Origin of the sequence: Pseudomonas sp. LLC-1, assembly GCF_002992185.1 — a bacterium.
Classification (GTDB): Bacteria; Pseudomonadota; Gammaproteobacteria; order Pseudomonadales; family Pseudomonadaceae; genus Aquipseudomonas; species Aquipseudomonas monteilii.
In genome coordinates this window covers 113,592-169,861 of record NZ_LUVY01000002.1, presented here as the reverse complement: position 1 = coordinate 169,861, position 56,270 = coordinate 113,592, and the positions used below count along the sequence as shown (strand labels likewise).

Below are 56,270 nucleotides of genomic sequence, written 5' to 3'. Positions count from 1 at the left end.
GGCTTTTCCGGGTACCAGGCGTCCAGCAGCGGGCTGACTTCGATTTTGGTCAGTTCGCTGCGGCCCTTGAGCCAGGCTTCTACGGCGGCGCGTTGTTCTTCGCTGACCGAACCGCGCTTGACCGAGCACACCAGGCCGAAATCGTCACCGCCTACATAGTCCAGGCCGTTGGCGTCCATGGCTTCTTCCAGGAACGCATCGAGGAAAGCATCGATTGCCTGGTCATCCAGATCTTCCTTGAATTCCAGGTTCAGCTCGAAGCCCAATTCCTGAAACTCGTCGACACACAGCTTCTTGCGCAGACGACGGGAGCGGTTTGTGGCCATGAAACAATCCTCTTAGGTAATAACGCCGCGCAGTCTACCAGTTGTAGCTCACCTCGGCCACGACAGTACGCCCCTCACCCATGTTGCAGGCCAGGGCGAAGAAGCAGGATGCCACGTAGTACTTGTCGGTGATGTTCTTCAGGTTCACGCTGGCCTTGACGCCTTGCAGGCTGGCGTCCAGGTGCCCCAGGTCATAGCGCACGGCGGCGTCGTAGAGGGTGTAGGAGGGGACCTTGAAGGTATTCATGCTGTCGCCGTAGCTGAACCCGGTGTAGCGCGCGCCTACGCCAATGCTCAAGCCCTGCAGTGGGTCGAACGGCACGCTGTAGTCAGCCCACACCGAGGCCAGCCGGGCTGGCACTTTGAACGGGTGCTTGCCCTCGTCGCCGCCATTGCTCTTGGTAACCTCGACGTCGCTGTACGACAGAGAGCCGATCAGCTTGAGCTGCTGGGAGACGCTGGTGATGGCTTCCAGCTCAACACCACGCGAACGGGTTTCCCCTGTCTGAATGCTGTAGCTGGTGTTCTGCGGGTCGGTCGTGGTTGCGTTCTGTTTGCGCAGGTCATAGACGGACAGGGTAACCTGCGTGTCGCTGCCGGGCGGCTGGTAGCGCACGCCCACCTCATACTGCTTGGCGGTTTCCGGATCGAACGGCTTGCTGCCTCGGGCCGGGGAGGTGCTGCCGCTGACGGGGTTGAATGACTCGGCGTAGCTGATGTAGGGCGCCAGGCCATTGTCGAACAGGTAGACCAGGCCTGCCCGGCCCGTGAAGGCATCCCAGTCCTGGTCGGCGGTTTCCTGGCCTGTCCAGCGGTCGGTGGTACGGGTTCTGGCGCGGTCCTGGCGGCCGCCCAGGGTCAGCACCCATTGCTCGTACTTCAGCTGGTCCTGGAAGTAGTAACCCAGCTGGGTGGTGCGTTGCCGGGTATTGACCCAGGCGGTGTAGGCCGAGGTGTCCACCGGTGCGCCGTAGGCCGGGTCGAAGACATTGATCGGCGTGGCGTTGCCCCATTTTTCGTTGCGTGTCGATTTGCTCCAGCTGTAGTCGACGCCAAACAATGCAGTGTGTTCGACCGGCCCTGTAGCGAAGCGGGCCTGCAACTGGTTGTCCAGCGCCAGGTGGTCACCGTAGGCGTGGCGGAGCTGGTAATTGCGGTTGATCGAGGCGTTCGGTACGCCGTCGCTGCCAGTGACCAGGCCGCTGACCCTGGCCAGGTAGTTTTCCTGGTTGTCGTAGGTGCTGTACCGGACGTTTTGGCGCACGGTCCAGACTTCGTTGAAGTCATGCCGGAATTCGTACCCCAGCGAGCTGCTTTCGACCTCTTCGAAATCGAACGACGGTTCACCGATGAAGCGGTCCATCGGTACCCGGCCATAGAGGCTGCTGCCGTTCACTGCCGCCCACGGGATGTTGCTGGGGGCCAGGGCCTTGTTTTTCTGGTAGGCCGCCAGCAAGGTCAGGCTGGTGGCATCGTTGGGTTTCCACGTGAGGCTGGGTGCGACATAAGTGCGGTCGTCAGCGGTGTGGTCGTACACGCCATCCGCTTCACGGCCAAGGGCAACCAGGCGGTAGCTGAGTGTTTCGCTCAACGGGCCGCTGCTGTCGAAGGTCAGCTGCCGGCGGTGGTCGCTACCGAATGACACGCCAACCTCGCCGCGGGCGTAATCGGTGGGGCGCTTGGAAACTGTATTGATCAACCCGCCAGGCTCGCTTTGGCCATACAGGATCGAGGACGGGCCTTTGAGTACTTCCACGCGTTCCAGGCCGTAGGGTTCTTCGGCGAACATGCCGAAAAAGCCCAGCGGGCGCAGGCGCAGGCCATCCTTGTAGGTGAAGGACACCGCATAGCCACGCAGGAAAATGTTGTCTGCGGCGTTGTTGGCGCCGCCAGAGTCGGAACGCACGCCTGAGGTGTAACGCAAGGCTTCATCCAGGCGTTGCACGCCCATGTCGTCCAGGCGCTCGCGGGTTACCACCGAGACGGCCTGGGGCGTTTCCAGAAAGGCACTGTCGGTTTTGGTGGCCGTGGTGCTGCGGCGAGCGATGTAGCCGTCACCGGGGCCAAAGGGGTCATCCCGATAGCTGTCAGCCTGAACGCTGGTGGCGTCGAGTTCCAGTGCGCCGGCATCATTCGCCCGTACAACGAGCCGATAACGCCCGGCACCGGTCATCACCGCTTGTAACCCGGTGCCCTCAAGCAACAGGGCCAAGGCCTGGGCCACCGGGTAGTGCCCTTTCAGGCCTGCGGTGCGCAGCCCCTGTGACAGTTGCGAGTCGACCGCAACCATCACGCCGGCCTGTTGGCCAAATTGCCCCAGCGCGTTGTCCAGTGCGCCGGCCGGAATATCGAAAGCGCTGGCAGCACTGAGCTCGGCTTTGGCTTCTGCTGCCAGTAGCGGCGGTGTGATCGCAGCCAGGGTGAGGCCGAGCAGTAAGGGGCGCATGGCGGCGGCGAGCGGGGTAGGGGGGCTGTACATCGAGACAATCCTTGGCGGGTGGGGGGCTTCACGCTGTGGAGTCAGCGCCTTTCCCTTGTCTTGATGCATGAGTGGGCAAAACCTGCCTGCAATTTTGAAAAAATCATGCAGGCAGTACGTTTGCCCAGTAGCCGAAGACCTTGTTTACGCGCACAGGCAGCACCTTGGTCAGCAAGTCCAGGCTTGCCTCTGGTTGATCGATGGAAAACGCGCCGCTGACCAACAAAGGCGCAATGGCCGGGTCGCAGCGCAAGAAACCAGGGCGGTAGCGGTCAAGCTCGGCCAACAGCTCGCCAAGCGGCATGCGCTCGGCAAGCAACTGCCCGTGAACCCAGGCACTGGCAGCGGCGGTAAGGGGCGTGGCTGGGCCTGCCTGGTCAATGCCGAATGCCTGCTGCCAGCCGCCACTCAATTCGAAGCGTTGCCCTTGTGCCTGCTCGACCAGCGCCTCGCCTTGCAGCAACTGCACGCGGGTATCGATCACGCCGGGCAGGCCATGACTGATCATCAGCTGCGACCCACCTGCAGGCTGGATCGATACTTCGGGTGTGACCACGCGCACGGATGCTGACGCATTCAGCGTCAGCAGTATCCGGCCACTGTTGAGGGTCAGTAGCCTGCCATTGGCAAGCAATTCGCTGTCCAGGGCGGTGCGCGTGTCCAGCTTCAGCTCCAGCCCCCCGGGCAGGGCCCAGCTGCGGCGTTCACCTGTGGCGGTGGCATAGTCGCTGAACAGGCTCGGCAACAGGCTACGTTGGTGTATGGCCTGGCCTGTGGCGAGCACGACGGCAACCCCGGTCATGCCTTTGAGTACACTGCGTCGCGACAGGTGGGTGCGTGCGTTCAGCAACTGCCGTGCATTGGGTGCGGCAAGCGCATGGGTGCTTGCACGCAAGCCTTGGCCAATACCGTTCAGGCGTTGCCAGGCCCGCTCGTGCTCGGCGTTTTGCTGGCGCCACTGCTGGCAGGCCATCTGTTCGTCCTGGCTGCTCAACCCGGATTGCATGCGCACCATCCACAACATGGCTTGCTCCAGCACCTCGGGGTCGAGCGCCTGGGCATCGCTGCAAGGCTGCGTATTCATGGGCCGTACACGGCAGCGTAGCAATGCCGGTAGGCCTTGAGCATGGCCTTCTGCACGACGTTGGTGGTCAGCCCGAGGTGCTCGGCGATTTGCGGGTAGGTCCAGCCGTCGAGTTGCGAAAGCAGGAAAATTTCGCGCACCTTGCTGCCAAGCCCGTCCAGCACCTGGCCCACTGCATCCAGCGCCTCCAGTACCAAGAGGCGCGTTTCTTCGTTGGGCTGATGCTGTGGTTCCAGCAGTGCCAGGCTGTTCAGGTAAGCCCGTTCCAGTGCTTGCCTTCGAAAATGCTGAAGGCATAACCGGTTGGCCACTGTGCCCAGGTAGGCCCGGGGCTCGCGCAGCAACGAGGGCATCTCGCTGCGTAACAGCCTGACAAAGGTGTCCTGGGCCATGTCCAGTGCCTGGTCGCGGTTGCCCAGTTTGCGCCGGAGCATACTCACCACCCAGCTATGGTGCTGGATGTAGAGCTCGCCGATGTCGTGCGGGCTTGGCATTTGCTGAGACTCTCAGGGAAAGGGTTGAAAATGCCAGCATGCTAATGCTTCTCATTAGAAAATCAAACTGCTTGTCGTCTCTCCTGCGAGGTCCCTGGAAAGCGCCAGCTCCACCCGCCGCATATGCCGCGCCAGTGCCTGACGCCGCAGGCGCAACTGGGCAGTAGGCAAGCCACCAGGCTCCAGTGCTTCGCAGGCGGCCATCAGGTCGGGCGCTTCGAGCATGCGCGCGGCGCTGAGCACTTTGTGGGCCTGTTCGGCAATGGCATCGGCGTCGTGCTCTGGGTGCAGCGCCATCAAGGTGGAAAAATCGGCCTGCAGGCTCTGCTGCAGAGTCTGCAGAAAACGTCGGCGGTCGGCGGGGTCATGCCCGACCACTGCAGCCAGGCCATCCAGGTGATACAGGAGGCGTCGGCGCTTGCGCTGCCGGCGCGGGTTGATGCCGGCCAGGCGCTGGCTGAGGGTGCTCAGGCTGATGGGCTTGAGCAGGCAGTCGTCCATGCCGGCGCTCAGGCACTTGCGGCGTACTTCTGGCTGAGCGTTGGCGGTATAGCCAAGAATGGTGCAGCGTGGCCGGTTGCCATGGCGCTCTTCGGTGCGCACGGCTGTCGCCAACTGGTAGCCGTTCATGTGCGGCATGTTGCAGTCAAGTACCAGCACATCGAAGTTGCCCGCCCGCCAGGCAGCCAGGCCTTCACGACCATCGCGGGCGCTGGCGTGTTCCAGGCCCAGGTAGGCAAGCTGCTGCGCCATCAGTTGCAGGTTGGCCGGATGGTCGTCGATCACCAGCACGTTCAGCCGCGGGTCGGGCACATCAAGTTTTTCGATCAGGGGGGCCGACTGCACTTGCGCATCAACCTGTTGCAGCGGCATTTTCAGGCAGACTTGGGTGCCGACCCCTTCGAGGCTTTTGAGGGTCAGGTCGCCACCCATCATTTCGCACAGGTTGCGGCAGATGGTCAGGCCCAACCCGGTACCCGCGCGCGCGCCCTGGCTATGCGGGTTGGCCTGGACGAACGGGGTGAACAGGCGTTGCAGGTCGTCGGCGTGGATGCCGATGCCACTGTCACGCACTTCCAGTTGCAGTACGGCGGGCGTGCTGGTGCCGGTGTCGGTGTCCCGCAGGTCGGCGCTGATACGCACCTGGCCATGCTCGGTGAACTTGATGGCGTTGCTGAGCAGGTTGGACAGCACCTGTTTGAAGCGCAGGGGGTCGAGCAAGGCATGGCAGCGCGCGGCCGGCGTGATCATCACCTCAAGTGCCAGACCTTTCTGGCGCGCCTGGCCCTCGAAGATACGCCCCACCGACTCCACCAATGCGGCCAGGTCTACGGCCTCCGGCGCCAGGGTCAGGTGCCCGGACTCGATGCGCACGATATCGAGGATATCGCCGATCAGGCCCAGCAGGTCTTTGGCCGAATGGTGGGCAAGCTCCAGTGCGCTACGGTCCAGCCGACCTTGGTCGGCGCGTTTCACCGCCAGTTCGAGCATGCCGATCACGGCATTCATCGGCGTGCGTATTTCGTGGCTGATGGTGGCCAGGAAGGTGCTTTTGGCGCGGTTGGCATCGTCGGCCTGTTGTTTGGCCTGGCGCAGCTCCAGCACCAGCTGGCGGCGATCGCTGATGTCGATCCAGCCGCCGATGATGCCCTGGATTTCTCCCAGTGAGTCGCGGTACGGCAGAATCCAGTGATAAATGGTCAGCTCGCGTCCCTTGATCCGCAGGGGGCGGTCCATGATCAACGGCGACCCGGCGGCCATGACTTTCAGGTAGTCGGCCTGGATTTGACGGGTTTGCTCGGGATTGGCGAACAGGCTGTTTTCGAGCTGCTTTCCAATAACCTCATCGGCCCGGGCCTGCACGGCTTCCAGGTAGCTGTAGTTGCAGCTTTTCAGGCAGCCCTCGCGGTCACGCACATACATGGGGTGGGGGGTGCCGTTGAGCAGTGCGCGCATGAATGCCAGTTGGTCGTTCAGGGCGCGTTCGGCGCGGTGGCGCTGGCGAATCTGCAGGCGCAGGCGAGCGTTCCAGAGCAAGGCCAGCAGCAGAAGCACGGCAGTGCCCAGCACCACCTGCAGGGCGAGGCGGCTGTAACCCTTGGCGTTGCTGTCTTCGTGCCGGCCAAACCCGCGCCAGCGGTTGTTGATAACCCCCAGCTCCTCCGGTGAGATGCTGAGCAGTGCCTTGTCGAGGATCGACAGCAGGGCCGGTGAAGGGGCCATGGTGGCCATGGCGAAGTTGGCGGGTTCGCTGCCCACCGACGAGCGGATCACCAGGTCCGGGTTGCTGGCCAAGGCGTGGTTGGCATCGATCAGGGTGGTAATCACTGCATCGACGGCACCACTGTTGAGCAACGCCATGGAGTAGAATGCGCTTTCGGTCTCGACCCAGCCGATCTGCGGATAGTACCGGGACAGCATGGCATCCATGGCGCTGTAGCGGGTAATGGCGATGCGATGCCCTTGCAGTTGTTCCAGCGAGCCCAGTGCCTTGTTGTCCTTGTGGCTGACCAGTACGTAGGCGCTTTCCAGGTAGGGGCGGCTGATTAGCATGTCGTCCCCCGCCGCCCCGGCGCTGGCCAATGCGGCGATGACATCGGCCCGGCCATCCTTGAGGCGGGCAATCATGTCGGCAATGCCACTGGCACGTTGTACTTCGAAGCGCAACCCCGTGCGCAGGCGGATGAGCTCCAGCAGGTCGGCAGTGATGCCGCGAAAATGCCCCGAATCATCGAAATAGGAAAGTGGTGCAGCCGTGTCATCAATCGCCACGCGCATCACCGGGTGCTGCTGCAGCCACTGTTGCTCGGCCTCGCTCAATTGCAGTTGGCGGTCGCTCAGCAGTTGGTCGCTGCCAGCGCTCCAGCGCTTGAAGATGCTGGTGCGCATGGCCGGGGTCTGGCTGTCGAGGACAACGTTCACCAGCTCCAGCAGCAGTGTGTCTTGCTGGCGCAAGGCAAAGCCGAAGCCGATGGCCTCGTGCTTGCCGAAGTTGGCCATGCGCAGGCGTGGCAGGTGGCCGCGATTGAGCTGGTAGTGCGTGGAGATGGTGTCGCCGATGAACACGTCGGCCTGGCCGAATGCCACGGCATTCAGTGCCTGGCTGGAAGAGCCGAAGGCCAGCAACTCGGCCTTGGGGTAGGCGCTGTGGACTTCCTGTTTGGGCAGGTAGTGGTAGAGCATGCCCAGGCGCATGCCGGTCAGGTCCGTGTCCATCGCCCGGTTTTCATCTTCGCGCGTTACCAGTACCGGTTGGTCGATGGCATAGGGCTGTGACAGCGCCAGGCCGTCGTTGGCTGCTTCGTAGCCATTGGCGCTGCCGAGCAAATCGATATCACCCTGCCTGAGCGCCTCCACCGCCGCCTGCCGGCTGGAAAAGCGCAGTACCCGGACGGGTAACTGCAGGGCCTTGCCGACCAGGCTTGCATACTCGGCAGTCAGGCCTTGGTAGTCGCGGCCGCCACTGGTGATGTCGAACGGCGGGTAGTCGGGTGCCGACGTCCCCAGTACCAGCTCCTGACGGCCTTCAAGCCATAACCGTTGTTCGGGCGTGAACAGGAGCTGGGCTGGCCCGGCCGATGACCGTGCCAGCAACGTGTAGGACGATGCTTCGCGATTGGTAGCGTGTGTCGCGCCGCTTGACAGCAGCAGGGCGAGCAGCAGGCGGGCGATAGTGCGGGCCATGGCCACCTTCAGACAAGCGCGTTGCGCTTGGCCATCTCGATCAGGTCCACCAGCGTGTTGACCTGAAGCTTGTGCATGAGCCGCTTTTTGTAGGTGCTGACGGTTTTGCTGCTGAGGAACATGCCTTTGGCAATTTCCTTGTTGCTGCGGCCTTGGGCGAAGAGTTGCAGTACCATCAGTTCGCGGTCATTCACCTGGCGGAAAAGTTGCAAGTCGGTACCGGTAGTCGGGTTGTTATTGATGGCCTGGCTGGGGAAATAGTTATATCCAGCCAGAACCGCCTTGATCGCACTGAGCAGTTCACCCAGGTCTTCTTGCTTGCACACGTAACCCGCAGCACCTGAATGCATGCAGCGCACGGCAAACAATGCCGGAGACTGTGCAGTCAATACCAGAACCTTCAAGGGCAGGGCCATCGACTGAAAACGGGCAAGTACCTCCAGGCCGTCTAACTTGGGGATGCTGATGTCGAGGATGACCAGGTCGGGGTTGCTCTCCCGGATCATCTGCATGGCGTCCACGCCGTTGTCCGACTCGCCGGCAATCTTGTAGTTCTGGTTTTCCAGCAGCATACGGACGGCCAGGCGAATGACCGGATGGTCGTCAACAATAAATATGGAGTGCATGTTCAACTTCCCTGCGGTCGTTTGGGGTGACAGGTGGCACCTTATCGCAGTTGGAAGTCGCCGGGCATGCGAGGATGGGCTGTTAGCCCTATATGGGAAATGGCTTACAAGATAAAACAAAACCGGCTACGAAATGGGTATGTTTAACTCGATGTCAAAGCACATTTGGTAACTTTTCATTGATTTTTATTCGTGTTGTTTAATTTGCCGTCAGTATATGTAGGAAGTTTCCTGCAATGAGCGGTGCAGCCGAGGCAGGCTGCACCGAAAGCTCAACTCACGTAGGGCTGGAGCGCCCGGTCATTTCGCTGGCCATTTCGCTGGCGTAGCTGTCGGTCATGCCAGCGATGAAGTCGATCATGCGCAGGAAGGCACTGTGCAACGAGGCATGGGGGTCTGGAGCATTGTTGCCGATCAGGTCCAGCACCCGGCGGCTCTTGAACGATGGCGTGCGCCCACCGTGCTGTTCAAGGGCTGCACCGCAGAAGGTGTTCAGCAGAATCTCCAGGGTGGTGTAGGCACCGATTTCATGCAGGGTCTTGCGCTTGTCCTGGAAGATCTTGTTGCGCGCCATGTCCTTGGCCTGCAGCACGCAGCGCTTGGCCGGGCCGTGCATGTGCTCGACCAGGTCGCCCGCCAGTTGCCCGGCCAGCAAGGCGTGTTGCTGCTCGACGAAGGCGTGGGCGGCAGCGTTGGTCAGGTGCTCGATGGCCTTGCCACGCAGAATGGCCAGCTTACGCCGGCGCGAGTCGCGTGGGCCTAGCTGGCGGTAGGTTTCCGGCAGGTCATCACCGACCAGGTCGAGCAGCAACGCTTCGACTTCGGCGTATTGCAGCAGCTCCATTTCCAGGCCGTCTTCGAGGTCGATCAGTGCATAGCAGATGTCGTCGGCAGCCTCCATCAGGTACACCAGCGGGTGGCGTGCCCAACGTTGGTCTTCCAGTTGTGGCAGCCCCAGTTTGCGGGCGATCTGTTCGAGCAGGGGCAGTTCGCTCTGGTAGCTGCCGAACTTGTGCTTCTTGTAACCCATGGCATCGGCGTGGCGGGCGCTCCAGGGGTACTTGAGGTAGGTGCCGAGGGTGGCATACGTCAGCCGGGTGCCGCCGTCGAACTGGTGGTACTCCAGCTGGGTAAGCACGCGAAAACCCTGTGCGTTGCCTTCGAAGTTGAGGAAGTCGGCCCGCTCGTCGTCGTTCATGTCGTCCAGCCAGCCACGCCCGGCGGCTTGCTGGAACCAGTGGCGAATGGCGTCTTCGCCGGAGTGGCCGAATGGCGGGTTGCCTATGTCGTGGGCCAGACAGGCCGACTGTACGATCATTCCGAGATCACTGGGGGCGCACCAGTCCGGCAGGCTGTCGCGCAGGGTTTCGCCGACGCGCATGCCCAGCGAGCGACCGACACAGCTGACTTCCAACGAATGGGTCAGACGCGTGTGGATATGGTCGTTGCTGGAAACCGGGTGTACCTGGGTCTTGCGCCCAAGGCGACGGAAAGCGCCGGAGAAGATGATGCGGTCGTGGTCTTTGTGGAAGGGGCTGCGCCCGAGTTCATCGGCGCTATAGAGGGCTTTGCCCAGGCGTTCGCGGGTGAGCAGGGTGTGCCAGTCCAAGGCGCGGTCTCCTGTGGATCGAAGGCTTTAGCTTCCCGTGTCGTGTTCATCTGCGCAAGGGGCAGGGTGGTACCGCCCCTGGGTGGGGGCGGGTCATTCAAAACTCAGGGGCGGCGGCTGCCTTGCAGGTACAGGCGCACCAGCGGCAGCAAGCTGCTCCCCAGCCGCACCAGGCGCGCCAGATTGCCGCTGCGCACGCCTTTGCCGGTGAGGAAACCCAGCGCTACCACGGCGCCAATCCCCCACAAGGGCGCGTGTTTGATCCCCAGGCCATCGTGCAGCGAACTGCCCATGCCGCGCACACGGCGCAGCGGTTCCATCAGTTGTCCCGACTCGTGACGGATTTCCTGGCGGTGCATTTCCATGCGCAGGCGCAGCAGCGCCTTGCGCAGTTCGCGCGGGTTACGCGTGTTTGGCAGTTCTGGCAGGCTCATGGCAACAGGCGCTCCCGGTCCTTGGCAAGTTCTTCGAGGGTGGCGCCGAACGGCGATGATTCGTCGAACACCGCCGCCTTCAGGCGTAGCCCGCAGTACAGCGCGGCCATGCCATAGAACACGCACAGGCCGATGATACCGGCCAGGCGATAGCTGTCCCACAGCAGCACCAGCAACAGCCCGGACAGCGCCGTCAGCAGCAGCAGCGCAAATACCAGCGCCAGGCCGGCGAACAGCAGCAGGCTCAAGGTGCGTCCCTTTTGCTCCTGCAATTCGATGCCGAACAGTTCGATGTGGCTGTGCAGCAGGCCCAGCGCTGCGGCGCCCAGGCGCCTGCCCGAGGCGCTGGCGCCGTTGGCGTCATTCTCCATGGGAACCCCTTAGCGCCGGTTGGCCAGCAGGCCGATCAACAGGCCGACGCCGGCGGCGATGCCGATCGCCTGCCACGGGTTTTCCTGCACATACTGCTCGGCGTTGCCCAGCGCGGCCTGGCCGCGCTCGCGCACCGAGTCCTGGGTCAGTTGCAGGGTTTCGCGGGCCTGGGCCAGGCGGTCGTGAATCTGTTCACGCAACTCGTCGGCCTGGTCGCCGGCCAGGTTGGCAGTGTCGGCCAGTAGTTTCTCGGTGTCGCGCACCAAGGCCTGGAAGTCAGCCATCAATATCTCTTGTGCAGTCTTTGCCGATTTGCTGGCCATGGGTCTCTCCCTGTCGATTGAGTGTTGGTAATTCGAGTGATAGCACGCGCGGAAGGTTCAAGTGCCCGTGCTGGTATGGGCCTTGCTAAGTGTTTGCCACGTTGCGGGGCACCGCTGTCGCGCCTTGCGCCGATTCAGGGCGCCCATGCAGCGAATACCGATAAACCTTAACCCAATCCACGACAAACCCAAGAAAAAACCACGCAGGCTCCGCCCCGTTCGCCAAAACAGGGCAGGGGGCTGGCACCGATTCGGTGCAGGGATGCAGGTTCTTGAACTGTCCTGGTGCCTTTTTCAGCAGGTCTGCCTATTTCATGGAAAACATGCACAGCGCGATGGACTCCCTGGTCCACGGTTCCAATACCCTGTTCATTCTGATGGGCGCCATTCTGGTGCTGGCCATGCATGCCGGCTTCGCGTTCCTCGAAGTGGGCACGGTGCGCCACAAGAACCAGGTCAACGCCTTGTCGAAGATCCTCAGCGATTTTGCCATCTCGGCGCTGGTGTACTTCTTTATAGGCTACTGGATCGCCTATGGCGTCAACTTCTTCCAGCCAGCGGCGACGCTGGCTGCCGATCATGGCTATGCGCTGGTCAAGTGCTTCTTCCTGCTGACGTTCGCGGCGGCGATACCGGCGATCATCTCCGGCGGCATTGCCGAGCGGGCGCGCTTTGTGCCACAGCTGTGCGCCACGGCGTTGATCGTGGCGTTCATCTACCCGTTTTTCGAAGGTGTGGTGTGGAACGGCAACCTTGGTGTGCAGGCTTGGCTGCAGGCACGCTTCGGCGCGCCGTTCCATGACTTTGCGGGGTCCGTGGTGGTGCATGCCATGGGCGGCTGGCTGGCGCTGGCGGCGGTGCTATTGCTGGGTGCGCGCCGCGGGCGCTACCGCGATGGCCGGCTGGTGGCGTTTGCGCCGTCGAGCATTCCCTTCCTGGCGCTGGGTTCGTGGATCCTGATCATCGGCTGGTTCGGCTTCAACGTCATGAGCGCCCAGACCTTGCAGGGCGTCAGCGGCCTTGTGGCGATCAATTCATTGATGGCCATGGTCGGTGGCACCCTGTCGGCCCTGCTGGCCGGGCGCAACGACCCGGGCTTCTTGCACAACGGGCCGTTGGCCGGCCTGGTGGCCATCTGCGCCGGCTCCGACCTGATGCACCCGATCGGTGCGCTGGCCACAGGCCTGGTGGCGGGCGCGCTGTTTGTCTGGACTTTCACCGCAGCGCAAAACCGCTGGAAGATCGACGACGTGCTGGGTGTGTGGCCGTTGCACGGGCTGTGCGGCGTCTGGGGGGGAATCGCCTGCGGCGTATTCGGTCAGACAGCCCTGGGTGGGATGGGCGGTGTCAGCCTGGCCAGCCAGTTGTTGGGCAGCCTGATGGGTGTGGTTGTGGCCTTGGCCGGTGGCTTTGCCGTGTACGGGGCAATCCGCGCGTTGCATGGCCTGCGCTTGAGCCATGAGCAGGAGTTCCAGGGCGCGGACCTGTCACTGCACCGCATTGGCGCCACCAGCCAGGATTGAGCCAGGTCAGGTGCACGGATGGCGGGACGGACCTAGAATAGGTTTTTCCCAGCCATACCGGAACGTACCCCATGCTGCCTGAATGCCAACTGTTCGGCACCCTCGGCTGCCACCTGTGCGAAGTGGCCGAGGCCGTGCTGATGCCCTTTGTCGATCATGGCCTGCTGGTTGAACTGGTCGACATCGCCGAGAACGAGGCCCTGTTCGAGCGTTATGGCCTGATCATTCCGGTGCTGCGGCGCTGCGACAACGGCGGCGAGTTGCACTGGCCGTTCGATGCCGAGCAGGTGGTGGCGTTTCTCGCGCAGTGATGGCTCCAGGGGAGCTGCGTCCCTGCTCCAAGGTGATGACTGTGAGCTGATGATCCGGTGCCTACATTCAGTCATCGGGAGCCTCGCCATGTTGATCACCCCGCATTTCACGCTTGATGAGATGACCGTTTCACAGCTTGCCGCCAGGGACGGATTCAGTAACATCCCTCCACCCGAGGCCAGGGCCAACCTGCAACTGCTGTGCTGCGCGCTGGAACAAGTGCGCGCAATGTTCGGCATGCCAATCATCGTCAGCAGCGGTTTTCGGAGCGAGAGAGTCAATCGGCTGATCGGCGGCGCCGCGAACAGCCAGCATGTGCAGGGGCTGGCGGCAGACTTCACGGTAGTCGAAGTTACCCCTCGGGAAACCGTGCGCCGAATCATGGAAAGTACCGTGCCCTTCGATCAGCTCATCCTGGAGTTCGATGACTGGGTGCATTTCTCCGTGTCACGCGGTAAGCCGCGTCGGGAGGTGTTGACCATTCATAAAGGTGGTCGCTATCTGCCGGGGCTGCAATGAACCGCATTGACGGCAGCAAGGGGATGTTCGTATGCTGTATATAAATACAGTATCTAGGTGAACCCATGCTCAATGTCGAGCAACTCAAGTACAGCGTCAACCGCATGCCCGTGGAGCGGGTGGCCGATGCCGTGCTGGAACTGCGCCTCGAAGGCCTGGTCACCGATGACCGTACCCCGTTCGGCAAGGTCCACTTCAATACTTGTTTCGCCGAGATCGAGGCCCTGTTCCAGCGTGCCGGTTACCACCGGGGGCTGGATGTAGTGGGTTACCAAGGGTTGCTGTACGCCCTCTACGACCCAGGCCGCTGGGAGCCGGTGCAGGTGCTGCGCTGGCTGAAGGAGCGCAGCGAGGCCATAGGCCAGGCTGGTTGAGGGCGCGGGCTTGGGGGATAATGCGCGGCCGTGAACGTTTCGAGCCCTGCCATGACCACGCCTTTCGACCCCGCCCGCCAGCAAGCCAGCACGGTGTGCCTGCCCCCCGGTAACTGGGCGACGGTGCTCGATTGCCTGTGTGACCATTTCAAGGCTATCGATCGCGCCCAGTGGCTCGACCGTTTTGCCCGTGGCCGGGTGCTGGATGCCGAGGGGCGGGCGGTTTCTGCCGGGTTGCCTTACAAGCGCGGTATGCGTTTGCACTATTTCCGTGAAGTGCCGAACGAGCGACCAATCCCGGTGCAGGAAACGGTCCTGCATGTGGATGAGCACCTGGTGGTGGCCGACAAGCCGCATTTCCTGCCGGTGACGCCAACCGGTGAATACGTCGAGCAGACCTTGCTGCGCCGCCTGATCCGTCGTCTGGATAACCCGCACCTGGTGCCGCTGCACCGTATCGACCGTCACACCGCCGGGCTTGTGCTGTTTTCTGCCAACCCGCACAGCCGCAGTGCCTACCAGCGCCTGTTCCCCGAGCGGCGTATCGACAAGCGCTACCAGGCCATTGCCGCAGCCATGCCGCAGCATGAGTATCCGCTGGTACACAAAAGCCGGCTGGTGCATGGCGAGCCGTTTTTCCGCATGCATGAGGTAGAAGGGGAGGCCAACAGCGAGACCTTGGCCGAAGTGTTGGAGAAGAACGGTGAGCTGTGGCGCTATGGGTTGTCGCCGGTAACCGGCAAGACCCACCAATTACGCGTGCACATGGCGGCGTTGGGGGCGGGGATCAGCAACGACCCGTTCTATCCGCAGTTGCTGAACGAAGAAGATGACTATCAGCGGCCTCTGAAACTGCTGGCGCAGAGCCTGCGCTTCGAAGACCCGTTGAGCGGGGAAGAGCGGTATTTCGAGAGCCGGTTGCGGCTGGATTGGTAGCGCAGATAATCAGGCTTGCGCCGTTCCTGTGGGGGGCGGGCAAGCCCGCTCCCACAGGGAAAGCCTGTATCAGGCCTTAACGGTTGAAACGCTCCACCAGCGAATACTGGCTCCCCGCCGTGCTGGTCAACTCTTCGCTGAGCAGTGCCGAGTGCAAGGCCTGTTCGGCGGTCTGGTCGGCCAGTTCGGCAATGGTGCTGATGTTGCGGCTGATCTCGTCGGCCACTGCGGTCTGCTCTTCGGTCGCTGCAGCAATCTGGGTGGCCATGTCGGTGATGTTGGCGACTGCTTCACTGATCCCTACCAGTGCCTCGTCAGCCTGCATCACCCGGTCGACGCCTTCCTGCGCCTGGCGGTGGCCGGTTTCCATGGTCAGTACGGCGTTGCTGGCAGTTTGTTGCAGTTTGGCAATCAGACCATGGATCTGACCGGTGGACTCTGCAGTGCGCTGAGCCAGTTGGCGCACTTCATCAGCCACCACGGCAAAACCACGGCCCATTTCCCCGGCGCGCGCCGCTTCGATCGCTGCGTTAAGCGCCAGCAGGTTGGTCTGGTCGGCGATGCCCTTGATCACGTCGACCACACCGCCAATTTCGTCGCTGTCCTTGGCCAGCTGGGTCACCGTCTGGCCGGTTTCACCCACCGCTGCCGACAGGCGCTCGATGGCATCGCGGGTTTCCCCGGCAATCTGCCGCCCCTGGCTGGTCAGGCGGTTGGCTTCCTGGGTGGCGTCGGCGGTGCGCTGCACATGGTTGGCCACTTCCTGCGTGGTGGCGGCCATCTGGTTGACTGCAGCGGCGACCTGCTCGGTTTCTACCCGCTGACGCTCAAGCCCCGAGGAGCTCTTGTGCGCCAGGGCGTCGGACTGGCGCGCCTGGTCGCTGAGGTGTTCGGCACTGTCCTGCAGGCGGGTCAGGCAGGTTTTCAGGCGGGCATCCTGGCTGAGCATGGCCATTTCCAGGCGCGCCTGCACACCACGGCTGTCGGTAAACATCTGTGCGATCAGCGGGTCGGAGGTGGTCTGTTCGGCCAGGCGCAGCAAGCGCTTCAGGCCGCGCTGCTGCCAGCCAAGGCCAAGCAGGCCCAACGGTACGGAAAGCCCGGCGGCCAAGGCGAAGCCCCAGGAGTGGCCAAGCCAGTTGCCGATCAGGAAGCCTACCTGGCTGATCAGGATGAACGGCAGCCAGTCCTGCAACACCGGCAGCCACTTGTCGCGGCGCGGTACTGGCGGCTTGCCCTGATTGATGCGCTGGTACAGCGCCTCGGCGCGACGGATCTGCTCGGCGGTGGGCTTGACCCGCACGGACTCGAAGCCCACGACCTGGTTGTTGTCGTAGATCGGCGTGACATAGGCATTGACCCAGTAGTGGTCGCCAGACTTGCAGCGGTTTTTGACAATGCCCATCCAGGGCTGGCCCTGCTTGAGCGTTTGCCACATATGGGCGAACACGGCGGGCGGCACGTCGGGGTGACGCACCAGGTTGTGCGGCGCACCGGTCAGCTCTTCGCGGGTGAACCCACTGATTTCGATGAAGGCATCGTTGCAGTAGGTGATCACACCTTTGGCATTGGTGGTGGAGATCAACCGCTGCTGGGCAGGGAAAGTCCGTTCTCTCTGGGTAATCGGCTGGTTGTTACGCATGGGTTGATAGTCCGCAAGGCTTTCGACAGGTATCGGCAAGGGACTGGTTTTATTGAATGATTATTTAATGTGAACGATTGCAGGCATGCCAGCCCTGCCTGGGGCCGCTGTGCGGTGGCCCCAGGCTTTGCTGACTTAGCCGGCAATCAGCTGTCGCAACACATAATGCAAAATCCCCCCTGCCTTGAAGTACTCCACTTCATTCAGGGTATCGATCCGGCACAGCACCTCGATCTGCGCCTGCTGCCCATCCTCGCGGGTGATGCGCAAGGGCAGGCTCATGCCCGGGCGGATCTGCGCGCCATTCAAACCCAGCACATCGATTTGCTCCTTGCCGGTCAGCTCCAGTTGCTTGCGGTCGTTACCGGCCTTGAACTGCAGCGGCAGCACGCCCATGCCCACCAGGTTGGAGCGGTGAATACGCTCGAAGCTTTCCGCCAGCACGGCCTTGACCCCCAGCAGGTTGGTGCCCTTGGCTGCCCAGTCGCGGCTTGAGCCGGTGCCGTATTCCTGGCCGGCAATCACCACCAGCGGGGTGCCTTCCTGCTGGTAGCGCATGGCCGCGTCGTAGATCGACAGCTTCTCGCCGCTGGGCACATGCAAGGTGTTGCCGCCTTCTTCACCCGCCAGCATTTCGTTGCGAATACGGATGTTGGCAAAGGTGCCGCGCATCATCACTTCATGGTTGCCACGCCGCGAACCGTAGGAGTTGAAGTCGCGTGGCTCCACCCCCTGCTCACGCAGGTAGCGCCCGGCGGGGCTGTCGGCCTTGATGTTGCCGGCCGGTGAGATGTGGTCGGTGGTCACCGAGTCGCCCAGCAGCGCCAGCACACGCGCACCCTGGATGTCGACGATCTGTGGCGGCGGGCCGCTGATGCCGTCGAAGAACGGCGGGTGCTGGATATAGGTAGAGTCGGGCTGCCACACGTAGGTGGCGGCCTGCGGCACCTCGATGGCCTGCCATTGCGCATCGCCGGCGAACACTTCGGCATATTCCTTGTGGAACATCGCCGTGTCGACCTTGGCTACGGCTTCGGCAATTTCCTGCTGGCTGGGCCAGATGTCGCGCAGGTAAACCGGCTGACCGTCCTTGCCGGTACCCAGCGGGTCACGCGTCAGGTCCAGCCGTACGCTGCCGGCCAGGGCGTAGGCCACCACCAGCGGCGGCGAGGCCAGCCAGTTGGTCTTGACCAGTGGGTGCACACGGCCTTCGAAGTTGCGGTTGCCCGACAGCACCGACGCCACGGTGAGGTCGGCGCTGCCGATGGCTTTCTCGATCGCTTCATCCAGCGGGCCGGAGTTGCCGATGCAGGTGGTGCAGCCATAGCCGACCAGGTCGAAGCCCAACTGGTCGAGGTAGGGGGTGAGCCCGGCGGCCTTGAAGTAGTCGGTGACCACCTTGGAGCCCGGTGCCAGCGAACTCTTGACCCAGGGTTTGCGTTGCAGGCCCTTTTCCAGCGCCTTTTTCGCCACCAACCCGGCGGCCATCATCACACTGGGGTTGGAGGTGTTGGTGCACGAGGTGATCGCGGCAATCACCACTGCACCATCGCGCAGGGTGTGGGTCTGGCCTGCATGGTTGTAGTCGATCTCGCCCGCCTGGTCGGCGTTGCCCACCGCTACGCCGCCACCACCCTCGCTTTCCAGGCGGCCGACGTCCTTGGCCAGCGGTTTGGGTTGCAGCTCGATGAAGTGGTCAAACGCCTGGCTGACCTGGCCCAGCGCTACCCGGTCCTGTGGCCGTTTAGGCCCGGCCAGGCTGGCTTCGACCTCGTGCATGTCCAGCGCCAGGCTGTCGCTGAACAGCGGCTCCTGGCCAGGCAGGCGCCACAGGCCTTGGGCTTTGCAGTAGTGCTCGACCAGTTGCACGGTCGCTTCGGGGCGGCCCGACAGGCGCAGGTAGTCCAGGGTCACCTGGTCGACCGGGAAGAAACCGCAGGTGGCGCCGTATTCCGGCGCCATGTTGGCAATGGTCGCCCGGTCGGCCAATGGCAGCTCGGCCAGGCCATCGCCGTAAAACTCGACGAACTTCCCGACCACGCCTTTCTTGCGCAGCATTTGCGTAACCGTCAGCACCAGGTCGGTGGCGGTGATGCCTTCGCGCAGCTTGCCGGTCAGCTTGAAACCGATCACTTCGGGGATCAGCATCGACACGGGTTGGCCGAGCATGGCCGCCTCTGCCTCGATGCCTCCGACACCCCAGCCGAGCACGCCCAGGCCATTGATCATGGTGGTGTGCGAGTCGGTACCCACCAGGGTGTCGGGGAAGGCGTAGGTGCGGCCATCGGCTTCACGGGTCCATACCGTGCGGCCCAGGTACTCCAGGTTGACCTGGTGGCAGATGCCGGTGCCCGGCGGCACCACGCGGAAGTTGTCGAAGGCGCTCTGGCCCCAACGCAGGAAGGCATAGCGTTCGCCATTGCGCTGCATTTCGATGTCGACGTTCTCGTTGAAGGCTTGCGGTGTGCCATAACGGTCGACCATTACCGAGTGGTCGATCACCAGATCCACCGGTGACAGGGGGTTGATCCGCTGTGGGTCGCCACCGGCCTTGGCCATGGCCGCGCGCATGGCGGCCAGGTCGACCACGGCCGGCACGCCGGTGAAGTCCTGCATCAGCACCCGCGCCGGGCGGTACTGGATCTCGCGGTCGGAGCGCCGCTCGCCCAGCCACTGGGCAAGGGCGCGCAGGTCGTCGCCGGTGACGGTATGGCCGTCCTCCCAGCGCAGCAGGTTTTCCAGCAGCACCTTCAATGACATGGGCAGGCGTTGCAGGTCACCCAGCTGGCGGGCGGCTTCGGTGAGGCTGAAATAGTGGTAGGTCTGGTTGCCGACCTGGAGGGGCTTGAGGGTGTTCAGGCTATCGAGCGAGGGCATTGCCAACTCCTTCTGCGCCGGTGCCCGGCAAATACTCAAGGTTTACCGGTGTCACCGCTCTGTTTCGGTCCGCACGGTACGGACCTGGCTGAAAGGTCAGGTTAGACCGCTTTGCGGCCCCTGACCCTTTTCTGGACCGATGGGGCATGTCGCAGGTTCCGATCTTCCTTTATCATCGCCGCCCTGCCGGCGCCTGTTGCGCGCCAGCCGTAGTGGAGTGAGAGATGAATACCCTGTTCATGCATTGCCGGCCCGGTTTCGAGGGCGAGGTTTGCGCCGAAATCAGCGAACATGCCGCCCGCCTGGGCATTGCCGGCTATGCCAAAGGCAAGCCACAAAGTGCCAGCGCCGAGTTTGTCTGCAGTGAAGACGGCGGTGCCGAGCGGTTGATGGGGGCGCTGCGCTTCAACGAGCTGATTTTCCCTCGGCAGTGGGCCCGTGGCGGTTTTGTCGAGTTACCGGAAAGTGACCGGATCAGTGTGCTGCTGGCGCAGTTGGCCGACTTCCCGGTGTTCGGCAGCCTGTGGCTGGAAGTGCTGGACAGCAACGAAGGCAAGGAAGTGTCCACCTTCTGTCGCAAGTTCGAAGTGCCGCTGCGCAAGGCCCTGGAAAAGGCCGGCCGCCTGGTCGAAGATGCCAGCCGCCCACGGCTGCTGCTCACCTTCATCAGCGGCCGGCGGGTGTTTGTCGGCCTGGCCCCGGCCAACAACAGCGCGTTGTGGCCCATGGGCATCCCGCGCCTGAAATTCCCCCGCGAGGCACCCAGCCGTTCGACCCTCAAGCTGGAAGAGGCCTGGCACCAGTTCATCCCGCGTGAGCAGTGGGAACAGCGCCTGGGCGATGACATGACCGGTGTCGACCTGGGCGCCTCGCCGGGTGGCTGGACCTACCAGCTGGTACGTCGTGGCATGCTGGTGACGGCCATCGACAACGGGCCGATGGCCGAAAGCCTGATGGACACCGGCCTGGTGCAGCACTTGATGGCCGACGGTTTCACCTGGCAGCCGAAGCAGCCGGTGGACTGGATGGTGTGCGACATCGTCGAGAAGCCGGCGCGCACCACTTCGCTGATCGAAACCTGGCTGGGTGAGGGGTTGTGCCGCGAGGCAGTGGTCAACCTGAAGTTGCCGATGAAGCAACGCTATGCCGAAGTACGCCGGTTGCTCGACCGCATGGAGGCGACGTTCAAGGCGCGCAAGATCCGGGTATCGATTGCCTGCAAGCAGCTGTATCACGACCGTGAGGAAGTGACTTGCCATCTGCGCAGACTGGACCTGAAGCCGCGCTGATTTCGGGGGCTGCAAGCCAGCCCCTTGGTCGAAACGGCCCTATGCGCGACAATAACGATCATTTGTGGAGCCCCCCATGACCGATTTCACCCCCGATGCCATCCTCGACGCCACCGGCCTGAACTGCCCGGAACCGGTAATGATGCTGCACCAGCATGTGCGCAACCTGGCCGCTGGCGGCCTGCTGAAAGTCATCGCCACCGATCCGTCGACCCGTCGTGACATTCCCAAGTTCTGCAACTTCCTCGGCCACGAATTGCTGCAGCAGCAAGAGGACGCCGGCACCTTCCTGTACTGGATCCGCAAAAAAGCCGACTGAAGCGCTCTGGAACACGCCCCGCGTTGCGCCTACACTGCGTTCCCCAGACAGGAGAGCGCCATGCTGATAGTTGCCGACGAGAACATCCCGCTGCTCGATGCCTTCTTCCAGGGTTTCGGTGAAATTCGCCGCTACCCGGGCCGAAGCCTCGATGCCGCCAGCGTCAAGGACGCCGATATCCTGCTGGTGCGCTCGGTGACCAAGGTCGACCGCCAGCTGCTCGAAGGCAGCCGCGTACGCTTCGTCGGCACTTGTACCATCGGCACCGATCACCTGGACCTGGACTACTTTGCCGAAGCCGGCATCCGCTGGAGCAGTGCGCCGGGCTGCAATGCACGCGGCGTGGTCGACTACGTGCTGGGCAGCGTACTGACCCTGGCAGAGCTGGATGGCGTGGCATTGCCCGAACGCGTGTATGGCGTGGTGGGTGCGGGTGAGGTGGGCGGCCGCCTGGTGCGGGTGCTTCACGGCCTGGGCTGGAAGGTACTGGTGTGCGACCCGCCGCGTCAGGCCGCCGAGGGTGGCGACTACGTCAGCCTCGAGACGATTTTGCAGCAGTGCGATGTGATCAGTTTGCATACCCCGTTGCAGCGTGCCGGCGAGCACCCGACCTGGCACTTGCTGGGCCAGGCTCAGCTGGCGCAGTTGCGCCCAGGGGCCTGGCTGATCAACGCCAGTCGTGGCCCGGTGGTGGACAACGCCGCCTTGCGCGAGTTGCTGCTGGACCGTGAAGACGTGCATGCGGTGCTGGATGTGTGGGAGGGCGAGCCGCAGGTCGACCTGCAACTGGCCGACCTGTGCACGCTGGCTTCGCCGCACATTGCCGGCTACAGCCTCGATGGCCGCCAGCGTGGCACGGCGCAGATCTATCAGGCGTTGTGCCGCTTCCTCGGCGTGGACGAGCAGGTGCAACTGGCAGACTTGCTGCCCCGGCCGCCACTGGCACAAATCGAACTGGATGCCGGCACCGACCCGGCCTGGGCCTTGGCGACCCTGTGCCGCGCCGTGTACGACCCGCGCCGCGACGATGCGGACTTCCGCCGCAGCCTGAGCGACGACCCGCAGCTGCAGCGGGCGACGTTCGACCAGTTGCGCAAGCAGTACCCGCCACGTCGCGAGATCGAAGGGCTGGCGGTGCGCTTGCGGGGTGAGTCGCCACAGCTGGCACAGCTGGTCAATGCCTTGGGTGGGGTGTTGGCCTGATTCAGGCCAATAAAAACCCGGCGCAAGCGCCGGGTTGCAAGTAATTCGCAGATCAACCTTCGCGTACGCGCTTGACCCGGCTCTTCTCCAGCGCCTCGCAGGCCTGCTGGATCATCTGCTCGGTAATCGGCACTTCGCGCCCTTGGGCGTCGATGATCGAGCCACACACCTTAGGTTGCGGGGTGGTCTTGGGCTTTTGGTTGTCGCTGCCATGCTGCAAGCTCATTCGGTGTCTCCTCATCAGGTTCTGGCCCAGGTTAGCCCTGAGCCGTGACTGGCCTGTGACTGTTTCCGTATCACGCTGGAAACAGTCCAACAGAAACGCTGTGAAAGCTCCATAGTCTGGTTAGACCGATGGGCTATAGCAACCTGCAGGCATTCCCACAGCCTGGATGAGTGGTAGTCTGCGGCTTCCCCCGCATTGTGGTCGTCGCCATGCCCGAATCGGTTTCCCCACGTCAGCGCCGCGCCTTGCGCCTGGCCTGGCATTTCGTCCGCCCCTATCGCCGGCAAGTGCTGCTGGCCTTGCTGGCCCTGGTGGTCACTGCCGCCATCACCCTGTCGATGGGCCAAGGTATCCGCCTGTTGGTGGACCAGGGCTTCATGACCCGCTCCGCGCACCAGCTCAACCAGACCATCGGGTTGTTCCTGCTGCTGGTGCTGGCCCTGGCGGTGGGCACTTTCAGCCGCTTTTACCTGGTCTCGTGGATTGGCGAGCGGTGTGTGGCCGATATCCGTCGCGCCGTTTTCGATCACCTGATCGGCCTGCACCCCGGCTTTTTCGAAGACAACCGTAGCTCCGAGATCCAGTCGCGGCTGACGGCGGACACCACCTTGCTGCAGTCGGTCATCGGCTCATCGTTGTCGATGTTCCTGCGTAACGCGTTGATGGTCAGCGGCGGCGTGGTGTTGCTGTTCATCACCAACCCCAAGCTCACCAGTATCGTGGTGGTGGCCCTGCCGTTGGTGCTGGCACCTATCCTGCTGTTTGGCCGTCGGGTGCGCAGCCTGTCGCGGCAGAGCCAGGACCGGGTGGCCGATGTGGGCAGCTACGTGGCCGAAACGCTGGGGCAGATCAAGACGGTGCAGGCCTACAACCACCAGGCGCACGACCGCGAACTGTTCGCGGGCACGGTCGAAGCCGCGTTTAGCGTGGCCCGCAAGCGGATTGCCCAGCGTGCCTGGCTGATCACCCTGGTGATCGTGCTGGTGTTGGGGGCGGTGGGGGTGATGTTGTGGGTCGGTGGTATGGACGTGATTGCCGGGCGTATTTCTGCAGGCGAGCTGGCTGCATTCGTGTTCTACAGCCTGATCGTCGGCAGCGCCTTCGGTACCCTCAGTGAGGTGATCGGCGAGCTGCAGCGTGCCGCCGGTGCCGCCGAGCGTATTGCCGAACTGTTGGCTGCGCGCAGTGCAATCCTGCCGCCCGAGCTGGCGCAGGTGCTACCAAAACAGCGGGCCAGCGGGCACATCGAATTGCAGCAGGTGGTGTTCGCCTACCCGTCACGGCCTACGGTGGCGGCTGTCGATGGCCTGAGCCTGGCCATCGAACCTGGGCAGACCGTTGCCCTGGTTGGCCCCTCGGGTGCAGGCAAGTCGACGCTGTTCGATTTGTTGCTGCGTTTTTACGACCCACAGCAAGGGTGCATCCTGCTCGATGGCCAGGCGATTACCGCCCTCGACCCTGACCAGCTGCGCAGCCAGTTCGCCCTGGTGGCGCAAAACCCCTCGCTGTTCCGTGGCACGGTGGAGGCCAACATCCGCTATGGCCGGCCCGAGGCAACCCTGGCGGAAGTCGAGGCAGCCGCCCGCGGTGCCTATGCCGATGAATTCATCCGGCAGCTGCCGCAAGGCTACCAGACGCCCTTGGGCGAGGGCGGCATCGGGCTTTCCGGTGGGCAGCGGCAGCGCCTGGCGATTGCCCGGGCGTTGCTGGTGGATGCGCCGATCCTGTTGCTGGATGAAGCCACCAGCGCCCTCGACGCACAGAGCGAGCACCTGATCCAGCAGGCGTTGCCCAGCCTGATGGCCGGGCGCACCACGCTGGTGATCGCCCATCGCCTGGCCACGGTGCAGCATGCCGAACGAATCGCGGTCATCGACAAGGGGCGGCTGGTGGCGGTGGGCACACACCGTCAGTTGATCGAGGAAAGCCCGCTGTATGCGCGCTTGGCGGCCTTGCAGTTCACCACAGGGTAGGGTGTCGCGGTTTTGTAACATTTTTGTAGCAATTGCCTGAGAGTATCTGCCTCAACTGTTGCGTAAGTGCTCGACCTGGCTGCCATTGCTTGATGGCAGCTTTTTTTTGGCCTGCCAGTCATGGGGGCTGCACAGCGGCCCCAGCCCTCTCTCTCTGGTTCCGAGACCCTAGATGTTGCGTAAATCCCTCAGAGTGCAAATTCTCTCGCTGCTCGGCGGCAGCCTGGCGGCGATGTTGCTGATCGCCCTGGTGTGTTTCCAGTTCCTGTCGTCCAGCGTGCGCGGTTATGCCGAGCTGGTCGACGGGCCGCTGCGGGCCTCGCAATTGATCGACGAAGCCAACCTGCAATTCAAGATTCAGGTACAGGAATGGAAGAACGTGTTGCTGCGCGGGCGTCAGCCGGCAGACATGGACAAGTACTGGCAGCAGTTCCAGGCCCGTGAACAACAGGTTCAAGCGCTGCTCGGGCAATTGATCGACAGCAGCGACGCCAGGCTCAAGGCGCCGTTGCAGCAGCTGCGTGACAGCCACCGGCAGTTGGGCCAGGCCTATGCGCAGGGCCGCCAGGCCTTCCTTGCCGCAGGTGGTGACCCGGTAGCCGGCGACCAGGCGGTCAAAGGCGTGGACCGCGCCGCCAGCGAGCAGATGAGCGAGCTGGTCGAGCAGTTGCGTGCCGATGCGCGCCAGCGTGCGGCCAGCATCAGCGCCAGCGCCGAGCGCACGGTATGGCTGGGCTTGCTGGTGATGTTGGCTTCGGCGGTGCTGGTGGGGCTGCTCAGCCTGTGGCTGGTCAACCGTAGCCTGATCGAGCCGATCCGCCAACTGATCGAGTATGTCGCGCAACTGAGCCAAGGGCGTTTCGCCGCCCGGGTCGATAGCCGCCGTGAAGATGAACTGGGGCGCCTGGCGCGGGCTGCCAACACGCTGCGCGACTTCCTTGCCGAGACCGTTGGCCGCCTGCAGGACAACGCGCAGGAGCTGGAAGGCGCCAGTGGCCAGTTGCGCAGCATCGCCGGCGACATGGCCCGTGGCACCCACGACCAGTTCCAGCGTACCGACCAGGTGGCCACGGCCATGCACGAGATGTCCGCCACCGCCCAGGAGGTCGCCCGCCACGCCGCCGAGGCCGCTCGCGCGGCAGATGACGCCGACCACAGCGCCCAGGCCGGCGAGCAGGTGATGCAGCAGACCATCGACATTATCGGTGTGGTCAACCGCGAAATCGCCGGCACGGCGGCGGTAATCCGCGACCTGGAGCACGACAGCACGCGCATTGGCAAAGTGCTGGAGGTGATCCGTGGCATCGCGGAGCAGACCAACCTGCTGGCCCTCAACGCAGCCATCGAAGCGGCCCGTGCTGGCGAAGCCGGGCGTGGTTTTGCGGTGGTTGCCGATGAGGTGCGCAGCCTGGCCCAGCGCACGGCTGCGTCGATTGCCGAGATCCACCAGATCATCGAGGCCGTACAGTCGGGGGCGGTAGAAGCGGTCAAGGCGATCGAAAGCGGCCAGCAGCGCAGCGAGGAGGGGGCCGAGCAGGTGCAGCAGGCCGGGCAGATGCTGCAGCGCATCACCCAGTCCGTAGAGGCGATCCGCGACATGAACCGACAAATCGCCACGGCGGCCGAAGAGCAGACCAGCGTAGCCGAAGACATTTCGCGCAACCTGATCGAAATCACCCGTATTGCCACGGCCAACCAGCAGGCCGTGCAGCATACCGAGCAGGCCGGGCAGCGCTTGCATGGGTTGTCGGGGCAGTTGGGTGAGGTGACCTCGCGCCTGACGGCCTGACCGTTTTCAGGCACAACAAAAAGCCCGCACAAGGCGGGCTTTTCGAGCAGGATCTGGTCGGAGAGACAGGATTCGAACCTGCGGCCTTCTCGTCCCGAACGAGACGCGCTACCTGGCTGCGCTACACTCCGATGAACAAAATCCTACTGCATCCCGTTTTTGCACACAAGCCCTTGTTGTTTAAAGGGGCTTTGCAAAACGGGCGCCTGGATCAGAGCTCTTTGACAGTGCGGATCTGGTCCTTGTTCAGGCGGGTGCGCTTGCCATCCAGTTGCTCGAATTCGTAGAAACCGGAGTCTTCATCGTACTTCGGGGTGTCCGTGGCCTGGATTTCGCGGCCATCGTTCAGGGTAATGACGGTCGGCGAAGCGCAGCCGGCAAGGGCGCCCAGGCCCAGGGCGAGCAGGAAGGCGGGTAGGGTCCGTTGAATCATCGTGTTTCTCCAGTGCGATGGTGCTAGTTGTCAGTTAAGACGCAGGGTGTCCATGCAAGTTCCTTCTTTAGTGCAGCATAGCGGCAAACCCGGCCTATTGACCGAGGGCAATCGCCATGGGCGCAACGTCGGGAAAGGTGCGCTGTGATATAACTGCGGGCATCTCATCCTGTTGTGACGGACACCCATGAAAGCCAAGGCAGATACCCCCTTCGTGGCGCTGAACATCGCCGTGCTCACGGTCAGCGACACCCGTACTTTCGACACCGACACCTCCGGGCAGCTGTTCGTCGACCGCCTGAGTGCGGCCGGCCACCGTTTGGCCGAGCGCGTGCTGCTCAAGGATGACCTGTACAAGATCCGCGCCCAGGTTGCCACCTGGATCGCCGATGACAACGTGCAGGTAGTGTTGATCACGGGGGGGACCGGCTTTACCGGCCGCGACAGCACGCCCGAGGCGGTGGCCTGCCTGCTGGACAAACAGGTGGAGGGGTTTGGAGAGTTGTTCCGGCAGATCTCCGTGGCCGACATTGGCACCTCCACGGTGCAGTCGCGTGCCTTGGCCGGGCTGGCCAACGGTACCTTGGTGTGCTGCCTGCCGGGCTCGACCAACGCCGTGCGCACCGGTTGGGATGGCATCCTTGCCGAACAGCTCGATGCCCGCCATCGCCCGTGCAACTTCGTTGCACACCTGAAGCAGGCAGCGGCCTGTGACAGCCGTGGCTGAGGCCGGCCAGGCCCGGCCGCTGATGCCGGTGGAGCAGGCCCTGGAGCAACTGCTGGCGCTGGCCGAGGCGGCGCCCATCCGCGAGACCGAAAACCTGCCGTTGGCCGAGGCCGAAGGCCGCGTGCTGGCCACCGACCTGGTGGCCTCGCTCGACCTGCCGCCCTGGCCGAACAGCGCCATGGACGGTTATGCCTTGCGCAGCGCCGACTGGCAGGGCCAGCCGCTGCCGGTCAGCCAGCGCATTTTTGCCGGGCATGCGCCACAGCCGCTGCAGCCAGGCACCTGCGCGCGCATCTTTACGGGTGCGCCGGTGCCGGAAGGGGCCGACTGCGTCGAGATGCAGGAAAACACCGAGGTGCTCGAAGATGGCCGGGTACGCTTTCTTGAAACGTTGCAAACCGGGCAGAACATACGCCCTCAGGGCCAGGAAACCCGCAAGGGTGAGCAGGTAATGAGCGCCGGCACCCGCCTTGGGCCGATCGAACTGGGCCTGGCGGCGACCCTGGGCCATGGTCGCCTGGATGTGGTGCGCAAGGTACGGGTGGCGGTGCTGTCCACCGGTGACGAACTGGTCGAGCCCGGCCTGCCGCTGGGCCCTGGGCAAATCTACAACAGCAACCGTCGGCTGCTGGTCAGCTGGTTGCAGCGACTGGGCTGCGACGTGGTCGATGCGGGCATCCTGCCGGATGACCTTGCACGTACCCGTGCCTGCCTGGCGTCGCTGGGCGACGTTGACCTTATCTTGTCTACCGGCGGTGTCTCGGTGGGGGAGGCCGACTACCTCGGTGCTGCCCTGCGCGAAGCCGGCGAGCTGGCGTTGTGGAAGCTGGCGATCAAACCGGGCAAACCGCTGACCTTCGGTCACTTCCAGGGCGTGCCGGTGATCGGCCTGCCGGGCAACCCTGCCTCGACCTTGGTCACCTTTGGCCTGCTGACCCGGCCCTACTTGCTTCGTCGTCAGGGGGTGGCCGATGTCACGCCGCTGCGTTTCGACATGCCGGCGGGCTTCGACTGGCCCAAGCCTGGCACGCGCCGCGAATACCTGCGCGCGCGCATCGAACAGGGCCAGGTGCGCATCTACAAGAACCAGAGCTCGGGGGTGCTGCGCAGTGCCGCCTGGGCCGAGGGCCTGGTGGAGGTGCGCGAAGGCAGTACGCCAAAACCGGGCGATAGCGTGCCGTTCATCCCCTTCAGCGAGCTACTTGGCTGAGCGGCCCAGCCAGGCACTGCCCAGCGGCGCGGCCTCGGCGGGCGCTGCCTGGGCCAGGCGCATGTGCACGTTCTCCAGTTGCTGGGCCGCCACGCTCCAGTCGTGGCGTAGTCGGGCGAATTGCCGCCCGGCATCGCTCAGTTGGCTCATGCGCCAGGGCTGGTTGAGCAGTTGGGTGATCAGCAGGGCGAGCTGGTCACCGTCATCACTGCCCAGGTAGTGCTCACCGTTGTTCGCGGCCAGGCCCGATACGCCTATGCCGGTGGTGATCACCGGCAGGCCGGCGGCCATGGCCTCGAGGATTTTTACTTTGGAGCCGCCGGCATAGCGCAGCGGGGCGAAGAACAGTGCCGAACGCTTTTGCAGCTCGCGCAGGTCAGGGCGGTAACCGAACCATTCGATGCGCGGGTCGTTCCAGTGCAATTTCCAGCTGATCGGCAGCGCATGCCCGGCTATCGCCAGGCGCACCGCCGGGTTGCTCATCCACACTTGCGGCATGATGTCTTCCAGCGCCCACTCGATGGCTTCCAGGTTGGCGCCATACTCGAAGTTGCCCACGAACAACAAGCGCTGGCTATGCAGCGCCGGTTGCACGTGCTGGTAGAAATCACAATCCACACCATTGACCACCACGTTCACCGGGCGCCCGCTGATTTGCGCGATCAGCTCGGCATCGTGGGCGCTGACCGCCACCAGCTCGGTAGGTTGGCGCAGCACCCGCTGTTCCCAGCGCCGGTAGCGCCAGCGGTCAAAGGCATTGAGCGGGCGCAGCCAGAGCGGCAGGCGGTCGTGGCAGGCACCGCCCATCACGGACTCCAGCGTGTGCTCGCTGAGCATGTAGGGCAGCCCGCGCGCCTGCAGAGCCTTTTCGAACGGCTGGAAGCTGTAGCTGTGCTCGATCTGGATCACGTCCCACGGTTCGTCCAGCAACTGCTCGAAGCGGTGCCGCAGGCAAGGGGACAGGCCATTGATGATCGCCCGCATGGGGTAGTCGATGATCGGCGAGGCCAGCAAGTTCAGCGGGCTGTGCAGTGGCCGGCGGGGTAGCACGATCAGCCGTTCGAGTAGCGGCTCCAGGGCTTCGCGGGCCGCATCGCTAAGCGGGATTTTCGACTGCACCAGCAGGGTAATGCGGTGGCCTTGCTGTGCCAGTGCGCGCATCAGGTGGTATTGCCGGGTCTTGCTGCCGCTGGTCGTTGGCCAAGGCAGGTACGGCAGTGTCCAGAGAATGCGCATGACCCGGAATCCTCGCTGAAGGCTGCGGATGAAAAGACGCGCCCATCGGCAGCGCTATGCACTCCACTGCCGGGGGGCGCGTCCATGGCCAGGATCGAGATTGGCCCGGCGAACAGAAGTCAAAAGGCTGACCTCCCTAGGAAAAATGTTGGCCTGGGTCAAAAACTTGTCAAAAGTTCATTTTCTGAGCATAGCCGCGCATTGTCGGGTGTGGGAAAAAGACCGCGCCGGCTTCGTTATTTTTTTGCACCCATGCAACGATCCGTGGCTGCGCATGGTCGAGATCTGGGTGGTTCAACTTCACGGAGACGCGCAATGCAAGGGCGCAAGGCAATGCTGATCCTGCACGGCAAGCAGGCGATGAACGAAGAACTGCGCAGCGCCGTGCATGACCTGCGCGATACCGGCTGGGCACTGGATGTACGTGTCACCTGGGAGGCGGGTGATGCGCAGCGGCTGGTCGGTGAGGCGCTGAGCGCAGGCTACAGCCATATCGTCGCCGGTGGTGGGGATGGCACTTTGCGCGACGTGGCCGAAGCCATGGGGCTGGCCGGCGCCGATGCCAGCCTGGCGCTGTTGCCCCTTGGCACTGCCAACGACTTCGCCCGAGCCGCAGGTATACCGCTGGAGCCTGCTGCGGCTCTGGCGTTGCTGAACACGCCGGCCCAGGCGATAGACCTGGGCCAGGCTGGCGACCAGTTGTTCCTTAACATGGCCACAGGCGGATTTGGCAGCCAGGTTACCGCCAACACCTCCGAAGACCTGAAAAAAGTGCTGGGGGCGGCCGCCTACCTGTTCACCGGCTTGTCGCGCTTCAGCGAACTGCAGGCAGCTTCGGTGGAACTGCAAGGGCCTGATTTTCAGTGGCAAGGGAGCTTGCTGGCACTGGGTATCGGTAATGGCCGCCAGGCTGGGGGAGGGCAGGTGCTATGCCCTGAAGCGGTGGTGAACGACGGTTTGCTGGACATCGCCATCCTGCCTGCGCCGCAGGAAGTGGTCGGGGCTCTGCGCGATCTGCTGGCCGGTGATGGCCTGTTCGTTCGGGCCCGGCTGCCCTGGGTGGAAATCAAGAGTTCGCAGGGGCTGGATATCAACCTCGATGGCGAGCCGTTGCAGGCCGACAACCTGCGCTTTCAGGCCAGGCCAGCCGCGATACGCCTGCACCTGCCGGCCGGGTCGCCATTGCTCAGTCGTCCAGGCTGATGATTTTCTCGCGTACGGCAAACAGTACCAGGCCAGCCACGTCATGAATCTGCAGCCGCTTCATGATTTGCGAACGGTGGGTTTCGACCGTCTTGATAGACAGGCCAAGGCCCGCAGCGATTTCCCGGGTGGACTTGCCGCGCACGATCAGGCGCAGGATTTCCAGTTGCCGGGCCGTGAGGTTATGCCGCTCGCCAGCGGCCTGCTTGCCCTGTTTGGTGTGCCGTAGCGCCTGGTTGATGACGGTGTGGGCGATGGCCGGGCTGAGGTAGCGCTCGCCGTTGCGCACTGCGCTCAGGGCCTGCTCCAGTTCGGTGGCGCTGGTGTCCTTGAGCAGATAGCCGTGGGCGCCGCTTTCCAGCGCCCGCATGATCAGGTCGGGGTCGGTGTGCATCGACAGAATCAGCACTTTGCAGGCGTTGCCGCTGGCCCGCAGTTGAGTCAGGGCGTCCAGGCCGCTGGTGGAGCGCATCGAAATGTCCAGCAAGACGATGTCGGGCGCCAGCGTGCGCACCTGTTCGAGCAGTTGGCCGCCATCGTCAGCTTCGCCGATCACGTCATAGCCAGGAATGTCACAGACCAGCGCGCGCACCCCGGCGCGGATCAGCGAATGGTCGTCAACCAGCAGCAGTCTACAGGTCATGGGTGGCAGTACTCCGGGCGCGTTGCTGGCTGCGCGGGGGCCAGGGGAACATCGCTTCGATCTGCGTGCCCAGGCCAGGCTGGCTGGTGATGTCGAGGCTGCCCTGCAACGCGGTTACCCGCTCCTGCATGCCGGCAAGGCCGCGCTGGCCTGCCTCGGCCGGGTGTCGGACGGGGATGAAGCCACGGCCATCGTCGTGGATCGACAGTGCCAGCCCTTCAGGGGTGCGCTGCAGGCGGATGACCAGGTTGTGTGCCTGGGCGTGGCGCAACATGTTGGTCACCGCCTCCTGGGTAATGCGGAACACGGCCATGGCCACGGCTTCGTCGATGCCGCCCAGGCGCTGGTTGCACGCCAGGCTCCAGTGCACGCTGCTGCTGGCCAGGGTACGTACCAGGTGCGCGCGCAGGCTGGCTTCCAGGCCAAGGCTGGCGAGCTGCCGGGGGTTGAGCAGGGCGGACACATCGCGCACGTTGCCCAGGGTGTCATCCAGCGTGCCGCGCAAGGCATCGCAGTGGCCCTGCAGCTCGTCGGGCATACGCCGCTGCAGCCACTGCAACTGCAGCTTCGCAGCGGTGAGCAATTGGCCGATATCGTCGTGAAGTTCCCGGCTCAGGTGCTGACGTTCGTCTTCCTGCACCTTGAGCATGCGCTCGGCCAGTTCGGCCGGGCGCAGGCTGATCGACCTGGCGCCCAGCCCCAGTTGAACGGCGGCGCCCAGCGTGGCGGCCAGCTGCAGCACCAGCAGGCTGGCCGGGATGGCCTGGCTGGCCAGGTACAGCGCCAGGTTCGCAACCAGCGAGGCCACGCACAGCCCGACCGTTGCCCAACGCAGCAGGGCAGCGCGGGAGCAGCAACGCAGAGAAGTCTTCAAGCGTGGGAACATAAGTAGGAAAGCCACTGAAGTATTGCTGATGGAGGCCTTGCACAATGCTGGTCAGAGGCTTTGGCGCAGTACTTTCGATGTTTTTTCGAATGCGTGATCTTGCAACCTTGCTTCAGGTTGCAAGCCTTTGTGGGGGCGCATATTACCACTTTGCATTGCATCGGTCGCGGCTGGGAAACGCTTTGAAACGCCTGCTGGTCCGGTCTTTTCGGGTAGCAAAGTGCCACCCTTTAATCGTGCTGTACGCACTTGTACTGCAACTAGCGGGGGCAGGGTTCAACTTGGGCCACTGAAAACCTGGAGAACTTTCCAAGTTTGACCATGGTGGGGCTTGAACAACGGTACTTAGTTGCACTATGCGTCAATTAAAGCGCCGGGTTAGACCGGTCAGGGCGGCTGCTGGCTGCCACTTCACCCTGGGTGTGAATGCACACGCTGCCTTGCTCATCGCATGACGTACAGGCTGACGCAAAAGGTTGTTGCACGACCTTTGCCAATTCACCCAGTAGCACCAGTTGCTCGCCGATGTCCAGGTTCAGCCGCCCGGTACGGGTGTCGACCAGTTCCAGTTGCCAGGCCAGCAGGGTCAGGCACTCCCCTATCGCGGGTAGGGCTGCACGTTGCAGGCAACCACCGTGGCAGGCCGGGGCGAGCAACTGTTGAAGGGCAGTGGTGTAATGGGCGACTTCACGCAGGCCCAGGCGTGTGGCCTGACGGGCGAGGCTGTCGAGGGCGTTGCCCAGGCAGCGGCAGGCATCCGGATCATTGTCGATCAGTTCCAGATGCTGCAGGCATTCCTGCGCCTGGGTCAGCAGTACCTGGGCATCCAGCAGGAAGCCCTGCAGGGCATCGTCGAACGATAAGGCAGTGTCCATTGTCAGGTCCCCGCGCGTGGGGTAGGCGCAGGGGGCGGGCACGCCGAAACGATAGCTAGCAAAAGCCTGACTCCATTCATGCAGTGAGAATGGCGTCACATTAATGGCTAAAGGATATCGCGAACATCAGGTTGCGCCCGATTGCGACTAAGGGTTTCCCTGATGCGGGGCCAGGGTGGGGAACTTTTGCAGCCCCCTCGGTTTATCCCGGTGTGCCCGCAGTAAAGCATGATGGTAAAGTGATATCAATTGCCTTGGCGGTATTTTCCCGCAAGGGTCAAGGTGCGCGTGAAACCGCCGATACAGGGTAGATGATTTCACCTTTTCCGACTCAAGCCTGGGGGGTTTCCAATGGCTGGCATTCTCGACACGGTAGACCAACGCACGCAATTGGTGGGTGAGAACCGCCTGGAAATTCTGATGTTTCGCCTGGCCGGTCGCCAGTTGTTCGCGATCAACGTGTTCAAGGTGCAGGAGGTGCTGCAACTGCCCAAACTGACCTTGATGCCCCAGCGCCACGCCTTCGTCTGCGGTGTTGTCAACCTGCGCGGGCAGACCCTGCCGGTGATCGACCTGTCCCAGGCGATTGGCATGCGCCCGCTGCAGCCGGGGCCGGACAGCACCATCATCGTCACCGAGTACAACCGCTCGGTGCAGGCTTTCCTGGTCGGTGGTGTGGACCGCATCGTCAACATGAACTGGGAGTCGATCATGCCGCCGCCTTCCAGTGCCGGGCGCCAACACTACCTGACCGCCATCACCAAGGTCGATGACAAGCTGGTGGAGGTTATCGACGTAGAGAAGGTGCTGGCCGAGATCGTGCCGTACAACGCCCGGGTCTCTGGCGACAAACTCGCCGACCCGGTGCTGGCCCGGGCGCGTGGCCGCGAGGTGCTGCTGGTGGATGACTCCAGCGTGGCCTTGGCGCAGTTGCGCGATACGCTGTCCCAGTTAGGCGTGAAACTGCATGTGGCCAGTGATGGCCTGAAAGCGCTACGTATGCTCAAGGGCTGGGCCGATGCCGGCGAAGACGTGTGCGAGAAGCTGCTCATGGTATTTACCGATGCCGAAATGCCGGAAATGGACGGCTACCGGCTGACCACCGAGATCCGCAGTGATGCACGCCTGCGCCAGCTTTACGTGGTGCTGCACACCTCGCTGTCGGGCAGTTTCAACGAGTCCATGGTGAAAAAGGTGGGTTGCGACAACTTCCTGTCCAAGTTCCAGCCCGATCGCCTGGTCGACGTGGTCAAGCAACGCCTGCTACTGGACACCGCCACTGCGTGAACCCTGGGCCGGCCAGGTATAAGCTTGGCTTTTGGCATGACGCGAGGCAGCAGGGATGTTTCTCAGTGAGTTGTATCGATACCCGGTGAAGTCGGGGCAGGCGCAAAGCCTGCAGGCTTCACCGGTTGGGTTGCTGGGGTTGCAGGGTGACCGGCGCTGGATGGTGGTCGAGGAAGAAAACGGACGCTTCCTGACCCAGCGCGCATGGCCACAACTTGGCCAGTTGCAGGCGTGTGAAGACGACAGTGGCGAGTTGCTGCTGCAGGCGCCCGGGCAGGCACCATTGCGGGTACCTGTACCCGCTGCCGACGAAGCCCTGCGTGGCGTGACCATCTGGCGCGATACGTTGCGAGTGCCTGATGCAGGCGATGAAGTGGCGGCCTGGCTGAGCGAACTGCTGGGCAAGGCCGTGCGCCTGGTGCATTGCCCGGAGCAGCGTGCGCGCTACCTGCCCAATGGTTATGGTTTCAACAGTGACCGGGCGGCGTTTCCGGATGGTTTCCCCTTGCTGCTGATTGGCCAGGGCTCGCTCGATGAGCTCAGTCGGCGTGTTGGCCGGCCCATGGAGATGCTGCGCTTTCGGCCCAACCTGGTGGTGCAGGGGGCTGAGCCCTTCGCCGAAGATGGCTGGAAGCGGGTTCGCATAGGCAGCTTGGAGTTTCGTGTGCTTAAACCGAGTGTGCGCTGCATCTTTACCACGATTGACCCGGCTACCGGGGAGCGAAGTGCCGACCGGGAGCCTATGGCCACGCTCAAGACCTTCCGCGAGAAAGAGGGGGATGTGCTGTTCGGGCAGAACCTGGCGGTGGATGGCAGTGGGTGGCTTGAGGTAGGGATGGAAGTCGAAGTTCTGGAGTAACTTGGTTTGCTGCACTGGCCTCTTCGCGGGTTTACCCGCGAAGGGGCCGGTTCAGGCTCAGCAAACCTTACATGTCATCGAAATACCGCTCGTGCCAATCCACCAGCGGCTGCGGCGAATTCAGCTTCTGCCCGTAGATCACCGAATACGACAGCACGTTTTGCACATACTGGCGTGTTTCGTCGAACGGGATCGACTCCACCCACACATCGAAGCTCAGGTGCTTGGCGCCTTTCAGCCACTGGCGAACGCGCCCGGGCCCTGCGTTGTAGGCCGCCGAAGCCAGCACACGGTTGCCGTTGAACTGGCTGTGCACCTGGCTCAGGTACGCGGCGCCCAGCTGGATGTTCTTGTCCGGGTTCAGTACCTGCGCCGGTGACGCCAAGGGGATGCTGAACTTGCGCGCGGTTTCCTTGGCTGTGGCCGGCATCAGTTGCATCAGGCCGCTGGCACCCACCGGTGAGCGCGCATCCTCCATGAATGCACTTTCCTGGCGGGTGATGGCAAATACCCAGCTCGAATGCAGGCCGCGGACCTTGGCTTCGCGCACCAGCGTGTCGCGGTGGGCCATCGGGAAGCGGATGTCCAGATCGTCCCAGTACTGCGCCTGGCTGATGGTGCGGATGGCCGGGAAGTACCAACGCAGCTCATAGCCCAGGCGCGCCTGGGCAACCATTTCGTCGCGGGTGAAGTGGCGGCTCACGTGGTACCACTCGCGGCGGCCTTCGACGATCTGGCCGCGGGCGTGGAACTCCAGTGCGCGCTGGATACCGGGCGTGTTGCGTACCTTCTTGACCAGTTGCGGGCTCAGCAGCAGTGGCTTGTTGTTCAGCTGGTAAGGCGTCTGCGCCCGGTCGGCGGCGAGGAAGCCGTAGAAATCGCGCTCACGTGCCACGGTCTTGTACAGCAGCGGGATCTGCGGGTTATTCGGCTGTGCCAGCTCCAGGCTGCGTGCTTGCCAGTACTTCCAGCGGCTGCTGCTGGCCAGGTCCTGGGGTAGGCGTTTGGTCAGCTCGTAGGCGTCTTCCCAGCGGCCCAGGCGCAGCAGCAGGCGCAGGCGCCATTCGCTGACGGTGTTGTCGCGCAGTTCTGGGTCGTAGCGGGTCATCAGGTCGAGGGCGCGGGGGTCGTAGCGGCGTGCCAGGGTCAGGCCGATTTCGCGGGCGATAGCGACCTTCTCGTCGCGGGAAAAGTGCATGCGCTGGGCGTAATCGTCCAGCAAGGCCATGGCCCGCTCCGGGTCCTGGCGGGCCAGGCGGCGCAGGCCGAGGCTGACCACGTCGGACATGGCTTCGTTGACCGGGGTGAAGCGCGACGGCTGGTTGAGCAGCTCCGGTTTTTGCGCCACGTCGACCAGCAGGCGCCCTTGCGGGCCGAGGGTGGTCAGGGTCTTGACCAGGTTGTTGGCCAGGGCGTAGTTGCGCGCCTGGGCCGCCAGCTTGGTGCGTTCCCAGCGCTTGGCCTCGGTCAGCTGGCCTTCGGCGGCCCACATGCCGAACAGTGTGTCGCACGCGGCAGGTTGAGACTTGCCGACGTTCCACAGTTTGTCGGCCGTGGCGTAGCCCTCGGCACGCAACCCGTGGCTGAGCTGGTACTGGCCGTTGAGGCAGTCCAGTTCGGTGAAGTTGAGCTTGGGGTCGTAATATTTGACGAAGGTGTCCCACTCGCCCCGTTCGGCCAGCCAGCGCAACCAGCGCAGTTTCATCCAGTTGGCCTGGGGCAGGTCGCCGTGCTTGGCGAGGAAGCCTTCGATCTCCTGGTTGCTGGCGCTTTTCAGGCGGGCGGTAAGTTCGTCGTAGGCCAGGTAGGGCGTCAGCGGGTAGTCGTTCAGGGCCTGGGCGTAACGCAGGTACGGGCCTTTGTCGCCTTTGGCCAGCGCACGCTTGGCTTCGTCGTAGTACTGGCGTTGCAGGGTCAGGTCGGTGGCCTGCGCCGCGCAGGTGGCAGCGGTAAGCAGCAGGCAGGATGCAATATGTAACAGGCGGCTGCGCATGATACGTCCGGGCAGTTGAACCATGGGGAAGTGACGGCGGAGCCAGCACTGTTGAAAGCTATTGCCTTAGCTTAGCTGTTTGCCGGCAGCGGGTGAAAGCACTGTGCTTGTATCGGGATATTAAGTTCGACCAGATGTCGCCAGGCACTCGTCGGTTGGCCTGGCGGATGCCGTCGAGGGCCAAGTCAGGTAGAATGCGCGCCCGATTTATGGAGACCAACATGACCCTGCTCAAATTCAGCGATGTGTCCCTCGCATTCGGCGCCATGCCGCTGCTGGACAAAGTGTCCTGGCAGATCGCTCGTGGCGAGCGGGTGTGCATCATCGGCCGCAACGGCACCGGCAAGTCGAGCATGCTGCGCCTGGTCAAGGGCGAGCAGAAGGGCGATGACGGTGAAATCTGGCGTGCCCCGGGCCTGAAGATCGGCGAATTGCCGCAGGAACTGCCGGTGGCCGACGCGCGTACGGTGTTCGATGTGGTGGCCGCTGGCCTGGACGGCGTGGGCGAGTTGCTGGCGCAGTTCCATCACCTGAGCATGAACATCCAGGGTGACGAAGACCTGGAAAAGCTCATGCACGTCCAGCACGAGCTGGAAGCCCGCGATGGCTGGCGCCTGCAGCAGGTGGTAGAGAGCACCCTCAGCCGCCTGCAACTGCCCGCCGACAAGACCCTGGCCGAGCTGTCCGGTGGCTGGCGTCGCCGGGTGCTGCTGGCCCAGGCGCTGGTGTCCGAGCCCGACCTGTTGCTGCTCGACGAGCCCACCAACCACCTGGACATCGGTGCCATCGCTTGGCTCGAAGAAGCCCTGCGCGGCTTCAACGGTGCGGTGCTGTTCATTACCCACGACCGTTCCTTCCTGCAGAACCTGGCCACCCGTATCCTTGAGCTGGACCGTGGCGGCCTGATCGACTGGAACGGCGACTACGCCAGCTTCCTGGTGCACAAGGAGGCCGCACTGGCCGCCGAAGAAACCGCCAATGCGCTGTTCGACAAGCGTCTGGCCCAGGAAGAGGTGTGGATTCGTCAGGGCATCAAGGCCCGCCGTACCCGCAACGAAGGCCGTGTGCGTGCGCTGAAAGCCTTGCGTGTGGAGCGTGGCGAACGCCGTGAGCGCCAGGGCAAGGCCAACATCCAGATCGAAGCGGCAGAAAAGTCCGGCAAGCAGGTGATGGTGCTGGAAAACGTCAGCTTCCATCACCCTGACGGGCCGATGCTGGTCAAGGACTTCTCCATGGTCCTGCAGCGCGAGGACCGTATCGGTCTGCTGGGCGCCAACGGTACCGGCAAGACAACCTTGCTGAAGATGATGCTCGGCGACCTTGAGCCGACTGCAGGCAAGGTAGAGCGCGGCACCAAGCTCGAAGTGGCCTATTTCGACCAGATGCGCCACCAGCTCGACCTTGAAAAGACCGTGATCGACAACCTGGCCGAAGGCCGTGACTTCATCGAGATCGACGGCCAGAACCGCCACGTGCTGAGCTACCTGGGCGACTTCCTGTTCAGCCCGCAGCGTGCGCGCACGCCAGTCAAGGCGCTGTCGGGTGGTGAGCGTGCTCGCCTGCTGCTGGCCAAGCTGTTCAGCAAGCCGGCCAACCTGCTGGTGCTCGACGAACCCACCAACGACCTGGACGTGGAAACCCTCGAGTTGCTCGAAGAGGTGCTGTCCAACTACAAGGGCACTGTGCTGATCGTCAGCCACGACCGGGCCTTCCTCGACAACGTCGTCACCAGCACCCTGGTGTTCGAAGGCGAGGGCAAGGTGCGCGAGTATGTCGGTGGTTATGAGGACTGGATTCGCCAGGGTGGCTCGCCGAAGCTGCTGGGCGTGACCGAGAGCAAGGGCGGCAAGTCGGCCCTCAACAGTGCGGTGGTGGAGAAGGTCGAGGCCAAGCCTGCGCCTGTTGCTGCGCCGGTGGTGGAAGAAGCCTCGAAGAAGAAGCTCAGCTACAAGCTGCAGCGTGAGCTGGAGATGCTGCCGGGGCAGATCGACGCGCTGGAGCAGCGCATGGCTGAAGCCCAGGAAGAAGTGAATGCGGCGGGCTTCTATCAGCGGCCAATTGCGGAGACTTCGGCGGTGCTGGCCAAGATCGAGAAGCTGCAGGGTGAGCTGGATGTACTGGTAGAGCGCTGGGCCGAGCTGGAAGGCTGATCAGATTTCAATCTGTACTGGCCTCTTCGCGGGTAAACCCGCTCCCACAAGGGTGTTGCAATCCCTGTGGGAGCGGGTTTACCCGCGAAGAGGCCGGAACAGGTTAAATCATTCCTTCTTCAGCAACCGCACCGCCAGCACATCACACGGCGCCCCATGCAGCACGTCATTGGCCGTGGAACCCAGCAACAACGCCAGACCGTGACGGCCATGGCTGCCGACCACGATCAGGTCGCATTTCTGGTCCTTGGCCAGCTGGTGAATTTCCTGGCGCGGTTGGCCGTAAGTCAGGTGCGAGTCACCGCGCTGGATGTCCGGGTACTTGTTGAACAGTCGGTCCATGCGCTCCTTGGCCTGGTCGAACTGTTGCTGTTGCAGTTGCGACAGGTCCATCGGTACGTCACCGCCAAATGCCATGGCCATCGGTTCGACGATGTGTACCAGTGACACCTTGGCATTCGAAGGCGCGGCCAGCGCCATGGCGCGTTTGATCACCGGGTCGCATTCTTCGGTCAGGTCGACGGCGACCAACAAATGTTCGTATTGCATGAGCGGTACTCCTGACAATCGCGATAGAAGAAGTATGGTCGCTTTCGGGCGGGTCTTCCGTGAAAAATGGCTAACCAGCTCATTTGCAACGCTTTATGGGATCTACTGATATGACGGTATTGCTGGTGGTGTCAATCCTTGCGCTGATTCTCAGCCCGCTTTCCTGGCTGCGTTCCTCGCGCAAACAGAGTGAGCAGATGAAGCTGCGCCTGGAAGCAAGGCGCATGGGCCTGGCCATGCAGCTGGCGCCGCAGCAATGGCCGCACTGGCTGGAAAAGGAGCCGCCAAGCCCTTGCCCGCAGTACCACCGCGCCCGGCGCCGTGGGCGCGAGGACAGCTTCAGCTTCTGGCAGGTCAGCCCGGGGGTGTGGTGGAACCAGTGGCGTGAACCCTGCGAAGACCCGCGCTTCGTGGAGGCCCTGGCGCGCTTGCCGGCGAGCGTTTACAAGGTCGAGGCGGATGCTCGGATGATCGCGTTGTACTGGACTGAGCGGGGCGATACGGCTGTATTGCAGGATGTTGCCTACGTCCTCGAAACCCTTGCCTGATACCTGCCTTGCACGGTCAGTGTAGGAGCGGGTTCACCCGCGAACACCGGCAAAGCCGGTGCCAGGCACCGCGGTGTCTGCTTCGCGGGTAAACCCGCTCCTACAGGGTGCGATGTAAATTCCAGATCATTGAACGACAAAGCGGCGGCTTGGCAGAACCCTGAAGGGGTGGGGTGCCAAGTCGCCGCTTTGCGTTCTGCTGCGCAGAAAAGGCCAGGCAGGCCGGGTATTCATTCAAGCAAGTGCCAGTGTAGCCGCCCGGGGTTGCCGTGCAAGCGGAAAGTTGCAGCACGCTGCAAGTGGCTGTGGTCAATCGCTGACATGAATGGCCGGCGATCACTGTCATCATGTTTTGTACCAAGACGATACAAAATGACTGGAAAGTCGCGTTTTCGCCATGCTCGTGAGCATTTGACAACGCCGATCTTTTCGGAGAATGTGTGCACACCCAAATCAAACGGGCGTATGAATTGAGCGTTTGTATGTCGTGACGCCAAGCCATACTTCCGACTAGCGCGCTGACGGGTGTGCCTGGGGCGGGGCAGTTAGGCCTGCTTTTGCTGCAGCGATCGGCGTGTACAGTTCAGCTTCCATATCGTGGAGATCAGTTGATGATTTACGAAGGTAAAGCCATCACGGTTAAGGCTCTTGAAAGTGGCATCGTCGAGCTCAAGTTCGACCTCAAGGGTGAGTCCGTCAACAAGTTCAACCGCCTGACCCTGAACGAGCTGCGCCAGGCCGTCGATGCCATCAAGGCCGACGCCTCGGTCAAGGGCGTGATCGTCAGCAGTGGCAAGGACGTGTTCATCGTCGGCGCCGACATCACCGAGTTCGTCGACAACTTCAAGCTGCCCGAGGCCGAACTGGTCGCCGGCAACCTGGAAGCCAACCGCATCTTCAACGCCTTCGAAGACCTCGAAGTGCCGACCGTTGCCGCCATCAACGGCATCGCCCTGGGCGGTGGCCTGGAAATGTGCCTGGCCGCCGACTACCGGGTCATGTCCACCAGCGCCAAGATCGGCCTGCCGGAAGTCAAGCTGGGTATCTACCCAGGCTTTGGCGGCACCGTGCGCCTGCCACGCCTGATCGGCTCGGACAACGCCATCGAGTGGATTGCCGCCGGCAAGGAAAACCGCGCCGAAGACGCCCTGAAAGTGGGTGCCGTGGACGCTGTGGTCGCCCCTGAGCTGCTGCTGGCCGGTGCCCTGGACCTGATCAAGCGCGCCATCAGCGGCGAGCTGGACTACAAGGCCAAGCGCCAGCCGAAGCTGGAAAAGCTCAAACTCAATGCCATCGAACAGATGATGGCCTTCGAAACCGCCAAGGGCTTCGTCGCTGGCCAGGCCGGCCCGAATTACCCTGCACCGGTCGAAGCCATCAAGACCATCCAGAAAGCTGCCAACTTCGGCCGCGACAAGGCGCTGGAGGTCGAAGCAGCAGGCTTTGCCAAGCTGGCCAAGACCTCGGTTGCCGAAAGCCTCATCGGCCTGTTCCTGAACGACCAGGAGCTCAAGCGCAAGGCCAAGGCGCATGACGAAATCGCCCACGACGTGAAGCAGGCTGCCGTGCTCGGCGCTGGCATCATGGGTGGCGGTATCGCTTACCAGTCGGCGGTCAAGGGCACCCCGATCCTGATGAAGGATATCCGCGAGGAAGCCATCCAGCTGGGCCTTAACGAGGCTTCCAAGCTGCTCGGCAACCGCGTCGAGAAGGGCCGCCTGACCCCGGCCAAGATGGCCGAGGCGCTCAACGCCATTCGCCCGACCCTGTCCTATGGCGATTTCGCCAATGTCGACATCGTCGTCGAAGCCGTGGTCGAGAACCCGAAAGTGAAGCAGGCCGTGCTGGCTGAAGTGGAAGGCCAGGTGAAGGACGATGCAATCCTCGCCTCCAACACCTCGACCATCTCCATCAACCTGCTGGCCAAGGCGCTCAAGCGCCCGGAAAACTTCGTCGGCATGCACTTCTTCAACCCGGTGCACATGATGCCGCTGGTGGAAGTGATCCGTGGCGAAAAATCCAGTGAAGTGGCGGTCGCCACCACCGTGGCCTACGCCAAGAAAATGGGCAAGAACCCGATCGTGGTCAACGACTGCCCGGGCTTCTTGGTCAACCGTGTGCTGTTCCCGTACTTCGGCGGCTTCGCCAAGCTGGTCAGCGCTGGTGTCGACTTCGTGCGTATCGACAAGGTGATGGAAAAGTTCGGCTGGCCAATGGGCCCGGCGTACCTGATGGACGTGGTCGGCATCGACACCGGCCACCACGGCCGCGACGTGATGGCCGAAGGCTTCCCGGATCGTATGAAAGACGACCGCCGCTCGGCCGTCGACGCGCTGTACGAGGCCAACCGCCTGGGCCAGAAGAACGGCAAGGGCTTCTATGCCTACGAAACCGACAAGCGCGGCAAGCCGAAGAAAGTCTTCGACGCCACCGTGCTGGACGTGCTCAAGCCGGTCGTCTTCGAGCAGCGTGAAGTCACCGACGAAGACATCATCAACTGGATGATGGTCCCGCTGTGCCTGGAGACCGTGCGTTGCCTGGAAGACGGCATTGTCGAAACCGCCGCCGAAGCCGACATGGGCCTGGTCTACGGCATTGGTTTCCCTCCCTTCCGCGGTGGTGCGCTGCGCTACATCGACTCGATCGGTGTGGCCGAATTCGTTGCCCTGGCCGATCAGTACGCCGACCTGGGGCCGCTGTACCACCCGACCGCCAAGCTGCGTGAAATGGCCAAGAACGGCCAGCGCTTCTTCAACTGAGCGGTCAACGAGCTAGAGCGAGAGATTTGATATGAGCCTGAATCCAAGAGACGTGGTGATTGTCGACTTCGGTCGCACGCCAATGGGCCGCTCCAAGGGTGGCATGCACCGCAATACCCGCGCCGAAGACATGTCGGCGCACCTGATCAGCAAGCTGCTGGAACGCAACGACAAGGTTGACCCGAAAGAGGTCGAGGACGTGATCTGGGGCTGCGTCAACCAGACCCTGGAGCAGGGCTGGAACATCGCCCGCATGGCCTCGCTGATGACCCAGATCCCGCACACCTCCGCAGCCCAGACCGTCAGCCGCCTGTGTGGCTCGTCGATGAGCGCGCTGCACACGGCTGCCCAGGCGATCATGACCGGCAACGGTGATGTGTTCGTGGTCGGTGGCGTGGAGCACATGGGCCACGTCAGCATGATGCACGGCGTCGACCCCAACCCGCACCTGTCCTTGCACGCCGCCAAGGCTTCCGGGATGATGGGCCTGACTGCGGAAATGCTCGGCAAGATGCACGGCATCACCCGTGAGCAACAGGACCTGTTCGGCCTGCGTTCGCACCAGCTGGCCCACAAGGCCACGGTCGAAGGCAAGTTCAAGGACGAGATCATCCCGATGCAGGGCTACGACGAGAACGGCTTCCTGAAGGTGTTCGATTTCGACGAAACCATTCGCCCGGAAACCACCCTCGAAGGCCTGGCATCGCTCAAGCCTGCGTTCAACCCGAAAGGCGGTACCGTCACTGCCGGTACCTCGTCGCAGATCACCGACGGCGCATCGTGCATGATCGTGATGTCCGGCCAGCGCGCCATGGACCTGGGTATCCAGCCATTGGCGGTGATTCGTTCGATGGCGGTGGCCGGTGTCGACCCGGCAATCATGGGCTATGGCCCGGTGCCGTCGACCCAGAAAGCCCTCAAGCGTGCCGGCCTGACCATGGCCGATATCGACTTCATCGAGCTCAATGAAGCCTTCGCCGCACAGGCTCTGCCAGTGCTGAAAGACTTGAAAGTGCTCGACAAGATGGATGAGAAGGTTAACCTGCACGGCGGCGCCATTGCCTTGGGCCACCCGTTCGGTTGCTCCGGGGCACGTATTTCGGGCACCCTGCTCAACGTCATGAAGCAGAATGGCGGTACCCTGGGGGTGGCGACCATGTGCGTCGGCCTCGGCCAAGGTATCACCACTGTCTTCGAACGCGTCTGATCGCGTAGCGGGACAGCAGCCGGGGCCTTGTGCCCCGGTTTTTGTTTTTTTCAGGTTCAAGTCAAGAGGGTGGGCAACATGCAGATACAACCAGGCGTATACCGGCATTACAAAGGGCCTGAGTACCGTGTCTTCAGTGTTGCACGGCACTCCGAGAGCGAAGAGTGGATGGTGTTTTACCAGTGCCTGTATGGTGATTACAGCTTCTGGGTACGGCCACTTTCGATGTTCCAGGAGTCTGTCGAGGTTGACGGCGAGCAGGTGCCACGCTTTGCTTTGGTCAAGGCCGAAGAGGGGCTGCCCGGGTTGCTGGGCAAGTCGCACGCATGATCGTTCGAGCTTGACCTCACACTTTTGCCACTATATATAGCGGTGCCGCGTCTGGCACCTGACGCGTTTTTCATCTTCAGATTCAGGAATACTCCGATCCATGGGCAAATCGCTGGTCATTGTGGAATCCCCGGCCAAGGCCAAGACCATCAACAAGTACCTGGGCAACCAGTACGTGGTGAAGTCGAGTATCGGCCATATCCGAGACCTCCCCACCAGCGGTTCGGCCAGCGCGAGCAAAGAGCCAGCCGCCAAGCGTGGCAAGGCCGCGGGTGAGGCTCCGGCCCTTTCGCCAAAAGAAAAGGCCCGTCGCCAGCTGGTGGCACGCATGGGTGTCGACCCTGACCATGGCTGGAAGGCCAAGTACGAGATCCTGCCTGGCAAGGAAAAGGTGATCGAAGAGCTGCGCCGCCTGGCCAAGGATGCCGACACCATCTATCTCGCAACCGACTTGGACCGCGAAGGGGAAGCCATTGCCTGGCACCTGCGCGAAGCCATCGGTGGTGACGACACCCGCTACAAGCGCGTGGTGTTCAACGAAATTACCAAGAAGGCCATCCAGGAGGCCTTCTCGCAGCCAGGCGAGCTGGATATCGACCGGGTCAACGCCCAGCAGGCGCGCCGTTTCCTCGACCGTGTGGTCGGTTACATGGTTTCGCCGCTGCTGTGGGCCAAGATTGCCCGTGGCCTGTCTGCCGGTCGCGTGCAGTCGGTGGCGGTCAAGCTGGTGGTGGAGCGCGAGCGCGAAATCCGCGCGTTCATCCCGGAAGAGTACTGGGAGATCCACGCCGACCTGGGCACCGCCAAAAACGCCAAGGTGCGTTTCGAGGTGGCGCGCGAGAAGGGTGAGGCGTTCAAACCGCTGAACGAAGCCCAGGCCATGGCGGCGCTGGAGAAGCTCAAGGCTTCCAGCTACAGCGTGGTCAAGCGTGAAGACCGCCCGACCAGCAGCAAGCCATCGGCACCGTTCATTACCTCCACCCTGCAGCAGGCGGCCAGTAACCGCCTGGGCTTCGGGGTGAAGAAAACCATGATGATGGCCCAGCGTTTGTACGAAGCCGGCTACATCACGTATATGCGTACCGACTCGACCAACCTGTCGGCCGATGCCCTGGACATGGCGCGCAGCTACATCGAGCGCGAGTTCGGCAAGCAGTACCTGCCGGAAGCACCGCTGGTATACGGCAGCAAGGAAGGCGCTCAGGAAGCGCACGAAGCGATTCGTCCTTCTGACGTGAATACCCACCCGACCAAGCTCAGTGGCATGGAGCGTGACGCCGAGCGCCTGTACGAGCTGATCTGGCGCCAGTTCCTGGCCTGCCAGATGCCGCCGGCGCAGTACCTGTCCACCAGCGTCACCGTGGCGGCTGGCGACTTCGAGCTGCGTGCCAAGGGCCGCATTCTCAAGTTCGACGGTTACACCCGCGTGCTGCCACAGCAGAGCAAGCCGGGCGAAGATGACGTGCTGCCAGAAATGGTCCAGGGCGAAGCGCTGAAGCTGATCCAGATCGACCCGAGCCAGCACTTCACCAAGCCGCCGGCGCGCTTCACCGAAGCCAGCCTGGTCAAGGAAATGGAAAAGCGCGGCATTGGTCGCCCGTCGACTTATGCGGCGATCATCTCGACCATCCAGGACCGTGGTTATGTGACCTTGCACAACCGCCGCTTCTATTCCGAGAAGATGGGCGACATCGTCACCGAGCGGTTGTCCGAGAGTTTCTCCAACCTGATGGACTACGGCTTTACCGCCGACATGGAAGAGAACCTCGACGACGTGGCCCAGGGTGAGCGGGACTGGAAAAACGTGCTCGACGAGTTCTACGGCGACTTCAGCAAGAAGCTGCAGACTGCCGAGTCCAGCGAAAACGGCATGCGCGCCAACCAGCCGACCATGACCAACATTGCCTGTAAGGAATGTGGCCGGCCGATGATGATCCGCACCGCTTCCACGGGTGTGTTCCTGGGTTGCTCGGGTTACAGCCTGCCGCCGAAAGAGCGCTGCAAGGCCACCGTCAACCTGGTGCCGGGTGACGAGATTGCCGCTGATGACGAGGGCGAATCGGAATCCCGCGTGTTGCTGGGCAAGCACCGCTGCCCGATCTGCGCCACGGCGATGGATGCCTACCTGCTCGATGAGAAGCACAAGCTGCACATCTGCGGTAACAACCCGGATTGCGCCGGCTACGAGATCGAGGAAGGCAGCTACCGCATCAAGGGCTATGAAGGGCCGAGCCTGGAGTGCGACAAGTGCGGCAGCGAGATGCAATTGAAGACCGGCCGGTTCGGCAAGTTCTTCGGTTGCACCAACGCAACGTGCAAGAACACCCGCAAGCTGCTCAAGAGTGGTGAGGCTGCCCCGCCGAAGATGGACAAGGTGGACATGCCGGAGCTCAAGTGCGAAAAGGTCGACGACACCTACGTGCTGCGTGACGGCGCTTCGGGGTTGTTCCTGGCCGCCAGCCAGTTCCCGAAAAACCGCGAAACCCGTGCGCCGTTGGTGCTGGAAATTGTGCCGCACAAGCATGAGATCGACCCCAAGTACCACTTCCTGTGCGAAGCGCCGCAGAAAGACCCGGAAGGCCGCCCGGCGGTAATCCGCTACAGCCGCAAGACCAAGGAGCAGTACGTGCAGTCCGAGGTCGATGGCAAGCCGACCGGCTGGAAGGCGTTCTACGACGGGAATGCGTGGAAGGTTGAAGACAAGCGCTGATTCATCGGTGCAGTAATTGGGGCCGCTTCGCGGCCCATCGCCGGCAAGCCAGCTCCCACAAGTACAGCGTAGGTCTCGGGCCTGATGCAATCTTTGTGGGAGCTGGCTTGCCGGCGATGGGGCGCAAAGCGGCCCCAATCATTTATGATGCAGATATCCGCCTTGCAGCCTCATGGGAGGGCACAGAAATGGCCCAGGAACTGTATACCCGTACCAACCAGAAACTGTTCTTCGCCGGCCTCGCTCTGGAGTCCATGGCCAAGGCCGAGCAAAGCCAGGCCATGAACGCTCAAGGCCTGGTGCAGGCCGAGCGCGAATCGGCGCTGTTCCACCTGTACGGCGCGCTGCTGGGCTTGTGCCATGAAATCGGTGGTTTCTATCGCTTGCCGGTTGTGGCAACGGTTGAGCAGGCACTGGCTGACGACGCGCTGAACGGCATCGCCATCCCGGAAGTGGCTGAGCTACTGGAAATCGCCCGCCAGCGCGAAACCTGGCTGGCGCAAATGCTGGGTGCTTATGCCGATTTGTTCCGACCACCTGTCGCGAAGAAGGCGCCGAAAACTGACGTTACCCAACCCCTGATCCAGGCCGTCAATCTCGATGAGCCCGAGCATCCTGCACTGTCGCGTGCCGAGCTGGAAAGCTGGCGCAACAACCTCAAGGGCTTGGTGAGACGTTTCCGCGACGCGTTGAGTGAGTGCTGATAGCCGCAACGGCTGGTACACTAGCGGCCTTTCGCGGAGAACTGCCATTTATGTCTACGTCGTTTCTGGAAATTGTCGAGTTGCCTGATGGCCGCATCGAACTGCGTCGCGCCGAGGATGAGGGCTCTCTGGTAACCCTGGATTTCTCGGAAGACGCCAAGGTGTTCCTGCAGGGCCAGCATGTGGAAGTGGCCAAGGCCATGCTCAGTGTGGGCGTGCAGATGGCCGGTCGCCTGATGGATGGCGAGCTTGAGCGTGATGAAGGGCCGCGTGTGCTGCACTAAGGGTGCAGCAACGTGTCAGGCTTTTTGAAGTGACAGACAAAGCCTGAACATCAGCCGAGGCGGATGTTCAGGCTTTGTGCATTTCCGGCACTGGCCGCGCGTAGCAACTGTTGGCGTGCAGTGGCATTGACGCTACCCAGCCAGCTCACCACGGTGTGGCTGAGGCCAAGGCGCAAGGCCTCGCAGGCTAGTTGCAGCGGGCTTTGATTGCTGCGAGGTTGCAGCAGCAAGATACGTTCACGGTTGAGCCCGGCATCGCGCAACCAGGCCTGGGTCAGGCTGGAGGGTGGAGCGATCAGGGTCAGCCAGCGGGCCTCGTCCTCTTCGCTCAGCTCGCGCAGTACCGGTGCCAGCAGGCTTTGGCAGTGCCCAGGGGCGCCGCGCAGCGACAGTTCGCTGAACCGCTCGGGTTGGCTGCTCTTGCGTGCCAGTTCACTGGCTTTCAGGCCCGGTAGCACGGGCTGGGCGAGAAATGCTTCGAACAGGGGCAACTGGGCTTGCTCGGGTGCGTGAATGAACTGCTGCATGACGCCTCCTGGATCAGCGGCGAATGACGCCGACGCTCAAGCCCTCGATCACCAGCTCCTGTTCTTTCAGGTCGACTTCGATGGGGGCGAATTCGGGGTTCTCGGCAAGCAGCCATACCTTGCTGCCTTCACGCTTGAAGCGCTTGACGGTCACTTCGTCGCCGATGCGCGCCACCACGATCTGGCCGTTGCGGGCTTCGCGGCAGGTGTGTACCGCCAGCAGGTCGCCGTCGAAGATGCCGACGTCTTTCATGCTCATGCCGTGTACGCGCAACAGATAGTCGGCTTGGGGGTGGAAGAAGGCGGGGCTGATGTTGCAGGATTGCTCGATGTGCTGTTCGGCAAGGATCGGCGCGCCGGCAGCAACCCGGCCGATGATCGGCAGGCCGCTTTCTTCGGCTTTGGCTTCCAGGCCGGGAATGCGGATGCCGCGTGAGGCGCCCGGGGTCATCTCGATGGCGCCTTTGCGGGCGAGGGCCTTGAGGTGCTCCTCGGCGGCGTTGGGCGATCTGAAGCCCAGCTCCTGAGCGATCTCGGCGCGCGTCGGCGGGAAGCCGTTGTCTTCCAGGCAGCGTTTGATGAACGCGAGAATTTCGGCTTGGCGTGGCGTCAGTTTCAACATGGTGAGCGCTCTGTCTTTTTGTACAGTGACTGGGATTATATACAGTACTGGATGCGCTGCAAGCCAAAAGGCGCAATAAACAGCAGAGGTGGCGCTTGCAGCCGGCCGTCTGGCGCTTTTAAATGGCGACCGCCCGGTCACCGAGCCTTGACAGAAGCAGGGCTGAAACGTATGTTTCAAACACCTGTTTGTCTGGCGGAGTACCCGGAGTAGTCATGGCCCAATCGGAAACCGTTGAACGCATTCTCGATGCTGCCGAGCAGTTGTTCGCGGAAAGGGGGTTCGCCGAAACCTCGTTGCGGCTGATTACCAGCAAGGCCGGGGTCAACCTGGCGGCTGTCAACTATCATTTCGGCTCCAAGAAGGCGCTGATCCAGGCGGTGTTCTCGCGCTTCCTCGGCCCGTTTTGCGCCAGCCTGGAGCGTGAGCTGGAGCGGCGTCAGGCCAAGCCGGAACAAAAGCCCAGCCTTGAAGAGCTGCTGGAAATGCTGGTGGAGCAGGCGCTGGCGGTGCAGCCTCGCAGCAACAATGACCTGTCGATCTTCATGCGCTTGCTGGGCCTGGCTTTCAGCCAGAGCCAGGGCCACCTGCGGCGCTATCTGGAAGACATGTACGGCAAGGTATTCCGCCGCTACATGCTGCTGGTCAACGAGGCCGCGCCACGCATTCCACCGCTGGAGCTGTTCTGGCGTGTGCACTTCATGCTCGGTGCTGCGGCCTTCAGCATGTCCGGTATCAAGGCCCTGCGGGCGATCGCCGAGACCGACTTCGGCATCAATACCTCGATCGAACAGGTGATGCGCCTGATGGTGCCGTTCCTGGCGGCCGGCATGCGTGCCGACAGCGGTGTCACCGATGACGCCATGGCCACCGCCCAGCTGCGCCCGCGTACCAAGACCAGCGTCAGCGCTACCACCGCCAAAGCCTGAAGGCTGGGCGGGGCAGGGCGCTTCGGCTAAGCTAGCGCCCATGCCCGACCTCGATCTGTTGCACATTTCCCTTGCCGACCAATGCCTGTACGGTTTTGCCCGTGGCCAGTTGCGCGTGCGCGTGCCCGTGTCGACGGCGCGTAACGGCGCCGGCGAGCGCAACGGTTCGGGGTGCACGCCGCGCGGCCTGCATCAGGTGCGGGCAAAGATTGGCGCAGGCCTGCCGCTGAACGCGGTACTGGCCGGGCGGCGCTGGACGGGTGAGGTGTGGTCGCCGGAACTGCACGCGCAAAACCCGGAGCGCGACTGGATCCTCTCCCGCATCCTCTGGCTCAGCGGCTGCGAACCCGGCGTCAACCGCTTGGGCGCGGTCGACACGTTCCGCCGCTATATCTACCTGCACGGCACTGCGGATACGGAACCCATGGGCGTGGCGTTGTCCCATGGCTGCATACGCCTGCGTAACACCGACTTGCTAAGCCTGTTCGAGCGGGTGCCGGTCCATTGCCCGGTGCGCATCGAACAAGCCGCCTGCCCCCAGTGGGCTTCTCTCAGTCTTCAACGAAGGATTACCCATGACCGTCAGCCTGCAAGGCTCCCTGATGGTGGATATCGCCGGTAAATGGCTGACCGCCGAAGACCGTCACTTGCTGCGCCAGCCCGAAGTGGCTGGCCTGATCATCTTTGCCCGCAACATCGATAGCCCGCGCCAGGTGCGTGAGCTGTGTGCGTCGATCCGCGCCATTCGCCCCGACCTGATCCTGGCGGTAGACCAGGAAGGTGGCCGTGTGCAGCGCCTGCGTCAGGGCTTTGTGCGCCTGCCGGCCATGCGTGCGCTGGCCGACAATGACAATGCCGAGTACCTGGCCGAGCAATGCGGCTGGCTGATGGCGACCGAGGTGCTGGCGGTTGGCCTGGACCTGAGCTTTGCGCCGGTGCTCGACCTGGACCACCAGCGTAGCGCCGTGGTTGGCAGCCGCGCCTTCGAGGGTGACCCGCTGCGTGCCACGCAACTGGCCGGGGCCTTCATTCGCGGCATGAATGCGGCGGGCATGGCCGCCTGTGGCAAGCATTTCCCGGGGCATGGCTGGGCCGAGGCCGACTCGCATGTGGCCATCCCTACCGATGAGCGCAGCCTTGAGCAGCTGCGCCAGGCCGACCTGGTGCCGTTCACCCGCCTGAGCGGGCAACTGGCAGCGGTGATGCCGGCGCATGTCATCTACCCGCAGGTCGACAACCAGCCGGCCGGCTTCTCGCGGCGCTGGCTGCAGGACATCCTGCGTGGCGAGCTGGGCTTTGACGGGGTGATCTTCAGTGATGACCTGTCGATGGCCGGGGCGCATGTGGTGGGTGATGCGGCCAGCCGTATCGAAGCGGCGCTGAGTGCCGGCTGTGACATGGGCCTGGTGTGTAACGACCGGGCGGCGGCTGAGCTGGCGCTGAGTGCGGCGCAACGGATGAAGGTGAAGCCCTCGCCGCGAATTGCGCGGATGCGTGGGCAAGGGTTTGCGCGGACCGACTACCGACAGCAGCCGCGCTGGCTGCAGGCGTTGGGGGCGCTGAAAGAGGCCCAGTTGGTCGATTGACCGCGTTGGCTTCTTCGCGGGCATGCCCGCTCCCACAGGTACAGCATCGCCCTTGAGGGCATTGATAATCCTGTGGGAGCGGGCGAGCCCGCGAAGAGGCCAGTACAGGCAACAGAAGATGAAAGGTTTAGCGCCCGCGCTTGCCTGGCAATGGCGCAAACAACGCCTCGATTTCCTCATCCCCCATGCGCCATTGTCCGGCCTGCCCGCCATCCAGCAGGCTGGCCGCCAGCGCCGCCTTCTCTTCTTGCAGCAACTGGATCTTCTCCTCCACCGTCCCCCGGGTAATCAGCTTGAACACGAACACCGGCTTGTCCTGGCCAATGCGGTAGGCGCGGTCGGTGGCCTGGTTTTCACTCGCCGGGTTCCACCAGGGGTCGAAGTGGATCACGGTGTCCGCAGCCGTCAGGTTCAGCCCGACACCCCCGGCCTTCAGGCTGATCAGGAACACTTCGCTGTCACCCTGCTGGAATTGCTGCACCGGCGTGCGCCGGTCGCGGGTGTCGCCGGTCAGCAGGCTGTAACGGATCTTGCGCTTCTGCAGTTCTTGCTCGATTAGCGCCAGCATCGAGGTGAATTGCGAGAACAACAGTACCCGGCGCCCTTCGCTGAGCAGTTCTTCGAGCATTTCCAGCAGCGCACCCAGCTTGCCCTTGTCGGCCTGGTTACCCTTGCTTTCCACACCCTTGACCAGGCGCAGGTCGCAACACACCTGGCGCAGCTTGAGCAGGGCGTCGAGAATGACGATCTGGCTGCGGGCGGCGCCATTGCGGGCGATTTCGTCGCGCACTTTCTTGTCCATCGCCACGCGCACGGCCTCGTAGGTGTCGCGCTGGGCGTCGCTCAGCTCCACCCAGTGCACCATCTCGGTCTTGGCTGGCAGCTCGGTGGCCACCTGTTCCTTGGTGCGGCGCAACAGGAACGGGCGAATGCGTGTAACCAGGTGAGCCAGCCGCTCGCTGTCGCCGTGGCGTTCGATGGGGGTGCGGTAGTCCTGGTTGAAGCGCTTCAGGTCACCCAGCCAGCCGGGCATCAGGAAGTGGAAGATCGACCACAGCTCGCCCAGGTTGTTTTCCATCGGCGTGCCGGTCAGGCACAGGCGCTGGTTGGCCTGCAGCTCACAGACGGCGAGTGCGGCCTTGCTGGTGCTGCTCTTGATGTTTTGTGCCTCGTCCAGCACCAGTACATGCCAGGGTTGGCTGCGCAGGTGTTCGAGGTCGCGTGGCACCAGGGCATAGGTGGTCAGCACCAGGTCGTAGTCGTGCAGCGTGGCGAAATGCTTGTTGCGCCCCGGGCCTTGCAGGGCCAGCACGTGCAGGTCGGGGGCGAAACGCTGGGCTTCGTCCAGCCAGTTGGGCACCAGGCTGGTCGGCATCACTGCCAGGGCGGGAGCGGTCAGTCGCCCGGCCTGCTTTTCCAGCAGCAGGTGCGCCAAGGCCTGCAGGGTCTTGCCCAGGCCCATGTCGTCGCCCAGGATGCCGCCGGTGCCCATTTCGCGTAGTGCCTGCAGCCAGTTAAGGCCCTGTTGCTGGTAGGGGCGCAGGCTGGCCTGCAGCCCTGTCGGCGGGGCTACCTGCAAGTCGCGGGCGTCGCGCAGGCGGCGGCCCAGATCCCGCACATGTGCACCACCTTCCCAGTGCAGGGGCAGGCCTTCGATATCGTTCAGGCGTGCAGCATCGGCGCGGTCCAGGCGCAGGGACGGGCCGGCTACGTCTTCGTGCAGGTACAGCTCGCCCAGGGTGCCCATTACGGCCTTGATGCGGCCGTAGGGCAGGGCAACGCGCAGGGCCGAGGCATCGAGGCGGCCGCGGTTGAGGTCGATCAGCAGGTGCTCGTCGTCGCTGCGCCTGGCCAGTTCGCTGGGGCGCAGCAATTCCGGGTTGCTGCGCAGCAGTTGCAGCACGATCGGCAGCAGGCTGTGGCGCTGGCCATCGACCACGATACCGAGCTCCAGGTCGAACCATTCATGGCCGGGGGCTTCGTCGATGGTGGCGTACCAGTCGTCCACCTCTTGCAGGTTGAAGGCGAAGTCGCGGTGGATGTCGATGTCCCACCCGGCCTCGCGCAGGCGTGGCAGGCCTTCGCGGGCAAAGCGCAGCCAGGCTTCGTCGTCTGGCAGCTGGAACATTTCGCCGGCGCTGTCGGGCAGGGCCTTGCTTTGTCGGGTGGCGGCCTTGAAGCCCAGGTCGCGCAGCACTTTGCGCAGCGCCTGCTCGGCCTGCGGCTGGCGGCGGATGCGTTGGCTGGTGTTGTCGATCAGGCGGGTCAGCGGTTTTTCGTCGCTGCCGCTGGCGCGTAAACCGTCATAGTCGAACGCCAGTGCGGCCCGATGCTGCATCTGCCGCTGCATACGGCCGGTCTTGGGCATGTAGGCGCTGAATTCGAGGCTGCCCAGCGTCAGGTGCGGCCTGGGTTGAACACTGTCGATCTCTTCACTGCGTACGCTTGTAGGCGTTGGCACCTGGCGATTCAGCGCATTCAACCGGTGGCTCAGAGGGATGATCAAGTGTTCGGGCACCGTAGGTGCGCTTGCCAGTTGGCTGGCAATGAACGGGTCAAGATCATGCGCAAGCTTGCCAGTCATGCCCGTCTGGGTATCGATGTAATAGAGCGGGTCGAGCGGCAGTGCCATGTCATGCATCCGCTCATCATGGTGCCACGCACCACGATAGCTGCCGTTCTCAAGCCTCATCCAGCGAAACTCGGCCGGCATTGTCGGCCCTGGGGCTAGTGGCAACAATTGCTCGCCATAGATCAGACGGCCACTGGCCAATGCGAACTCGTACAGCTCTGCGCCTTGCTTTCCTTCCAGCCTTGCGATTGGCATGTTGGCGTTTTTGCCAAGGGCGTCAATCAGCCTGAGGATGCGCAGGTCCTCATCAGTTACGTAACGTGGCGTGTAGTAGAGCATCTCAGGCAGCGAGCTGGCACGGGTCAGCTTCAGCTGGCCATCGGCTTCACGAGTGCCTTTGGATACGCTGAGCGTGCACAGGCCGTGCTCGTTAACGACCTTGTAGTAGAGCGCCGGGCCTTTGCGCTTGGCAGGCTCGGCAGGCTTTGTTGGCGCTTCCAGAGCTTCGACCCAATGGGCGAGTTCAGGTGGGAGGTCCAGAGAGTGCCGGGATGCGTCAACAGGTGGGTGAGGGGCATCATGGCTGCCTTCGGCGTAATCCGGCCCCCGCTCCAGCAAATAGAGCGCAGCTGCGCAATGCTTGCAATTTTCTCCTACCGGGCATGAGCAAGTGCCCTCGCACTCCAGGCCATCTTCGGTCATGTCCAGCGTAATGCGCTGGTAGTAGGTCCGGCCTGCGGAGCCTGCGCACTGGGCGCGAATCGTCATGTCGAGGATGGACACGATTTCGCTTCTGCCTTCCTCGGCATAGTCCAGGCCGCGTTGCAGGGACTTGCGGTCAAACGCGAACGTCCAGCCGTCGTGCTCCCGCACAAAGAACTGCGCATCGCTCTCGCTCACATCACTGCTCCATCATTTCCGGGTCCATCACCGGCATTTTCGGCGTGCCCGGCGGCGTCACCTTCAGCAGCACGGCCAGGTGGCCGCCGTCGAGGAAGGTCAGCTGGCCGCCCTTGACGTTGCTGTTG

General features: G+C 63.0%; 50 protein-coding genes, 1 tRNA gene and 1 pseudogene (2 of these 52 cut by a window edge). 27 read left to right on the top strand and 25 right to left on the bottom strand.

Going from position 1 to position 56,270, the window contains the following annotated elements; translation table 11 throughout:
- From A0O30_RS00855 to A0O30_RS00810, 10 genes are all read right to left on the bottom strand, one after another.
- Positions 1-326, bottom strand: partial view of a YggL family protein gene (locus A0O30_RS00855; protein ID WP_003248695.1) — the 5' portion only. The gene continues 19 nt to the left of window position 1, outside the view; 326 of the gene's 345 nt are visible here — the first part of the coding sequence; its start codon is at positions 324-326; its stop codon lies off the left edge, out of view.
- 34 nt (positions 327-360) lie between these two features.
- Positions 361-2,805, bottom strand: a complete 2,445-nt coding sequence (locus A0O30_RS00850; protein WP_158261448.1) for a TonB-dependent siderophore receptor — start codon at positions 2,803-2,805, stop codon at positions 361-363.
- A gap of 103 nt (positions 2,806-2,908) precedes the next feature.
- Positions 2,909-3,889 (bottom strand): DUF4880 domain-containing protein, encoded by a 981-nt coding sequence (locus tag A0O30_RS00845; protein WP_105945254.1) that lies wholly within the window; start codon positions 3,887-3,889, stop codon positions 2,909-2,911.
- A complete protein-coding gene (locus A0O30_RS00840; RefSeq protein ID WP_105945253.1) occupies positions 3,886-4,383 on the bottom strand; it encodes a sigma-70 family RNA polymerase sigma factor in 498 nt (165 codons plus the stop codon). The genes A0O30_RS00845 and A0O30_RS00840 overlap by 4 nt, the downstream gene beginning before the upstream one ends.
- Positions 4,384-4,437: 54 nt before the next feature.
- Complete coding sequence (locus A0O30_RS00835; protein WP_105945252.1) at positions 4,438-8,067, bottom strand: ATP-binding protein; 3,630 nt, start codon at positions 8,065-8,067, stop codon at positions 4,438-4,440.
- Positions 8,068-8,075: 8 nt separating this feature from the next.
- On the bottom strand, positions 8,076-8,693 hold the full coding sequence (locus tag A0O30_RS00830; RefSeq protein ID WP_060498848.1) for a response regulator transcription factor: 618 nt from the start codon (positions 8,691-8,693) through the stop codon (positions 8,076-8,078).
- Between the two features lie 277 nt (positions 8,694-8,970).
- Positions 8,971-10,302, bottom strand: a complete 1,332-nt coding sequence (locus tag A0O30_RS00825; RefSeq protein WP_105945251.1) for a deoxyguanosinetriphosphate triphosphohydrolase — start codon at positions 10,300-10,302, stop codon at positions 8,971-8,973.
- A gap of 104 nt (positions 10,303-10,406) precedes the next feature.
- Positions 10,407-10,736 (bottom strand): hypothetical protein, encoded by a 330-nt coding sequence (locus A0O30_RS00820; RefSeq protein WP_105945250.1) that lies wholly within the window; start codon positions 10,734-10,736, stop codon positions 10,407-10,409.
- The gene (locus A0O30_RS00815) at positions 10,733-11,107 is read right to left on the bottom strand and encodes a phage holin family protein (protein WP_016714868.1); all 375 of its coding nucleotides are present in this window, start codon (positions 11,105-11,107) and stop codon (positions 10,733-10,735) included. Before A0O30_RS00815 ends, A0O30_RS00820 begins: the two co-directional genes overlap by 4 nt.
- A 9-nt stretch (positions 11,108-11,116) precedes the next feature.
- On the bottom strand, positions 11,117-11,431 hold the full coding sequence (locus A0O30_RS00810; protein ID WP_105945249.1) for a YqjD family protein: 315 nt from the start codon (positions 11,429-11,431) through the stop codon (positions 11,117-11,119).
- Positions 11,432-11,745: 314 nt separating this feature from the next.
- On the opposite strand from A0O30_RS00810, the gene A0O30_RS00805 reads away from it, so the two are divergent.
- The 5 genes from A0O30_RS00805 to A0O30_RS00785 all read left to right on the top strand — a co-directional run bounded on the left by A0O30_RS00805 (position 11,746) and on the right by A0O30_RS00785 (position 15,095).
- Complete coding sequence (locus A0O30_RS00805) at positions 11,746-12,954, top strand: ammonium transporter (protein WP_016714870.1); 1,209 nt, start codon at positions 11,746-11,748, stop codon at positions 12,952-12,954.
- 71 nt (positions 12,955-13,025) lie between these two features.
- Positions 13,026-13,265, top strand: coding sequence for a glutaredoxin family protein (locus A0O30_RS00800; RefSeq protein ID WP_019096182.1), 240 nt, complete (start codon positions 13,026-13,028; stop codon positions 13,263-13,265).
- An 88-nt stretch (positions 13,266-13,353) separates the two neighbouring features.
- Positions 13,354-13,785 (top strand): D-Ala-D-Ala carboxypeptidase family metallohydrolase, encoded by a 432-nt coding sequence (locus tag A0O30_RS00795; protein WP_105945248.1) that lies wholly within the window; start codon positions 13,354-13,356, stop codon positions 13,783-13,785.
- A 65-nt stretch (positions 13,786-13,850) separates the two neighbouring features.
- The gene (locus A0O30_RS00790; protein WP_019096184.1) at positions 13,851-14,159 is read left to right on the top strand and encodes a hypothetical protein; all 309 of its coding nucleotides are present in this window, start codon (positions 13,851-13,853) and stop codon (positions 14,157-14,159) included.
- A gap of 51 nt (positions 14,160-14,210) precedes the next feature.
- Entirely contained in the window at positions 14,211-15,095 is an 885-nt protein-coding gene (locus A0O30_RS00785) for a pseudouridine synthase (RefSeq protein WP_105945247.1), read from the top strand.
- A gap of 76 nt (positions 15,096-15,171) precedes the next feature.
- Here the strand turns inward: A0O30_RS00785 and A0O30_RS00780 are convergent, their stop codons facing one another.
- A complete protein-coding gene (locus A0O30_RS00780) occupies positions 15,172-16,737 on the bottom strand; it encodes a PAS domain-containing methyl-accepting chemotaxis protein (protein WP_016714875.1) in 1,566 nt (521 codons plus the stop codon).
- Positions 16,738-16,872: 135 nt separating this feature from the next.
- Entirely contained in the window at positions 16,873-19,614 is a 2,742-nt protein-coding gene (gene acnA / locus A0O30_RS00775) for an aconitate hydratase AcnA (RefSeq protein ID WP_105945246.1), read from the bottom strand.
- Between the two features lie 224 nt (positions 19,615-19,838).
- On the opposite strand from acnA, the gene rlmM reads away from it, so the two are divergent.
- The 3 genes from rlmM to pdxB all read left to right on the top strand — a co-directional run bounded on the left by rlmM (position 19,839) and on the right by pdxB (position 22,425).
- Positions 19,839-20,903 (top strand): 23S rRNA (cytidine(2498)-2'-O)-methyltransferase RlmM, encoded by a 1,065-nt coding sequence (rlmM, locus tag A0O30_RS00770; protein ID WP_105945245.1) that lies wholly within the window; start codon positions 19,839-19,841, stop codon positions 20,901-20,903.
- Between the two features lie 76 nt (positions 20,904-20,979).
- Entirely contained in the window at positions 20,980-21,222 is a 243-nt protein-coding gene (gene tusA, locus A0O30_RS00765) for a sulfurtransferase TusA (RefSeq protein WP_003248727.1), read from the top strand.
- A 60-nt stretch (positions 21,223-21,282) separates the two neighbouring features.
- Entirely contained in the window at positions 21,283-22,425 is a 1,143-nt protein-coding gene (pdxB, locus tag A0O30_RS00760) for a 4-phosphoerythronate dehydrogenase PdxB (RefSeq protein WP_105945244.1), read from the top strand.
- A 52-nt stretch (positions 22,426-22,477) separates the two neighbouring features.
- Here the strand turns inward: pdxB and A0O30_RS27795 are convergent, their stop codons facing one another.
- On the bottom strand, positions 22,478-22,651 hold the full coding sequence (locus A0O30_RS27795; protein ID WP_177410238.1) for a PA1571 family protein: 174 nt from the start codon (positions 22,649-22,651) through the stop codon (positions 22,478-22,480).
- 209 nt (positions 22,652-22,860) lie between these two features.
- Between A0O30_RS27795 and A0O30_RS00755 the strand changes: the two genes are divergently transcribed.
- From A0O30_RS00755 to A0O30_RS28125, 3 genes and pseudogenes are all read left to right on the top strand, one after another.
- Entirely contained in the window at positions 22,861-24,624 is a 1,764-nt protein-coding gene (locus tag A0O30_RS00755) for an ABC transporter transmembrane domain-containing protein (RefSeq protein ID WP_105945243.1), read from the top strand.
- 172 nt (positions 24,625-24,796) lie between these two features.
- Positions 24,797-25,480: pseudogene (locus A0O30_RS28130) on the top strand (methyl-accepting chemotaxis protein); the annotation flags it as partial.
- Between the two features lie 165 nt (positions 25,481-25,645).
- A complete protein-coding gene (locus A0O30_RS28125; RefSeq protein WP_371257737.1) occupies positions 25,646-26,413 on the top strand; it encodes a methyl-accepting chemotaxis protein in 768 nt (255 codons plus the stop codon).
- A 54-nt stretch (positions 26,414-26,467) separates the two neighbouring features.
- Here the strand turns inward: A0O30_RS28125 and A0O30_RS00745 are convergent.
- Together A0O30_RS00745 and A0O30_RS00740 are read right to left on the bottom strand one after the other, a co-directional pair.
- A tRNA-Pro gene (locus A0O30_RS00745) sits at positions 26,468-26,544 on the bottom strand.
- An 80-nt stretch (positions 26,545-26,624) separates the two neighbouring features.
- A complete protein-coding gene (locus A0O30_RS00740) occupies positions 26,625-26,846 on the bottom strand; it encodes a YgdI/YgdR family lipoprotein (RefSeq protein WP_013971697.1) in 222 nt (73 codons plus the stop codon).
- Between the two features lie 187 nt (positions 26,847-27,033).
- On the opposite strand from A0O30_RS00740, the gene moaB reads away from it, so the two are divergent.
- Both moaB and glp read left to right on the top strand, forming a co-directional pair.
- Positions 27,034-27,573: a molybdenum cofactor biosynthesis protein B gene (gene moaB, locus A0O30_RS00735; RefSeq protein WP_016714883.1), complete on the top strand. Its 540-nt coding sequence runs from the start codon at positions 27,034-27,036 to the stop codon at positions 27,571-27,573.
- Positions 27,557-28,783: a gephyrin-like molybdotransferase Glp gene (gene glp / locus A0O30_RS00730; RefSeq protein WP_105945241.1), complete on the top strand. Its 1,227-nt coding sequence runs from the start codon at positions 27,557-27,559 to the stop codon at positions 28,781-28,783. Before moaB ends, glp begins: the two co-directional genes overlap by 17 nt.
- Here the strand turns inward: glp and A0O30_RS00725 are convergent.
- Positions 28,772-30,019 carry a glycosyltransferase family 4 protein gene (locus tag A0O30_RS00725; RefSeq protein ID WP_105945240.1) on the bottom strand — a complete coding sequence of 416 codons (1,248 nt, stop codon included), beginning with the start codon at positions 30,017-30,019 and terminating at the stop codon, positions 28,772-28,774. The two genes, glp and A0O30_RS00725, sit on opposite strands and share 12 nt — an antisense overlap.
- 315 nt (positions 30,020-30,334) lie before the next feature.
- Here A0O30_RS00725 and yegS point away from each other — a divergent pair, with 315 nt between their 5' ends.
- Positions 30,335-31,222, top strand: coding sequence for a lipid kinase YegS (yegS, locus tag A0O30_RS00720; RefSeq protein ID WP_105945239.1), 888 nt, complete (start codon positions 30,335-30,337; stop codon positions 31,220-31,222).
- On the opposite strand, the gene A0O30_RS00715 is transcribed toward yegS, so the two are convergent.
- From A0O30_RS00715 to A0O30_RS00705, 3 genes are all read right to left on the bottom strand, one after another.
- Entirely contained in the window at positions 31,206-31,865 is a 660-nt protein-coding gene (locus A0O30_RS00715; protein ID WP_016714887.1) for a response regulator transcription factor, read from the bottom strand. The two genes, yegS and A0O30_RS00715, sit on opposite strands and share 17 nt — an antisense overlap.
- Positions 31,855-32,751 (bottom strand): sensor histidine kinase, encoded by an 897-nt coding sequence (locus tag A0O30_RS00710; RefSeq protein ID WP_105945238.1) that lies wholly within the window; start codon positions 32,749-32,751, stop codon positions 31,855-31,857. Before A0O30_RS00710 ends, A0O30_RS00715 begins: the two co-directional genes overlap by 11 nt.
- A 365-nt stretch (positions 32,752-33,116) precedes the next feature.
- Positions 33,117-33,626 carry a histidine kinase gene (locus A0O30_RS00705; protein ID WP_105945237.1) on the bottom strand — a complete coding sequence of 170 codons (510 nt, stop codon included), beginning with the start codon at positions 33,624-33,626 and terminating at the stop codon, positions 33,117-33,119.
- Between the two features lie 351 nt (positions 33,627-33,977).
- On the opposite strand from A0O30_RS00705, the gene A0O30_RS00700 reads away from it, so the two are divergent.
- Both A0O30_RS00700 and A0O30_RS00695 read left to right on the top strand, forming a co-directional pair.
- Complete coding sequence (locus tag A0O30_RS00700; protein ID WP_016714890.1) at positions 33,978-34,913, top strand: chemotaxis protein CheV; 936 nt, start codon at positions 33,978-33,980, stop codon at positions 34,911-34,913.
- A 55-nt stretch (positions 34,914-34,968) separates the two neighbouring features.
- The gene (locus A0O30_RS00695) at positions 34,969-35,772 is read left to right on the top strand and encodes an MOSC domain-containing protein (protein WP_105945236.1); all 804 of its coding nucleotides are present in this window, start codon (positions 34,969-34,971) and stop codon (positions 35,770-35,772) included.
- 67 nt (positions 35,773-35,839) lie between these two features.
- Here A0O30_RS00695 and A0O30_RS00690 read toward each other — a convergent pair whose 3' ends face one another.
- Entirely contained in the window at positions 35,840-37,765 is a 1,926-nt protein-coding gene (locus tag A0O30_RS00690) for a transglycosylase SLT domain-containing protein (RefSeq protein WP_019096199.1), read from the bottom strand.
- A 221-nt stretch (positions 37,766-37,986) separates the two neighbouring features.
- On the opposite strand from A0O30_RS00690, the gene A0O30_RS00685 reads away from it, so the two are divergent.
- Complete coding sequence (locus A0O30_RS00685) at positions 37,987-39,915, top strand: ATP-binding cassette domain-containing protein (protein ID WP_105945235.1); 1,929 nt, start codon at positions 37,987-37,989, stop codon at positions 39,913-39,915.
- Positions 39,916-40,023: 108 nt separating this feature from the next.
- On the opposite strand, the gene A0O30_RS00675 is transcribed toward A0O30_RS00685, so the two are convergent.
- Entirely contained in the window at positions 40,024-40,464 is a 441-nt protein-coding gene (locus tag A0O30_RS00675) for a universal stress protein (protein WP_105945234.1), read from the bottom strand.
- Between the two features lie 110 nt (positions 40,465-40,574).
- Between A0O30_RS00675 and A0O30_RS00670 the strand changes: the two genes are divergently transcribed.
- The 7 genes from A0O30_RS00670 (at position 40,575) to A0O30_RS00640 (ending at position 49,006) form a co-directional block, all read left to right on the top strand.
- Complete coding sequence (locus A0O30_RS00670; RefSeq protein ID WP_105945233.1) at positions 40,575-41,012, top strand: hypothetical protein; 438 nt, start codon at positions 40,575-40,577, stop codon at positions 41,010-41,012.
- 611 nt (positions 41,013-41,623) lie between these two features.
- Positions 41,624-43,771 (top strand): fatty acid oxidation complex subunit alpha FadB, encoded by a 2,148-nt coding sequence (fadB, locus tag A0O30_RS00665; RefSeq protein ID WP_105945232.1) that lies wholly within the window; start codon positions 41,624-41,626, stop codon positions 43,769-43,771.
- 31 nt (positions 43,772-43,802) lie between these two features.
- A complete protein-coding gene (gene fadA / locus A0O30_RS00660; RefSeq protein WP_013971712.1) occupies positions 43,803-44,978 on the top strand; it encodes an acetyl-CoA C-acyltransferase FadA in 1,176 nt (391 codons plus the stop codon).
- A gap of 78 nt (positions 44,979-45,056) precedes the next feature.
- Positions 45,057-45,308, top strand: a complete 252-nt coding sequence (locus A0O30_RS00655; RefSeq protein WP_025754461.1) for a DUF1653 domain-containing protein — start codon at positions 45,057-45,059, stop codon at positions 45,306-45,308.
- A 100-nt stretch (positions 45,309-45,408) separates the two neighbouring features.
- On the top strand, positions 45,409-48,018 hold the full coding sequence (gene topA / locus A0O30_RS00650) for a type I DNA topoisomerase (protein WP_105945231.1): 2,610 nt from the start codon (positions 45,409-45,411) through the stop codon (positions 48,016-48,018).
- A 188-nt stretch (positions 48,019-48,206) separates the two neighbouring features.
- Positions 48,207-48,722 carry a DUF6586 family protein gene (locus A0O30_RS00645; protein WP_060498881.1) on the top strand — a complete coding sequence of 172 codons (516 nt, stop codon included), beginning with the start codon at positions 48,207-48,209 and terminating at the stop codon, positions 48,720-48,722.
- A gap of 50 nt (positions 48,723-48,772) precedes the next feature.
- Positions 48,773-49,006: a hypothetical protein gene (locus A0O30_RS00640; protein WP_003248777.1), complete on the top strand. Its 234-nt coding sequence runs from the start codon at positions 48,773-48,775 to the stop codon at positions 49,004-49,006.
- Positions 49,007-49,056: 50 nt separating this feature from the next.
- Here the strand turns inward: A0O30_RS00640 and sulA are convergent, their stop codons facing one another.
- Positions 49,057-49,533: an SOS-induced cell division inhibitor SulA gene (gene sulA, locus A0O30_RS00635; protein ID WP_105945230.1), complete on the bottom strand. Its 477-nt coding sequence runs from the start codon at positions 49,531-49,533 to the stop codon at positions 49,057-49,059.
- A 13-nt stretch (positions 49,534-49,546) separates the two neighbouring features.
- The gene (gene lexA, locus A0O30_RS00630) at positions 49,547-50,155 is read right to left on the bottom strand and encodes a transcriptional repressor LexA (RefSeq protein ID WP_105945229.1); all 609 of its coding nucleotides are present in this window, start codon (positions 50,153-50,155) and stop codon (positions 49,547-49,549) included.
- 215 nt (positions 50,156-50,370) lie between these two features.
- Between lexA and A0O30_RS00625 the strand changes: the two genes are divergently transcribed.
- The 3 genes from A0O30_RS00625 to nagZ are packed head-to-tail and all read left to right on the top strand — an operon-like array spanning position 50,371 to position 52,670.
- Positions 50,371-51,084, top strand: a complete 714-nt coding sequence (locus A0O30_RS00625; protein ID WP_016714902.1) for a TetR/AcrR family transcriptional regulator — start codon at positions 50,371-50,373, stop codon at positions 51,082-51,084.
- Between the two features lie 40 nt (positions 51,085-51,124).
- Positions 51,125-51,706, top strand: a complete 582-nt coding sequence (locus tag A0O30_RS00620; protein ID WP_105945228.1) for a L,D-transpeptidase — start codon at positions 51,125-51,127, stop codon at positions 51,704-51,706.
- Positions 51,672-52,670, top strand: coding sequence for a beta-N-acetylhexosaminidase (gene nagZ, locus A0O30_RS00615; RefSeq protein ID WP_177410240.1), 999 nt, complete (start codon positions 51,672-51,674; stop codon positions 52,668-52,670). Before A0O30_RS00620 ends, nagZ begins: the two co-directional genes overlap by 35 nt.
- Before the next feature lie 127 nt (positions 52,671-52,797).
- Here nagZ and A0O30_RS00610 read toward each other — a convergent pair whose 3' ends face one another.
- Both A0O30_RS00610 and A0O30_RS00605 read right to left on the bottom strand, forming a co-directional pair.
- Positions 52,798-56,142, bottom strand: coding sequence for a DEAD/DEAH box helicase (locus A0O30_RS00610; RefSeq protein WP_105945226.1), 3,345 nt, complete (start codon positions 56,140-56,142; stop codon positions 52,798-52,800).
- Position 56,143: 1 nt separating this feature from the next.
- Positions 56,144-56,270 carry the 3' end of a CsiV family protein gene (locus A0O30_RS00605; protein WP_060498878.1) on the bottom strand. Its footprint extends 446 nt past the window's final position, so only the last 127 of its 573 coding nucleotides appear in the window; its start codon lies beyond the right edge, outside the window; it ends in the stop codon at positions 56,144-56,146.

Bases quoted from the DNA above. Each gene is read 5' to 3' on its own strand.
- A0O30_RS00850 (WP_158261448.1), bottom strand. From the start codon at position 2,805: ATGTACAGCCCCCCTACCCCGCTCGCCGCCGCCATGCGCCCCTTACTG.
- A0O30_RS00845 (WP_105945254.1), bottom strand. From the start codon at position 3,889: ATGAATACGCAGCCTTGCAGCGATGCCCAGGCGCTCGACCCCGAGGTG.
- A0O30_RS00840 (WP_105945253.1), bottom strand. From the start codon at position 4,383: ATGCCAAGCCCGCACGACATCGGCGAGCTCTACATCCAGCACCATAGC.
- A0O30_RS00835 (WP_105945252.1), bottom strand. From the start codon at position 8,067: ATGGCCCGCACTATCGCCCGCCTGCTGCTCGCCCTGCTGCTGTCAAGC.
- A0O30_RS00830 (WP_060498848.1), bottom strand. From the start codon at position 8,693: ATGCACTCCATATTTATTGTTGACGACCATCCGGTCATTCGCCTGGCC.
- A0O30_RS00820 (WP_105945250.1), bottom strand. From the start codon at position 10,736: ATGAGCCTGCCAGAACTGCCAAACACGCGTAACCCGCGCGAACTGCGC.
- A0O30_RS00815 (WP_016714868.1), bottom strand. From the start codon at position 11,107: ATGGAGAATGACGCCAACGGCGCCAGCGCCTCGGGCAGGCGCCTGGGC.
- A0O30_RS00810 (WP_105945249.1), bottom strand. From the start codon at position 11,431: ATGGCCAGCAAATCGGCAAAGACTGCACAAGAGATATTGATGGCTGAC.
- A0O30_RS00805 (WP_016714870.1), top strand. From the start codon at position 11,746: ATGGAAAACATGCACAGCGCGATGGACTCCCTGGTCCACGGTTCCAAT.
- A0O30_RS00800 (WP_019096182.1), top strand. From the start codon at position 13,026: ATGCTGCCTGAATGCCAACTGTTCGGCACCCTCGGCTGCCACCTGTGC.
- A0O30_RS00795 (WP_105945248.1), top strand. From the start codon at position 13,354: ATGTTGATCACCCCGCATTTCACGCTTGATGAGATGACCGTTTCACAG.
- A0O30_RS00790 (WP_019096184.1), top strand. From the start codon at position 13,851: ATGCTCAATGTCGAGCAACTCAAGTACAGCGTCAACCGCATGCCCGTG.
- A0O30_RS00785 (WP_105945247.1), top strand. From the start codon at position 14,211: ATGACCACGCCTTTCGACCCCGCCCGCCAGCAAGCCAGCACGGTGTGC.
- A0O30_RS00780 (WP_016714875.1), bottom strand. From the start codon at position 16,737: ATGCGTAACAACCAGCCGATTACCCAGAGAGAACGGACTTTCCCTGCC.
- acnA (WP_105945246.1), bottom strand. From the start codon at position 19,614: ATGCCCTCGCTCGATAGCCTGAACACCCTCAAGCCCCTCCAGGTCGGC.
- rlmM (WP_105945245.1), top strand. From the start codon at position 19,839: ATGAATACCCTGTTCATGCATTGCCGGCCCGGTTTCGAGGGCGAGGTT.
- tusA (WP_003248727.1), top strand. From the start codon at position 20,980: ATGACCGATTTCACCCCCGATGCCATCCTCGACGCCACCGGCCTGAAC.
- pdxB (WP_105945244.1), top strand. From the start codon at position 21,283: ATGCTGATAGTTGCCGACGAGAACATCCCGCTGCTCGATGCCTTCTTC.
- A0O30_RS27795 (WP_177410238.1), bottom strand. From the start codon at position 22,651: ATGAGCTTGCAGCATGGCAGCGACAACCAAAAGCCCAAGACCACCCCG.
- A0O30_RS00755 (WP_105945243.1), top strand. From the start codon at position 22,861: ATGCCCGAATCGGTTTCCCCACGTCAGCGCCGCGCCTTGCGCCTGGCC.
- A0O30_RS28125 (WP_371257737.1), top strand. From the start codon at position 25,646: ATGGCCCGTGGCACCCACGACCAGTTCCAGCGTACCGACCAGGTGGCC.
- A0O30_RS00740 (WP_013971697.1), bottom strand. From the start codon at position 26,846: ATGATTCAACGGACCCTACCCGCCTTCCTGCTCGCCCTGGGCCTGGGC.
- moaB (WP_016714883.1), top strand. From the start codon at position 27,034: ATGAAAGCCAAGGCAGATACCCCCTTCGTGGCGCTGAACATCGCCGTG.
- A0O30_RS00725 (WP_105945240.1), bottom strand. From the start codon at position 30,019: ATGCGCATTCTCTGGACACTGCCGTACCTGCCTTGGCCAACGACCAGC.
- yegS (WP_105945239.1), top strand. From the start codon at position 30,335: ATGCAAGGGCGCAAGGCAATGCTGATCCTGCACGGCAAGCAGGCGATG.
- A0O30_RS00715 (WP_016714887.1), bottom strand. From the start codon at position 31,865: ATGACCTGTAGACTGCTGCTGGTTGACGACCATTCGCTGATCCGCGCC.
- A0O30_RS00710 (WP_105945238.1), bottom strand. From the start codon at position 32,751: ATGTTCCCACGCTTGAAGACTTCTCTGCGTTGCTGCTCCCGCGCTGCC.
- A0O30_RS00705 (WP_105945237.1), bottom strand. From the start codon at position 33,626: ATGGACACTGCCTTATCGTTCGACGATGCCCTGCAGGGCTTCCTGCTG.
- A0O30_RS00700 (WP_016714890.1), top strand. From the start codon at position 33,978: ATGGCTGGCATTCTCGACACGGTAGACCAACGCACGCAATTGGTGGGT.
- A0O30_RS00695 (WP_105945236.1), top strand. From the start codon at position 34,969: ATGTTTCTCAGTGAGTTGTATCGATACCCGGTGAAGTCGGGGCAGGCG.
- A0O30_RS00690 (WP_019096199.1), bottom strand. From the start codon at position 37,765: ATGCGCAGCCGCCTGTTACATATTGCATCCTGCCTGCTGCTTACCGCT.
- A0O30_RS00685 (WP_105945235.1), top strand. From the start codon at position 37,987: ATGACCCTGCTCAAATTCAGCGATGTGTCCCTCGCATTCGGCGCCATG.
- A0O30_RS00675 (WP_105945234.1), bottom strand. From the start codon at position 40,464: ATGCAATACGAACATTTGTTGGTCGCCGTCGACCTGACCGAAGAATGC.
- A0O30_RS00670 (WP_105945233.1), top strand. From the start codon at position 40,575: ATGACGGTATTGCTGGTGGTGTCAATCCTTGCGCTGATTCTCAGCCCG.
- fadB (WP_105945232.1), top strand. From the start codon at position 41,624: ATGATTTACGAAGGTAAAGCCATCACGGTTAAGGCTCTTGAAAGTGGC.
- fadA (WP_013971712.1), top strand. From the start codon at position 43,803: ATGAGCCTGAATCCAAGAGACGTGGTGATTGTCGACTTCGGTCGCACG.
- A0O30_RS00655 (WP_025754461.1), top strand. From the start codon at position 45,057: ATGCAGATACAACCAGGCGTATACCGGCATTACAAAGGGCCTGAGTAC.
- topA (WP_105945231.1), top strand. From the start codon at position 45,409: ATGGGCAAATCGCTGGTCATTGTGGAATCCCCGGCCAAGGCCAAGACC.
- A0O30_RS00645 (WP_060498881.1), top strand. From the start codon at position 48,207: ATGGCCCAGGAACTGTATACCCGTACCAACCAGAAACTGTTCTTCGCC.
- A0O30_RS00640 (WP_003248777.1), top strand. From the start codon at position 48,773: ATGTCTACGTCGTTTCTGGAAATTGTCGAGTTGCCTGATGGCCGCATC.
- sulA (WP_105945230.1), bottom strand. From the start codon at position 49,533: ATGCAGCAGTTCATTCACGCACCCGAGCAAGCCCAGTTGCCCCTGTTC.
- lexA (WP_105945229.1), bottom strand. From the start codon at position 50,155: ATGTTGAAACTGACGCCACGCCAAGCCGAAATTCTCGCGTTCATCAAA.
- A0O30_RS00625 (WP_016714902.1), top strand. From the start codon at position 50,371: ATGGCCCAATCGGAAACCGTTGAACGCATTCTCGATGCTGCCGAGCAG.
- A0O30_RS00620 (WP_105945228.1), top strand. From the start codon at position 51,125: ATGCCCGACCTCGATCTGTTGCACATTTCCCTTGCCGACCAATGCCTG.